The sequence below is a fragment of the Rhizobium sp. CRRU65 genome (genome assembly GCF_048551595.1).
GTDB lineage: Bacteria > Pseudomonadota > Alphaproteobacteria > Rhizobiales > Rhizobiaceae > Rhizobium > Rhizobium leguminosarum_J.
In genome coordinates this window covers 216,091-273,211 of the sequence record NZ_JBLYZH010000006.1, presented here as the reverse complement: position 1 = coordinate 273,211, position 57,121 = coordinate 216,091, and the positions used below count along the sequence as shown (strand labels likewise).

General features: G+C 62.0%; 52 protein-coding genes and 1 other RNA gene (1 of these 53 cut by a window edge). 30 read left to right on the top strand and 23 right to left on the bottom strand.

Going from position 1 to position 57,121, the window contains the following annotated elements:
• Positions 1–89 precede the first annotated feature (89 nt).
• From ACM5SV_RS15200 to ACM5SV_RS15190, 3 genes are all read right to left on the bottom strand, one after another.
• On the bottom strand, positions 90–755 hold the full coding sequence (locus tag ACM5SV_RS15200; protein WP_012758261.1) for a dihydrofolate reductase family protein: 666 nt from the start codon (positions 753–755) through the stop codon (positions 90–92).
• Between the two features lie 99 nt (positions 756–854).
• Positions 855–1,481 (bottom strand): bifunctional nicotinamidase/pyrazinamidase, encoded by a 627-nt coding sequence (pncA, locus tag ACM5SV_RS15195; protein WP_012758260.1) that lies wholly within the window; start codon positions 1,479–1,481, stop codon positions 855–857.
• Positions 1,482–1,795: 314 nt separating this feature from the next.
• Positions 1,796–2,293 carry an EF-hand domain-containing protein gene (locus ACM5SV_RS15190; protein ID WP_012758259.1) on the bottom strand — a complete coding sequence of 166 codons (498 nt, stop codon included), beginning with the start codon at positions 2,291–2,293 and terminating at the stop codon, positions 1,796–1,798.
• A 402-nt stretch (positions 2,294–2,695) separates the two neighbouring features.
• On the opposite strand from ACM5SV_RS15190, the gene ACM5SV_RS15185 reads away from it, so the two are divergent.
• Positions 2,696–3,043 carry a hypothetical protein gene (locus ACM5SV_RS15185; protein WP_012758258.1) on the top strand — a complete coding sequence of 116 codons (348 nt, stop codon included), beginning with the start codon at positions 2,696–2,698 and terminating at the stop codon, positions 3,041–3,043.
• 24 nt (positions 3,044–3,067) lie between these two features.
• On the opposite strand, the gene ACM5SV_RS15180 is transcribed toward ACM5SV_RS15185, so the two are convergent.
• Positions 3,068–5,548 carry an ATP-dependent helicase gene (locus tag ACM5SV_RS15180; protein ID WP_222014176.1) on the bottom strand — a complete coding sequence of 827 codons (2,481 nt, stop codon included), beginning with the start codon at positions 5,546–5,548 and terminating at the stop codon, positions 3,068–3,070.
• Positions 5,549–5,795: 247 nt separating this feature from the next.
• On the opposite strand from ACM5SV_RS15180, the gene ACM5SV_RS15175 reads away from it, so the two are divergent.
• From ACM5SV_RS15175 to ACM5SV_RS15135, 9 genes are all read left to right on the top strand, one after another.
• Positions 5,796–6,272, top strand: a complete 477-nt coding sequence (locus ACM5SV_RS15175; RefSeq protein WP_221990078.1) for a VOC family protein — start codon at positions 5,796–5,798, stop codon at positions 6,270–6,272.
• Positions 6,273–6,703: 431 nt separating this feature from the next.
• Positions 6,704–8,647, top strand: a complete 1,944-nt coding sequence (locus ACM5SV_RS15170; protein ID WP_012758255.1) for a PrkA family serine protein kinase — start codon at positions 6,704–6,706, stop codon at positions 8,645–8,647.
• Between the two features lie 12 nt (positions 8,648–8,659).
• Positions 8,660–9,931, top strand: a complete 1,272-nt coding sequence (locus ACM5SV_RS15165; RefSeq protein WP_221973179.1) for a YeaH/YhbH family protein — start codon at positions 8,660–8,662, stop codon at positions 9,929–9,931.
• Entirely contained in the window at positions 9,928–11,478 is a 1,551-nt protein-coding gene (locus ACM5SV_RS15160; protein ID WP_113545200.1) for a SpoVR family protein, read from the top strand. The genes ACM5SV_RS15165 and ACM5SV_RS15160 overlap by 4 nt, the downstream gene beginning before the upstream one ends.
• Positions 11,479–11,634: 156 nt before the next feature.
• The gene (locus ACM5SV_RS15155; protein ID WP_222005055.1) at positions 11,635–12,555 is read left to right on the top strand and encodes an adenylate/guanylate cyclase domain-containing protein; all 921 of its coding nucleotides are present in this window, start codon (positions 11,635–11,637) and stop codon (positions 12,553–12,555) included.
• 267 nt (positions 12,556–12,822) lie between these two features.
• Entirely contained in the window at positions 12,823–14,034 is a 1,212-nt protein-coding gene (locus tag ACM5SV_RS15150; RefSeq protein WP_222014175.1) for an efflux RND transporter periplasmic adaptor subunit, read from the top strand.
• A complete protein-coding gene (locus tag ACM5SV_RS15145; protein WP_222014174.1) occupies positions 14,031–17,186 on the top strand; it encodes an efflux RND transporter permease subunit in 3,156 nt (1,051 codons plus the stop codon). Before ACM5SV_RS15150 ends, ACM5SV_RS15145 begins: the two co-directional genes overlap by 4 nt.
• A 272-nt stretch (positions 17,187–17,458) precedes the next feature.
• Complete coding sequence (locus ACM5SV_RS15140; RefSeq protein ID WP_012758249.1) at positions 17,459–18,457, top strand: flagellin; 999 nt, start codon at positions 17,459–17,461, stop codon at positions 18,455–18,457.
• A 213-nt stretch (positions 18,458–18,670) separates the two neighbouring features.
• Complete coding sequence (locus ACM5SV_RS15135; RefSeq protein WP_012758248.1) at positions 18,671–19,336, top strand: OmpA family lipoprotein; 666 nt, start codon at positions 18,671–18,673, stop codon at positions 19,334–19,336.
• Between the two features lie 49 nt (positions 19,337–19,385).
• Here ACM5SV_RS15135 and ACM5SV_RS15130 read toward each other — a convergent pair whose 3' ends face one another.
• Positions 19,386–19,793 carry a DUF2000 family protein gene (locus ACM5SV_RS15130; protein WP_012758247.1) on the bottom strand — a complete coding sequence of 136 codons (408 nt, stop codon included), beginning with the start codon at positions 19,791–19,793 and terminating at the stop codon, positions 19,386–19,388.
• A 45-nt stretch (positions 19,794–19,838) separates the two neighbouring features.
• Here ACM5SV_RS15130 and ACM5SV_RS15125 point away from each other — a divergent pair, with 45 nt between their 5' ends.
• Positions 19,839–20,750, top strand: a complete 912-nt coding sequence (locus ACM5SV_RS15125; RefSeq protein ID WP_012758246.1) for an AraC family transcriptional regulator — start codon at positions 19,839–19,841, stop codon at positions 20,748–20,750.
• On the opposite strand, the gene ACM5SV_RS15120 is transcribed toward ACM5SV_RS15125, so the two are convergent.
• A complete protein-coding gene (locus ACM5SV_RS15120) occupies positions 20,710–21,804 on the bottom strand; it encodes an AbrB family transcriptional regulator (protein ID WP_113545197.1) in 1,095 nt (364 codons plus the stop codon). The two genes, ACM5SV_RS15125 and ACM5SV_RS15120, sit on opposite strands and share 41 nt — an antisense overlap.
• A 247-nt stretch (positions 21,805–22,051) precedes the next feature.
• On the bottom strand, positions 22,052–22,954 hold the full coding sequence (locus ACM5SV_RS15115; RefSeq protein WP_012758244.1) for a LysR family transcriptional regulator: 903 nt from the start codon (positions 22,952–22,954) through the stop codon (positions 22,052–22,054).
• Positions 22,955–23,046: 92 nt separating this feature from the next.
• On the opposite strand from ACM5SV_RS15115, the gene ACM5SV_RS15110 reads away from it, so the two are divergent.
• From ACM5SV_RS15110 to ACM5SV_RS15100, 3 genes are all read left to right on the top strand, one after another.
• Complete coding sequence (locus ACM5SV_RS15110; RefSeq protein WP_017994695.1) at positions 23,047–24,081, top strand: aldo/keto reductase; 1,035 nt, start codon at positions 23,047–23,049, stop codon at positions 24,079–24,081.
• 162 nt (positions 24,082–24,243) lie between these two features.
• The gene (locus tag ACM5SV_RS15105) at positions 24,244–25,656 is read left to right on the top strand and encodes an FAD-binding oxidoreductase (RefSeq protein WP_012758242.1); all 1,413 of its coding nucleotides are present in this window, start codon (positions 24,244–24,246) and stop codon (positions 25,654–25,656) included.
• A gap of 201 nt (positions 25,657–25,857) precedes the next feature.
• On the top strand, positions 25,858–29,574 hold the full coding sequence (locus ACM5SV_RS15100) for an AsmA family protein (protein WP_419425332.1): 3,717 nt from the start codon (positions 25,858–25,860) through the stop codon (positions 29,572–29,574).
• A gap of 92 nt (positions 29,575–29,666) precedes the next feature.
• Here ACM5SV_RS15100 and ACM5SV_RS15095 read toward each other — a convergent pair whose 3' ends face one another.
• From ACM5SV_RS15095 to ssrA, 4 genes are all read right to left on the bottom strand, one after another.
• Positions 29,667–29,891, bottom strand: coding sequence for a ribbon-helix-helix domain-containing protein (locus tag ACM5SV_RS15095; RefSeq protein ID WP_017994693.1), 225 nt, complete (start codon positions 29,889–29,891; stop codon positions 29,667–29,669).
• A 168-nt stretch (positions 29,892–30,059) separates the two neighbouring features.
• A complete protein-coding gene (locus ACM5SV_RS15090) occupies positions 30,060–30,254 on the bottom strand; it encodes a DUF4169 family protein (protein WP_017994692.1) in 195 nt (64 codons plus the stop codon).
• Positions 30,255–30,304: 50 nt separating this feature from the next.
• Positions 30,305–30,820, bottom strand: a complete 516-nt coding sequence (locus ACM5SV_RS15085) for an SspB family protein (protein ID WP_017994691.1) — start codon at positions 30,818–30,820, stop codon at positions 30,305–30,307.
• 127 nt (positions 30,821–30,947) lie between these two features.
• Positions 30,948–31,310, bottom strand: a transfer-messenger RNA (tmRNA) gene (ssrA, locus tag ACM5SV_RS15080).
• A gap of 111 nt (positions 31,311–31,421) precedes the next feature.
• On the opposite strand from ssrA, the gene ACM5SV_RS15075 reads away from it, so the two are divergent.
• The 5 genes from ACM5SV_RS15075 (at position 31,422) to ACM5SV_RS15055 (ending at position 36,895) form a co-directional block, all read left to right on the top strand.
• A complete protein-coding gene (locus ACM5SV_RS15075; protein WP_012758237.1) occupies positions 31,422–32,216 on the top strand; it encodes a thymidylate synthase in 795 nt (264 codons plus the stop codon).
• Between the two features lie 13 nt (positions 32,217–32,229).
• A complete protein-coding gene (locus ACM5SV_RS15070) occupies positions 32,230–32,748 on the top strand; it encodes a dihydrofolate reductase (protein WP_128406244.1) in 519 nt (172 codons plus the stop codon).
• A 148-nt stretch (positions 32,749–32,896) separates the two neighbouring features.
• The gene (gene hflK / locus ACM5SV_RS15065; RefSeq protein WP_012758235.1) at positions 32,897–33,979 is read left to right on the top strand and encodes an FtsH protease activity modulator HflK; all 1,083 of its coding nucleotides are present in this window, start codon (positions 32,897–32,899) and stop codon (positions 33,977–33,979) included.
• Between the two features lie 2 nt (positions 33,980–33,981).
• The gene (hflC, locus tag ACM5SV_RS15060) at positions 33,982–34,932 is read left to right on the top strand and encodes a protease modulator HflC (RefSeq protein WP_221971327.1); all 951 of its coding nucleotides are present in this window, start codon (positions 33,982–33,984) and stop codon (positions 34,930–34,932) included.
• A 199-nt stretch (positions 34,933–35,131) separates the two neighbouring features.
• The gene (locus ACM5SV_RS15055) at positions 35,132–36,895 is read left to right on the top strand and encodes a Do family serine endopeptidase (protein WP_221971328.1); all 1,764 of its coding nucleotides are present in this window, start codon (positions 35,132–35,134) and stop codon (positions 36,893–36,895) included.
• A gap of 333 nt (positions 36,896–37,228) precedes the next feature.
• Here ACM5SV_RS15055 and serB read toward each other — a convergent pair whose 3' ends face one another.
• Entirely contained in the window at positions 37,229–38,119 is an 891-nt protein-coding gene (gene serB, locus ACM5SV_RS15050; protein WP_222014172.1) for a phosphoserine phosphatase SerB, read from the bottom strand.
• On the opposite strand from serB, the gene miaA reads away from it, so the two are divergent.
• On the top strand, positions 38,118–39,014 hold the full coding sequence (gene miaA / locus ACM5SV_RS15045) for a tRNA (adenosine(37)-N6)-dimethylallyltransferase MiaA (protein WP_113545190.1): 897 nt from the start codon (positions 38,118–38,120) through the stop codon (positions 39,012–39,014). The two genes, serB and miaA, sit on opposite strands and share 2 nt — an antisense overlap.
• A gap of 3 nt (positions 39,015–39,017) precedes the next feature.
• Here miaA and ACM5SV_RS15040 read toward each other — a convergent pair whose 3' ends face one another.
• Complete coding sequence (locus tag ACM5SV_RS15040) at positions 39,018–40,520, bottom strand: PLP-dependent aminotransferase family protein (protein ID WP_222014171.1); 1,503 nt, start codon at positions 40,518–40,520, stop codon at positions 39,018–39,020.
• Between the two features lie 151 nt (positions 40,521–40,671).
• On the opposite strand from ACM5SV_RS15040, the gene ACM5SV_RS15035 reads away from it, so the two are divergent.
• Positions 40,672–41,286, top strand: a complete 615-nt coding sequence (locus ACM5SV_RS15035; RefSeq protein ID WP_222014170.1) for a LysE family translocator — start codon at positions 40,672–40,674, stop codon at positions 41,284–41,286.
• 21 nt (positions 41,287–41,307) lie between these two features.
• Entirely contained in the window at positions 41,308–42,234 is a 927-nt protein-coding gene (locus tag ACM5SV_RS15030) for a dihydrodipicolinate synthase family protein (RefSeq protein WP_012758228.1), read from the top strand.
• Here ACM5SV_RS15030 and ACM5SV_RS15025 read toward each other — a convergent pair.
• Positions 42,219–44,258: an ATP-binding protein gene (locus ACM5SV_RS15025; protein WP_222014169.1), complete on the bottom strand. Its 2,040-nt coding sequence runs from the start codon at positions 44,256–44,258 to the stop codon at positions 42,219–42,221. The genes ACM5SV_RS15030 and ACM5SV_RS15025 overlap by 16 nt on opposite strands.
• A 323-nt stretch (positions 44,259–44,581) precedes the next feature.
• Here ACM5SV_RS15025 and ACM5SV_RS15020 point away from each other — a divergent pair, with 323 nt between their 5' ends.
• Both ACM5SV_RS15020 and ilvN read left to right on the top strand, forming a co-directional pair.
• Entirely contained in the window at positions 44,582–46,372 is a 1,791-nt protein-coding gene (locus ACM5SV_RS15020) for an acetolactate synthase 3 large subunit (protein ID WP_012758226.1), read from the top strand.
• A gap of 83 nt (positions 46,373–46,455) precedes the next feature.
• Entirely contained in the window at positions 46,456–47,028 is a 573-nt protein-coding gene (gene ilvN, locus ACM5SV_RS15015; protein WP_017994682.1) for an acetolactate synthase small subunit, read from the top strand.
• A gap of 80 nt (positions 47,029–47,108) precedes the next feature.
• Here the strand turns inward: ilvN and ACM5SV_RS15010 are convergent, their stop codons facing one another.
• A complete protein-coding gene (locus tag ACM5SV_RS15010) occupies positions 47,109–47,957 on the bottom strand; it encodes an aldo/keto reductase (RefSeq protein ID WP_012758225.1) in 849 nt (282 codons plus the stop codon).
• Positions 47,958–48,108: 151 nt separating this feature from the next.
• On the opposite strand from ACM5SV_RS15010, the gene ACM5SV_RS15005 reads away from it, so the two are divergent.
• The gene (locus tag ACM5SV_RS15005; RefSeq protein WP_012758224.1) at positions 48,109–48,702 is read left to right on the top strand and encodes a LysE family translocator; all 594 of its coding nucleotides are present in this window, start codon (positions 48,109–48,111) and stop codon (positions 48,700–48,702) included.
• Here the strand turns inward: ACM5SV_RS15005 and ACM5SV_RS15000 are convergent.
• A complete protein-coding gene (locus tag ACM5SV_RS15000) occupies positions 48,694–49,170 on the bottom strand; it encodes a DUF2269 family protein (RefSeq protein WP_017994680.1) in 477 nt (158 codons plus the stop codon). The genes ACM5SV_RS15005 and ACM5SV_RS15000 overlap by 9 nt on opposite strands.
• Positions 49,170–50,444, bottom strand: a complete 1,275-nt coding sequence (locus tag ACM5SV_RS14995) for an SDR family oxidoreductase (protein WP_222014168.1) — start codon at positions 50,442–50,444, stop codon at positions 49,170–49,172. The genes ACM5SV_RS15000 and ACM5SV_RS14995 overlap by 1 nt, the downstream gene beginning before the upstream one ends.
• A 97-nt stretch (positions 50,445–50,541) precedes the next feature.
• Between ACM5SV_RS14995 and nthA the strand changes: the two genes are divergently transcribed.
• The 3 genes from nthA to ACM5SV_RS14980 are packed head-to-tail and all read left to right on the top strand — an operon-like array spanning position 50,542 to position 52,206.
• The gene (gene nthA, locus ACM5SV_RS14990) at positions 50,542–51,195 is read left to right on the top strand and encodes a nitrile hydratase subunit alpha (RefSeq protein WP_017994678.1); all 654 of its coding nucleotides are present in this window, start codon (positions 50,542–50,544) and stop codon (positions 51,193–51,195) included.
• Entirely contained in the window at positions 51,192–51,851 is a 660-nt protein-coding gene (gene nthB, locus ACM5SV_RS14985) for a nitrile hydratase subunit beta (protein ID WP_017994677.1), read from the top strand. The genes nthA and nthB overlap by 4 nt, the downstream gene beginning before the upstream one ends.
• Positions 51,838–52,206, top strand: coding sequence for a nitrile hydratase accessory protein (locus tag ACM5SV_RS14980; protein ID WP_017994676.1), 369 nt, complete (start codon positions 51,838–51,840; stop codon positions 52,204–52,206). The genes nthB and ACM5SV_RS14980 overlap by 14 nt, the downstream gene beginning before the upstream one ends.
• Before the next feature lie 3 nt (positions 52,207–52,209).
• Here the strand turns inward: ACM5SV_RS14980 and ACM5SV_RS14975 are convergent, their stop codons facing one another.
• The 5 genes from ACM5SV_RS14975 to ACM5SV_RS14955 form a co-directional block, all read right to left on the bottom strand.
• On the bottom strand, positions 52,210–52,992 hold the full coding sequence (locus ACM5SV_RS14975) for an anti-sigma factor family protein (protein WP_017994675.1): 783 nt from the start codon (positions 52,990–52,992) through the stop codon (positions 52,210–52,212).
• Complete coding sequence (locus tag ACM5SV_RS14970; RefSeq protein ID WP_012758217.1) at positions 52,989–53,504, bottom strand: RNA polymerase sigma factor; 516 nt, start codon at positions 53,502–53,504, stop codon at positions 52,989–52,991. The genes ACM5SV_RS14975 and ACM5SV_RS14970 overlap by 4 nt, the downstream gene beginning before the upstream one ends.
• 34 nt (positions 53,505–53,538) lie before the next feature.
• Complete coding sequence (locus tag ACM5SV_RS14965; RefSeq protein ID WP_017994673.1) at positions 53,539–53,919, bottom strand: hypothetical protein; 381 nt, start codon at positions 53,917–53,919, stop codon at positions 53,539–53,541.
• A gap of 165 nt (positions 53,920–54,084) precedes the next feature.
• Entirely contained in the window at positions 54,085–54,501 is a 417-nt protein-coding gene (locus tag ACM5SV_RS14960) for a VOC family protein (RefSeq protein WP_003560880.1), read from the bottom strand.
• Positions 54,502–54,546: 45 nt separating this feature from the next.
• On the bottom strand, positions 54,547–54,882 hold the full coding sequence (locus ACM5SV_RS14955; RefSeq protein ID WP_029767744.1) for a cupin domain-containing protein: 336 nt from the start codon (positions 54,880–54,882) through the stop codon (positions 54,547–54,549).
• A gap of 144 nt (positions 54,883–55,026) precedes the next feature.
• On the opposite strand from ACM5SV_RS14955, the gene ACM5SV_RS14950 reads away from it, so the two are divergent.
• Positions 55,027–55,602 carry a MarR family winged helix-turn-helix transcriptional regulator gene (locus ACM5SV_RS14950; RefSeq protein WP_032996432.1) on the top strand — a complete coding sequence of 192 codons (576 nt, stop codon included), beginning with the start codon at positions 55,027–55,029 and terminating at the stop codon, positions 55,600–55,602.
• A gap of 132 nt (positions 55,603–55,734) precedes the next feature.
• Positions 55,735–56,223, top strand: coding sequence for an RrF2 family transcriptional regulator (locus ACM5SV_RS14945; RefSeq protein WP_012758212.1), 489 nt, complete (start codon positions 55,735–55,737; stop codon positions 56,221–56,223).
• Between the two features lie 15 nt (positions 56,224–56,238).
• Here the strand turns inward: ACM5SV_RS14945 and ACM5SV_RS14940 are convergent, their stop codons facing one another.
• Positions 56,239–57,121: the 3' portion of a cyclic nucleotide-binding domain-containing protein gene (locus ACM5SV_RS14940; RefSeq protein WP_026157422.1), read on the bottom strand. It continues 599 nt past the right edge of the window; only the last 883 of its 1,482 coding nucleotides appear in the window; its start codon lies beyond the right edge, outside the window — the gene reads right to left on this strand; its stop codon occupies positions 56,239–56,241.

Genomic DNA, 57,121 nt, shown 5'->3' with positions numbered 1-57,121 from the left:
CGCGACTGGAGCGCGACCAGAAGAAGAAGGGCAGGAGCCTATAAGCGGGACGGGACGGCGCTCGCGGCCCCGCAACCGTGGAGGCGCGTTCAGCCTTCGCGCTTCATTCGCTCCCGGCGTTCGATCTCAGCCTCCGAGGGCTGCGCCAGCTCGAATGTGCCTGTCTTGATTGCGCCGGCACGCTCGTAGACGCTCATGATCACGCCCGTCGTCGATATCGTGTTGGCGGTGAGCTTCAGCGCCTCCGGCTTGGCGCCTTGACCGAACAGGCGTTTGCCCGGGCCAAGCACGAGCGGGAAAGTCAGAAGCCGGAGCTCGTCGATCAGGTCATGCGCCAATAGGGTCTGCAACAGGCCGCTGCTGCCCTGTGTCAGGAGGGCGGGGCCATCCTGCTGCTTCAACCGGGCGATTTCGGCAGCTGCATCGCCGCGCAGAGCGACGGAATTTGCCCAGGTGAGCGGCTGCGTGGAAGTGGTCGCGACATATTTGGTCACGGCGTTGAAGACCTTGCCAATCGGATCGTCTTTCCCTACGAAGGGCCAGTGCGCGGCGAAGATTTCGTAGGTCTTGCGGCCGAGCACCAGTTCGAAGGGATCGGTAAAGATCCCGCCCATGAACTGGCCCATCGGCTCGTCCCAATAGTTAACGGTCCAGCCGCCCTGCGTGAAGCCGCCGGTCGGATCCTCCCGCGGCCCGCCCGGCGCCTGCATGACACCGTCCAAACTGACGAAGGCTGCAGCAACAAGCTTTCTCATCTCTCGACTCCCATTGTTGGTGTGTTCAGAGCCAAGGACGGATTGGCTTGCCCCGATCCGACATCCGACGCGGTTTTTTCGGGCGGTATCCGAGCTGAACTAGCCGGCCAGGATCTTGGTGCTGTCGACGATCGCGATGCCATGCGCCCGCATCTCCTCGATGGCGGCGGCGACGCCTTCGGGCGTGATGCCGCGGCTTGCATCCTCGATGAAGCGGACGCGGACACCCGGCATCATCTCCAGCGCGTCGAGCGCGGAGAACTTGACGCAGTAGTCGGTCGCCAGCCCGCAGACGTCGAGGTCGGTGACGCCCTGATCCTCAAGGAAATCGGAAAGGCCGGTCGAGGCATCGCGGTCATTGTCGCGGAAGGCCGAATAGCTGTCGATATCAGGATCCTCGCCCTTCTGCTGAATCAGGTCGATCTCTTCGGATTTGAGCTCGGGGTGCAGTTCGGCATCGAGCGTACCCTGCATGCAGTGGTCGGGCCACATCATCTGCGGCTTGCCCGACAGTTCTCCCATCTCGAAGGGGGCGGCACCGGGATGGGCGGAGGCGAAGCTGCCGTGGCCCGGCGGATGCCAGTCCTGCGAGGCGACGATCAGATCGTATTTGCCGCTGTCGATCAGTCTGTTTGCGACGGGAACCACCTTGTCGCCCTCCGGCACCGGCAGATTGCCGCCCGGACAGAAGCCGTTCTGAATATCGACGAGCAGCAGCGCTTTCATCAAGGCCAATCCCTTCGCTTTATTGCAGTGTAAGACGCCAAGCACACTGAATGGATCAACTAGTGGATTTCCAGACGCGGACGCGCAAGTGTTAAATCTGGCACTAGCGGTAGTAAGTCGTCGAAACAGAATGCTCTAATGCAATCATTACGATAGCTGGCGGCGGTTCTCGTGTTGAAATCGAACGGAGGGGAAGGCGCGTGCATGATTTCCGCATCGCGGACACAGCCCGCGACGGCGGCAATTGCCGCGTAGGACGCTTTTGTGCGGCATCGATGGATCGAGGCTCCCCCGGCAGAGCCCGGATCTCCCGGCTAGGCCGCCGCCACGTTGTCGGCTGCAGAATCACCTGCTGCGGCGGAAGCGCCGTAGGTATTGCGGTAGGCCTGAAGGGCCGTCTGCATGTCGCTCAGCACTTTGGTCAGGAGCGGATCGCTGTCGCCTGAAGTCTTGATGCTGTTCGGATCGGCGGCAAGAAATTCAGACTCGGTCAACTTGCCGTCGCCATTCGTATCCATTGCGGCGAAGACACCCTTGGAAGCGCCCTCGCTCTGATCGCCGCCGTCGCCCTGATCGTCACTGCCGTCGGTCTTCTGCATGGACAGCATCAGCGACAGGATGTCGGCGGTAATCTTCTTGACGATATCGGTGCTGCTGTCGTCGCTGTCGGTCGACGCCGTGGCCGAAGTCGAGGACTGCGAGGCGGCGGCCAACTCGTCCGCCGAAATGACGCCGTCGCCATTCTTGTCCAGACTGGAAAGCGGAGACTGATATTGAGTTAAGGTGCTGCCGAGAGATGAAACACTGGTCACTGGAACCTCCTTTGAAAAGTTCGTCGTGAAGCCCGCCTTTCATGGGCGGGCAGCCTCTGGGCTAAGCTGATTTGCGAAAGGCGTCAAAGCGACGTTTTGACAGGGCGGAAGTGCGATTGACGATGTGAGGCAACGCACGTTAACCTCTTCGGTTACCAAAGTTTTTCATTGGATTTATTGGCTTTTTTTGGCGGTCGGTTTGTCTGGGCGCGATTAAATCCATGCCGGTGTTGGCCCGAAATTGCCGTAATGGAGCACGTGGAGGAGCTATGGGCGGAGTGCTCGGGTTTGCGCGGCTGCGGCATTTCGTCTGCTTTCCGCGAGGGGCGACTTCAGGTCGACCTTGCTCCGGGTGATGATTTCTGCCTTTCTTACCCTCAGAAGCAAGACGGAAGCGAAGCCATGCCAGAGCCGGATCTCGACGAAAAGATCGACGCGACGTTTCGCAACGGGTCGCTGACGGCGGCCGGGATCATCCTTGGTTTCTCGCTCAATTTCATCAGTGTCTGGGTTTCCAATCCTAATGACTGGACCAGCATCGATATTCTGCCGATGCTGTTCCTGACCGTGGGCATCGCCGTCCAGGTGAAAGTCTTTGCCGATCTGCTGGCGCGGGACTCCCTGTTTGCCGCCAAATATGACCGGTCTCGCCGGCTCTTTCTGATCGGATTGGGAATCGTCGCGGCGGGAATGGGCATTGCCCTGATCAACGATATTCTCGGGCTCGGAAGGATGCGGATGCTCGGGTAAACTTCGCGTCATACTGACGCGAGGTCAGACGCGCTCGACGAACCCGTCCAAGACCCGCTTCTGTCCGGCCCGGTCGAACTCAATCGTCAGCTTGTTGCCCTCGATGCCGGTGATGTTGCCGTTGCCGAATTTCAGGTGGAACACGCGATCGCCGGGGGTGAATCTCGACGGTTCCGACGATGTCGATTTCGCCACCAGCTCACCTTCGATCGTGCGCCCCTTCGGGCCGCTTTCGCCGTAACCTATGCGTTCGACGGCGTGGCCGGAGCGGGTGCCCCAATTGTCGCGTGTGGCGTCGGTCTTGTTGGCCTGGGCGCGTTTCCAGCCGGGCGTGGAATAGGAATTGGTGAAGGGTTCGGCCTTGTCGAAGCGGGACTGGCCGTAGCCGCCGCGGCCGTACCCGCCGTAGCTTTGCTCCATTTCGGCGACCTCGACATGGGTTTCCGGCAGTTCATCGAGGAAACGCGAGGGCAGGGTCGATTGCCAGAGGCCGTGGATGCGGCGGTTGGAGACGAACCAGATGTGGCAGCGGTGCTTGGCGCGGGTGATGCCGACATAGGCGAGGCGGCGTTCCTCCTCCAGGCCGGCGCGGCCGCTCTCATCCAGCGAGCGCTGGTGCGGGAAGAGTCCTTCCTCCCAGCCGGGAAGGAAGACGGTGTCGAATTCGAGACCCTTGGCCGAGTGCAGCGTCATGATCGAGACGGCATCGAGGTTCTCGTTGGTTTCGGCATCCATCACCAGGGAGACGTGTTCGAGGAAGCCGCGCATCGACTCGAAGCTTTCCATCGAGCGGATCAGTTCCTTGAGGTTTTCGAGGCGGCCGGGTGCTTCGGCGCTCTTGTCGTTCTTCCACATGTCGGTATAGCCGGACTCTTCGAGAATCTGCTCGGCAAGTTCGGTATGCGGCGTGTTTTCAAGCAGTTCCTGCCATCGGCGGAAAGATTGAATTACGTCGAAGAGCGCCTTTCGCGCCTTCGGCTTCAGCTCGTCTGTCTCGATGATGTCGGCGGCTGCCGCAAGCATCGGGATATCGCGGGCACGGGCATAGTCGTGCAGCGCGCGCACCGTCGTATCGCCGAGGCCGCGCTTCGGTGTGTTGACGATGCGCTCGAAAGCGAGGTCGTCGGCCGACTGCGCAACGAGGCGGAAATAGGCCATGGCATCGCGGATCTCGAGGCGCTCGTAGAAGCGCGGGCCGCCGATAACGCGATAGTTGAGGCCGAGGGTGACGAAGCGGTCTTCGAATTCGCGCATCTGGAAGGAGGCGCGCACGAGGATCGCCATGTCGTTCAAGAGATGCTTGCCGCGCTGGAGTTGCTCGATCTCCTCGCCGATGGCGCGGGCTTCCTCCTCCGAGTCCCAGGAGGCGTGGACCTGCACCTTGGCGTCGTCCGGATCGGAGCGGTCGGTGAACAGCGTCTTGCCGAGGCGACCTTCATTATGGGCGATCAGATGGGCGGCGGCCCCGAGGATATGTTCGGTCGAACGATAGTTGCGCTCGAGCTTGATGACCTTGGCGCCGGGGAAATCCTTCTCGAAACGCAGGATATTGTCGATCTCGGCGCCGCGCCAGCCATAGATCGACTGATCGTCGTCGCCAACGCAGCAGACGTTCTGCAGCTCGCCCTTAGGGCGCTGAGCGAGAAGCCTGAGCCACATGTACTGGGCCGTGTTGGTATCCTGGTACTCGTCGACGAGGATATAGCGGAAGCGGCCGTGATATTCCTTCAGGAGATCCGGGTTTTTGCGGAAGATCGCGATCGGATGCATCAGCAGGTCGCCGAAGTCGCAGGCGTTCAGCGTCGTCAGGCGCGCCTGATAGGCAAAATAGAGATCGCGGCCACGGCCGTTGGCAAAGGCGCGGGCATCACCCTCGGGGATGTCGGCGGGGCCGAGGCCCTTGTTCTTCCAGGTATCGACCATGCCGGCGAACTGCTTGGCCGGCCAGCGCTTGTCGTCGAGACCTTCGGCCTGAATGAGCTGCTTGATGAGGCGGACGACGTCGTCGGTGTCGAGAATGGTGAAATCGGAGCGCAGGCCGACAAGCTCGCCGTGGCGGCGCAGAAGTTTGACGCCGATCGAATGGAAGGTGCCGAGCCACGGCATGCCTTCGACGGCGCCGCCGACGAGCAGCGCGATGCGCTCCTTCATCTCGCGGGCGGCCTTATTGGTGAAGGTGACGGCGAGGATCTGCGAGGGGAAGGCGCGGCCGGTGTTGAGGATATGGGCGATGCGGGTCGTCAGTACGCGCGTCTTGCCGGTGCCGGCGCCGGCGAGCACGAGGACGGGGCCTTCCAGCGTCTCGACGGCTTCGGTCTGCTCGGGGTTCAACCCGGCGAGATAATCCGGCCGCTTGCCGCCGTCGCGAGCCGCCATGGCGCGGGCGGCGATGCCGCCACCGGCGGCGGGCGCCCGTTCGGCAGGTGCGGCAGGCGGCTGCGGCTTGCGCGCCATCTCGCCCGGCTCTTCGTCGAAGAAGGGCATATCGTCGAAACTATTGCTCATGGCGCGTAATGTAGTGATTCGGGAAGGAAAGACCAGAAAAGATGTTCTGCTTTCATTCCCAAGCCGGCGGTATTCCAGGCGGTATGTTGCGGGCGGCAATGCCGCCGCCGAACCCGGCTGTGGTCGCGATGCGGGCGGGCGGGGCCAAAAATTCCGATCGCGGCCTGTCGGAACTGGCGCCGGTGAGGCGTCCTTGGGTCATCGGACAGCAGTCCGGATCAACACCCGTCAACAAGGAGGCCGTTTCATGCCGAAGATCGTTTCAAATCTCTGGTTCGCCGAGGAAGCGCGCGAAGCCGTCGAATTCTACGTGTCTGTCATCCCGGACTCCAGGATCGGCCGCACCACCATATTGCCGGCGGAAACGCCGAGCGGGCCTCCCGGCAGCGTCGAGCTGATCGAGTTCACGCTCGCCGACCAGGCCTTCCTGGCCATGAAGGCCGGCCCGCTCGATAGTTTCAACCATTCCTTCTCGATCGCGATTCTTGTGGAAAGCCAGGCCGAGATCGATCGGATATGGGACGCTTTCCTCGGCAATGGCGGCACGCCAGAGGCCTGCGGCTGGCTGAAGGACCGCTGGGGCCTTTCCTGGCAGATTGTGCCGCGTGTGCTCTCGGAGATGATCGCCGACAGCGACCGTGAGCGGGCCAGGCGCGTGACCGAAGTGATGCTCGGCATGGTCAAGATCGATGTCGCCGCGCTCGAGGATGCGTTCAACGGCTGAGAGGCCTGCGGAGACATGATCGCAATATCCGGCGCATGATCGTCATGCGCCCATTTCTCTAAGAATATCCCAAGCTTTCGAACGTCATATGGCCCGTCGCACATCGATATTCACCGATCGAAGCTGGCTCGCCGCCTGCCGATCGCTGATTTTCGAGATCTCGAATCACGGGCGACATTGCACACCTTTTTCATCTTTCTGTCACGTCGTGAAATGTGCTGATACCGCGGTGGCGTCTTTCTCCACTATACTGACCAGCAGTTTCGTACAGTAATTAAAGAACCGGTGGATGCACAATTTCGTGCATTGCTAGAAACGGCCGGTGAGCGTGGAATAACCGACGAAACTATTGATTCTCAGGAACGTCATGGCCATCTCGATGGTTATAAGGACACCTGAAGCCTGTGGCATTAACCTTGAATGGAGGGCCCATGCTGAGCGAATCCGTATTTGATGCGTTCACCCGCAGTTATGATGCGCGTCGCGAGACCGATATGTCGATCTCGGATTATCTCGACCTTTGTAAAAAAGAACCGCTTGCCTATGCCAATGCGACCGAGCGCCTGCTCGCCGCGATAGGCGAACCGCAGATGGTCGACACCGCCAGGGACACGCGCCTCGGTCGGATATTCATGAACCGGACCATCCGGATTTATCCGGCCTTTGTCGGCTTCCACGGCATGGAAGAGACAATCGAACGAATCGTTTCATTCTTCCGGCACGCGGCGCAGGGGCTCGAGGAGCGCAAACAGATCCTCTATCTGCTCGGCCCGGTCGGCGGCGGCAAGTCATCTCTGGCTGAGCGGCTGAAGCTGCTGATGGAGCTTCATCCGATCTACGTGCTGAAGGCGGGTGACGAGATCAGCCCCGTTTTCGAAAGTCCGCTCAACCTCTTCGACCCGGACACGATGGGATCGCTCCTGCAGGAGCAATACGGCATTCCCCTGCGACGCCTAAGCGGACTGATGAGCCCTTGGTGCCTGAAGCGGCTCGATGATTTTGGGGGCGATATTTCCCGCTTCCGTGTCGTCAGAGTACAGCCTTCGCGGTTGCGCCAAATTGCGATCGCCAAGACCGAGCCTGGAGACGAGAACAATCAGGATATCTCGTCGCTGGTCGGCAAGGTCGATATCCGCAAGCTGGAGACTTATTCCCAAAACGATCCCGATGCCTACAGCTATTCTGGCGGCCTCAATCGCGCCAATCAGGGCGTGCTCGAGTTCGTCGAGATGTTCAAGGCGCCGATCAAGATGCTGCATCCGCTGCTGACGGCGACGCAGGAGGGGAACTATATCGGCTCCGAGAACATCGGCGCCATACCCTTCACCGGCATCGTCCTTGCGCATTCGAACGAAGCGGAATGGCAAACCTTCAAGGCCAACAAGAACAACGAAGCCTTCATTGACCGTATTTGCGTGATCAAGGTGCCCTATTGCCTGCGCGTGACGGAAGAGCAGAAGATCTACGAGAAGCTGATCGAGGGATCGGAACTCGCGGATACACCATGCGCTCCGGCGACGCTCGAAATGCTGGCCCGCTTCTCCGTGCTGTCGCGTCTGCGCAAGCATGAGAATTCGACATACTTCTCGAAGATGCGCACCTATGACGGCGAAAGCCTGAAGGAGACGGATCCGCGCGCCCGCAGTGTCCAGGAATATCGGGATGCCGCCGGCATCGACGAGGGCATGGACGGCATATCGACCCGCTTCGCCTTCAAGGTGCTCGCCTCCACTTTCAATCACGACACCACGGATATCGGCGCCGATCCGGTTCATCTGATGTATGTGCTGGAGCAGTCGATCCGCCGCGAGCAGTTTTCCGACGATGTCGAGAAGCGATATCTGGAATTCATCAAAGCCGATCTTGCGCCGCGTTACGCAGAGTTCATTGGAAATGAAATCCAGAAGGCCTATCTTGAGTCCTATGCGGATTACGGACAGAATCTGTTCGACCGCTACGTCGACTATGCCGATGCCTGGATCGAAGACGTGGACTTCAAGGATCCCGATACCGGCCAGCTACTCGATCGCGAGCTCCTCAACCAGGAACTGACGAAAATCGAAAAGCCGGCGGGAATTGCCAATCCGAAGGATTTCCGCAACGAAATCGTCAAGTTCTGCTTGAGATCGCGGGCAGCCAACGGCGGAAAGAATCCGTCATGGACGAGCTACGAGAAAATCCGGGAAGTCATCGAAAAGCGAATGTTCTCGCAGGTCGAAGATCTTTTGCCGGTCATTTCCTTCGGATCGAAGAAGGATTCCGAAACGGAAAAGAAGCACAGCGAATTCGTCTCGCGCATGGCCGCGCGGGGTTACACGGAGAGGCAGGTTCGGCGCCTCGTCGAATGGTACATGCGCGTCAAACAGGCAAGTTAATGTGGAGCCAATATGCACATTGTCGACCGTCGGCTAAATCCGCGCGGTAAAAGTCTGGAAAATCGGCAACGGTTTCTTCGGCGCATGAAAGGCGCTGTGCAGCAGGCGGTAAAGCGTTCTCTGCAAAACCGGAACATTCGCGATGTGCTCGACGGCGGGGAAATCAGCCTGCCGATCGATGGAATGGCCGAGCCGAACTTGAGAAGGGGCGACGGCGGCATCCGCGATCATATCCTGCCTGGAAACAGGGCCTTCGTCGAAGGCGACATTCTTCCGCGCCCGCCGGGGAGCAGGGGCGGAAAACCCAAGGATGCGGGTGAGGGCGATGGTGAGGATGGCTTCCGCTTCGTGCTGACGCGCGAAGAATTCCTCGATGTGTTTCTGGACGACCTGGAACTGCCCGACCTTGCCAAACGGCGTCTGGCCGAAACCGAGGAGGAAACTCCATCGCGGGCCGGCTATTCCGTGTCGGGATCGCCGTCCAACATCGCCGTCGGTCGCACGACGAGGCTCGCGATGATGCGCCGCGTCGCGCTTCACCGTCCGCGCCGCGAAGAGATCGAAGCCCTGCAGCGGCAGATCGAGGAATGCGAGGACGACGAGAGCCGCCTGGCGCTTGAGGCAAAACTCAAGTCCCTGACGGAAAAAAGTCGGCGCATCCCCTATATCGATCCGCTCGACGTGCGATATCGCCGCTTCGAAAACGAGCCGAAGCCTGTGGCGAAGGCGGTGATGTTCTGCCTGATGGACGTCTCGGGCTCCATGTCGGAACACATGAAGGATCTGGCGAAGCGGTTCTACCTGCTGCTCTATCTTTTCCTGTCGAAGCGCTACAAGAAAGTGGAGATCGTCTTCATCCGTCACACAGACAAGGCGGAGGAGGTCGATGAGGAAACCTTCTTCTATGGTCCGGCGACGGGCGGCACGCTGGTATCCAGTGCGCTAGCGGCAATGCGCGGGATCATCGCGGCGCGTTTCGATCCGGCAGAGTGGAATATCTACGGCGCCCAGGCTTCGGACGGCGACAACGCCCATTCGGACGGAAACCTGACCGGACAGCTGCTGCACGAGATTTTGCCGCTCTGCCAGTATTTCGCCTATATCGAGGTCGGCGAAGAAGGCGGCGACTCCTCGGTATCCCGTTCACCGCTTTGGATGCTTTATGACCGGATCCGTTCCGAGTTGCCGCTTTCGATGCGCAAGGTCTGCCGGCGAAGCGAAATATTCCCTGTTTTCCACGATCTCTTCCAAAAACGTGACGCACAGTCGAGGGTGACGCCATGACCACGACGATGAGGCCAAGAGAGCGGCTGTTGTTCGAGGGGGCTGACTGGGATTTCGCAACGCTCCAGCGCATCCATGACGCCTGCGAGGAGATCGCGCTTAACGAACTCGGCCTCGACGTCTATCCGAACCAGATCGAAGTCATCACCTCGGAGCAGATGCTTGATGCCTATTCCTCGACCGGCATGCCGCTCTTTTACCGCCACTGGTCTTTCGGCAAGCACTTCGCGCATCACGAAGCTTTCTACCGCCGCGGGATGCGCGACCTTGCCTATGAGATCGTCATCAACAGCTCTCCCTGCATCTCCTACCTGATGGAGGAGAACACGGCGACGATGCAGACGCTCGTCACCGCGCATGCGGCCTTCGGCCACAACCATTTCTTCAAGAACAACTATCTCTTCAAGCTCTGGACCGATGCGGAGGGGATCCTCGATTACCTCGATTTCGCCAAGGGTTATATCACCCGCTGTGAGGAACGTTACGGCGAGACGGCCGTCGAGCGGACACTCGATGCGGCGCATGCACTGATGTCGCATGGGGTGCATCGATACGCGGGCAAGACCACCATCGACCTTCGCCAGGAGGAGAAGCGGCAACAGGAGCGCCGCGCCCATGAAGAGCAGATGTTCAACGATCTGTGGCGCACGGTTCCCGTCGGCAAGGCCCGAAAGGCCGGCGACATCGGCCTGGAAAAGCGCCGCGCCGCCCTCGGTCTCCCTCAGGACAACATCCTATACTTTCTGGAAAAGTCGGCGCCGCGGCTGCAGCCGTGGCAGCGCGAGATCCTTCGCATCGTCCGCCATGTCGCACAATATTTCCATCCTCAGCGGCAGACCAAAGTGATGAACGAGGGAACTGCCACCTTCGTCCACTACCAGATCATGAACCGGCTTCACGAGCGAGGGCAGATCAGCGACGGAAACTTCCTCGAATTCCTGAAGTCGCACGCCAACGTCGTGTTCCAGCCGAGCTACGACGATCGGCGGTTCTCGGGCTTCAACCCCTATGCGCTTGGTTTTGCGATGATGCAGGATATCGAGCGGATCGTCACGAAGCCGACGGATGAGGACCGCGCATGGTTTCCCGATATTGCTGGGCGAGGCGATGCGATGGCCGTCCTGCGCGACATCTGGGCCAATTACCGGGACGAGAGTTTTATCAGCCAGTTCCTGAGCCCGAACCTGATCCGGCAGTTGCGGCTGTTCCATCTCTACGACGATCCTGATCAAACCGAGGGGGTGCTGGTTTCGGCGATCCACAATGAGCGCGGATATTTGCGCATCCGCCGCCAGCTCTCCCGCGAATATGATATCGGCTGGACCGATCCTGCCATCGATATTGTCGATGTCGATCTCGCCGGCGACCGCCGGCTGCTGCTACAACACATCATGATGAATGGTTGCTATCTTCAGGAAAATGACACGAAGCTCGTCCTGCAGCATCTCGCCGATCTCTGGGGCTATGACGTTTTGCTTCAGGAAATCGACAGTTCCAGCGCGGTGGCGAAAGAACACACGGCGAGCCCGCGCAAGATCGTTCAGTGATCACAGATTATGCTGACGGGCGATAATGGACAATTATCGGTGGCAACAAACACAAAGCCTTAGTAGTTTACCGCCGTTGCAATCGCCCACTTGATCTCGACCAGTTTCACCCTTTGCAGCGATCTTCCGGGGCGGATAGCGCGGAGACGAGAGACCATGAGTGAAACGCGGCGCAAGCTGACGACGATCTTCTGTGCTGACGTGCAGGATTATACGCGGCTGATGGGGACTGATGAGGAAGGGACGCTTGCGAGCCTCAAACGCTGCCGGGAAGCGATGGGACGCCTGATCGAAAGCCATGGCGGCCGCGTCATCAACACCTGGGGCGATGGGCTGATCGCCGACTTCCCAAGCGTGGTCGAGGCGGTGCGTGCGGCCGTCGACACCCAGAACGAACTCGCGGGTTTCAACGCCCGCCGACCGGCCGACGGTCGCATGCTCTTCCGTATCGGCATCAATCTCGGCGACGTAATCGTCGAGGGCGAGGACATCTATGGCGACGGCGTCAATATTGCCGCGCGGCTGCAGGCGTCGGCCGCGGCCGGCGGCATCGTCATATCAAGTACCGTTTACGATCAGGTCCGCAACAAGGTGGCGGTTGGTTTCGAGTTTCTCGGGCCGCTGATGGTGAAGAATGTCGATGAAGGCGTGCCAAGCTACGCGGTAAAGATCGGCGATGCCAGGGAGGAGACGCCGCCTGCCGAACGATCCGGCGCCGCGCGGCCGCAGCCGGCGGCGGTTATGGCGGCAGCCAAGGTTGAGACAACCCCAGCACCGGGAGGACGCAGGCTGTATGGCGTGCTCGGCGTCATCGCCGCCGTCCTGATCGGTATCAATCTCTTGTCGTGGCAGGGCGTCTTCTGGGCGCGGTTTCCGGTGCTTGCGCTTGCCGTCGTCGCGGCGCTCGCCTGGAACCGCGATCAGATCCTGTTCAACCGAAAGATCACCTCGCTGGCGATCCTGGCGCTTGGCCTTGCCGGCCTCAACATCTTCACCTGGACGGGGCAGTTCTGGGCGGTGTGGCCGATACTGGGGATTGCGGCCGTCATGGGCGTGCGATGGTCGATGCGCCGATAGACATTCAACCCGCATCGTCGGACATTTGTGCGATATCTCGCCCGATAATCGGCGGTGTCAAAGGCATGGGCGAGTGTTCGTTCAAACAAAAGTGAGCGGCCGGGTTATTTCCATTCTTTGCTGATATTACAAATCGGTAATGCCGGCTGCTTATGCTTGCCGGTAAGCTGTAAACGCGCGATATTGTCGCATCAGACGGGAATCTCGATCCCGCAGCGCCTCTTTCGACCGACCCTGGTCCAACCTCGAGTCCCTCTGGAGACGTGAATGGCCTTTTGGAAGCAGTTTATACTGTCGCTCATCGTCATTATCGCCGGCTTTGCCGCGTGGGTTTTCTTTGTGCCCGGCGCCGGCGATACGATGCGCGATGCAGGGATTCCAGACAGCATCGTTTCCAAGATCGCGCCGAAGGCTGAGGAGACGGTGGATGCCGACGCTCCAGCCCGGGCGCAGGGGCAGCAACGCGGCGACGGACAAGGGCAGGGACAGAACCCCCGTAATGGCGGCGGGCGCAACAGCGCCATTCTCGTCGCGACGCAGGCAGTCGTCCAAGGTATCGTCAACGACCGGCTGAATGCCATCGGCACGGGTGACGCGATCCGTTCGGTCGCGGTCACGCCGCAGGCATCGGGCACAATCCGCGAAATCCTCATCAAGTCGGGCGACAGGGTGAAGGCCGGCCAGGTGCTCGCCAAGCTCGACAGCGAGGAGCAGGTGATCGCCCGCGGCCAGGCTGACGTGGCGGTTAAGGCCGCCGTCGAGAAGTCCAACCTTTATCACAACATCAAGTCCAGCGTGTCGCGCATGGACGTGTTCGATTCCGAGATCGCCGAGCAGGGCGCGCGGCTGCAGCTGCAGGCCGCCGAGCTCAATCTCGCCCGGCGCAACATCACCGCGCCGATCGACGGCATCGTCGGCATCGTGCCGGTCAATATCGGCGACAATGTTACGACGAGCATCCCGATCGTCACGCTCGACGACCGTTCGGAAATCCTCGTCGACTACTGGGTGCCGGAGCGCTTCGCCAATACTGTGTCGGTCGGCCAGCCGGTCGAGGCGATGTCGGTGGCAAGGCCAGGACAGGTGTTTTCCGGCGTGGTCGAAGCCGTCGACAACCGCATCGACGCGGCAAGTCGCACGCTGCGCCTGCGCGCCAAGATCGACAACAGTTCCGACGAGCTGCGCGCCGGCATGTCCTTCAGCGTCAGCATGAAATTTGCCGGCGATAAATATCCGGCCGTCGACCCGGTCTCGGTGCAGTGGGATTCACAAGGGTCTTTCGTCTGGCAGGTCAACGACTACAAGTCGCACAAGGTGCGGGTCAGTATCGTGCAGCGCAACCCGGATTTCGTGCTGGTCAAAGCCGACATCAAGGACGGCGACGTGATCGTGACACAGGGACTGCAGCGCGTGCGCGAGGGCGGGGCAGTGCGTGTGAGCGCCGATGTCGCCGCGGCTGCGGAGATCGCCACCCAATGAGCGTGACCGAGATTCATCAGGACAGGGCCTCGGGCAAGCAGAGCTTCACCGCGCTTTTCGTTCGCCGGCCGATTCTGGCGCTGGTGTTCAATACGCTGATGGTCGTCGCCGGCCTTGCGGCCTATGTCGGCGTTGAGGTGCGCGAACTGCCGGATGTCGACCGTCCCGTCGTTACCGTGCGCACCACCTTCGATGGCGCATCACCGCAGACGATCGACCAGGAACTGACCAAGGTGATCGAGGGGGCGGTCGCGCGCGTCAGCGGCCTGAAATCGATTTCGTCGACCTCATCCTTCGGTCAGAGCCGGGTGACGCTGGAATTTTCGGATGCGATCGATCTCTCGGTCGCCGCCAACGACGTGCGCGACGCGATCGGCCGCATTACCCAGAACCTGCCCGACGAAGCGGATGCGCCGCAGATAGTCAAGGCGGATTCGGATTCCTCGGCGATCATGCGCCTTGCCGTCACCTCCACCAATCTCAACATGGACGACCTGACCCAGCTCGTCGAAAACGAGGTGATTGATCGCCTCGCCTCCGTCGACGGGGTTGCCGACGTCGAGGAATATGGCGACCAGGAGAAGGTCTTCCGCGTCGATGTCGACCAGGGCGCGCTTGCCAGCCGCGGGCTGACCATCGGCGACCTGACGAAGGCGCTCGACAATGCTGCACTCGACGTGCCGGCGGGCTCGCTGAAGAGCAATACGCAGGATATCGTGGTGCGCGCCACTGCCAACCTGCAGACGCCGGCGGATTTTTCTAACGTCATCCTGCAGGACCGCGTTCGGCTCGGCGACGTCGCGACAGTGATGCTCGGGCCACGCGACGGCGAAACGGCGCTACGCTCCAACGGCAAGCCGGGCATCGGTCTCGGCATCATCCGCCAGGCGCAGTCGAATACGCTGAACATCTCGACCGGCATCAAGGCGGCCGTCGACCAGCTGTCGAAGACACTGCCCGAGGGCACGACGATTGCCATCACCAGCGACGACGCCGTCTTCATCCAGGGCGCGATCCACGAGGTGGTACTGGCGCTGATACTCGCCGCCGTCATCGTCACCGCCGTCATCTACCTCTTCCTGCGCGATTGGCGGGCGACGTTGATCCCGGCCGTCAGCATGCCGGTGGCGCTGATCGGCACGCTGGCGGCGATCTACATGGTCGGCTTCTCGATCAACATCCTGACGCTGCTCGCGATTGTGCTGGCGACCGGCCTCGTCGTCGACGATGCGATCGTGGTGCTCGAAAATATCGTACGCCGGCGCTCCGAAGGCATGGGACCGCGCGCTGCTGCCGTGCTCGGAACGCGCGAGGTGTTCTTCGCCGTCATCGCCACGACGGCGACGCTGGCGGCGGTGTTCATTCCGCTCTCCTTCCTGCCGGGACAGGTCGGTGGCCTCTTCCGCGAATTCGGCTTCGTGCTCGCCTTCTCGGTCGGGCTGTCGTCGATCGTGGCGCTGACGCTGTGTCCGATGCTTGCCTCGCGCATGCTGACCAAGCCGATGCTCGAGGATCACGGCGTGCTCGGCCGCTTCGGCGGGGCGCTGGCCGATCTCTACAAATGGGCACTGCACGGCTGTCTCAACGCGCCCTTCGTGGTCATCCTGTTCTCGGTGATCTTTGCCGGCGCGGCGCTCATCGCCTTCTCGACGGTCAAGAGCGAGCTGACGCCCGAAGAGGACCGGTCGATGGTGATGATGCGGCTGACGACGCCGCAGGGATCGAGCCTCGAATATACCCGCGACAAGATGCAGCTCGTCGAGGAATATCTGCAGCCGCTGGTCGACCGCGGCGACATCCGCAACGTCTTCTCGATCTCCGGCCAGGGTGGTTCGCTGAACAGCGGCTTCATGGTGCTGACGCTCGCCCCCTGGGGAGAGCGTGACAGGACGCAGACGGAGATCGTCGGCGATATCAACCAGGCGGCCTCCAGGGTGCCGGCTTTGCGCGGCAATGCTATCTCATCGAACAGCCTTCGCATCCGCGGTGCCGGCAGTGGTCTGCAGATGGCGCTGATCGGCAATGATCACGAGGCGCTGACGGCGGCGGCCGCCAAGCTGGTTCAGGCGCTCGAGGCCACTGGCCAATATGATACGCCGCGCCTGACCAACGAGCCCAGCCAGGCGCAGGTGTCGGTGGCGATCGACCGCGAGCGCGCCTCGGATCTCGGCATCGATATAACCGGGCTTTCGACAGCAATCCAATCGCTGCTCGAAGGGCGCTCGGTGGTCGATGTCTTCGTCGACGGCGAATCCTATCCCGTGCTTCTGACCTCGACGACGCGGCCGATCGACGATCCGACCGATCTTGAGAACGTGTTCCTGAAAACCGGCGACGGCAAGATCGTGCCGATGTCGGTCATCGCCACGATGAAGGAAGGTTCGGTCGCGCCGCAGCTCAACCGCGAGCAGCAGCTCGCCTCCGTGGCGATCACCGCCGGACTCAGAAACGGCAAGTCGCTCGGCGATGCCGTCAAGCAGGTGACTGATCTCGCCGAGCCGCTGCTGCCGCCAGGCTCCCGCCTGCTGCCGCTTGCCGAGGCGGCGACGCTCGAAGAGAATTCGAGCGGCATGGCGCTGACCTTCGGCTTCGCCATCGTCATCATCTTCCTGGTGCTGGCCGCGCAGTTCGAAAGCGTGCTGTCTTCGCTGATCATCATGTCGACGGTGCCGCTTGGTCTTGCCTGCGCCGTCTTCGCACTTGTGATCACCGGCTCCAGCCTCAACATCTACAGCCAGATCGGCCTGGTGCTGCTGGTCGGCGTCATGGCGAAGAACGGTATCCTGATCGTCGAATTCGCCAATCAGCTGCGCGACCGGGGCGAGGATGTGCGGTCCTCGATCGAGAAGGCCTGCGCGCTGCGCCTTCGTCCCGTGATGATGACGATGATCGCCACCATCCTCGGCGGCGTGCCGCTGGTTTTTGCCCACGGCGCCGGCGCCGAAGCGCGCGTAGCACTCGGCTGGGTGATCGTTGGAGGCCTCGGTTTCGCAACGCTGGTGACGCTGTTCATTACGCCGGTCGCCTATCTGCTGCTTGCCCGCTTCGCCAAGCCGCACGCCCACGAGGAGGCGCGCCTGCACGAAGAGATGTCGGTCGCCACACGGCCACGCGCCGCACCCGATGACGAGCAGCTGCAGGCCGCCGAATAAGCTTTTCATCCGATTTCGCAACGCCGCCGTACCTCGTCCGGCGGCGTTTCTTATGGTGTATGAAACCTTGAAAAATAAGATGGATTACTTCTGACGTTTAGTCGTTTGTTAAGCATAAACGGCAATGATTGTTGCCAGTAACCGACTGGTCTTCTTCGTTTCTTGAAGGCCGCAACGCGCTGGAACGCCAGCGACCCCGGACATGACAGTCCGTGCGGACGGTTCATTTCTTGTGCAGTTTGCGTCCTGTTGTGTTTTTGGAGTTTAGTTCTGTGAGTATTTACCAGCGCGTCTCGGTGGATGCGGCGCTTCATGTGCTGCGCGATATCAACCGTAATATGGCGGTCACGCAAAACCACATCACGACCGGTATGCGTGTGGCAAAAGCCAGCGACAATGCCGTCTATTGGTCGGTCGCCACCACTGCGCGAACCGACAACAAGGCGGTTTCGGCGATCCAGGATGCGCTTGGTATGGCGGCGGCGACGATGGGAACGGCCTATACCGGCGTCCAGAACGTCATCGATGTCGTCTCTGAGATCAAGGCCAAGCTGGTTGCCGCGACCGAAGACGGGGTCGACAAGGACAAGGTCAATGAAGAGATCAAGCAGTTGCAGGAGCAGTTGCGCAGCGTCTCCGAGGCGGCGACTTTCAATAGCGACAACTGGGTGGTTCTCAACAACGATGCGACACCGACGCAGCCGCGCCAGATTCCGGCCTCCTTCATCCGCAATGCCGACGGGACCATCTCGGTCGGCATGCTGAGCTATCATATCGACACGACGCCGAGCGGGAGCACGACCTCTAAGGACGCACGCTACCTGATCGATGATCGCGCCACCGGTTCGGGCGAATACGGCGTGCTGACATCGGCCTATTTCGCCACCGAGCTCGGCGCGTCGCAGGACTACGTGCTGATGCAGAGCAAAAACGGCACCACCACAGGGCAGGTAGTGATTTCGCTCTCGGCTAGCACGACGAAAGGACAGGTCGGCGAAATGATCAGCGTCGTCGATGCCGCGCTGTCGCAGCTGACGACGGTCGGTTCGGCCTTCGGCGCGTTGGAGAAACGCATCAACCTGCAGAACGACTTCGCCACGAAACTGCACGACAACAATGCCACCGGCATCGGCCGGCTTGTCGATGCCGACATGGAGGAGGAGTCGAGCAGGCTCAGGGCGCTGCAGACGCAGCAGCAACTCGGCCTGCAATCGCTGAACATCGCCAACGCAACCTACGATACGGTGCGGCAGTTGTTCCAAAATTTCTAAGTGTGCGATCCCACTCTCTGTCATTCCTGTGACGAGCACAGGAATGAGGGAGGAGAAGTGGACGGTCATCCGCTAAAACTGGTGATATCAGCGCAATCCCGCAACATGGCTGTGTTTCGGCGCCCGAATTTGCCCTATCAGGAGAACATCTTCATTTTCTTGCCGCAATCCTTGCCATTTGCTCGGATCAGTCGAACGGAGACCGTCCTGTCCATGATCAAAAAATTCGTACTTCTCGCTATTGCCGCAAGCTATCTCAGTGCCTGCACGACGACCGATCCCTATACCGGTGAACAGAAGGTTTCCAATACGGCGGGTGGTGCTGCGCTTGGCGCCCTCGGCGGCGCTCTCGTCGGCGTGGCCGTCGGTGGTGGCGGCCACGGCAAGCGCAATGCGGCGTTGATCGGCGCAGGCGTCGGGGCTCTCGCCGGCGGTGCGATCGGCAATTACATGGACCAGCAGGAATCCGAGCTTCGCGCCCAGCTCGAAGGCACCGGCATTTCGGTGACCCGCAACGGCGACAACATCATTCTTAACATGCCGTCGAACATCACCTTCGACGTCGATCAGGACGCGGTGAAGCCGGGCTTCTATCCGACGCTGAATTCGGTGGCGATCGTGTTGCGCAAGTTCAACCGCACGCTGATCGACGTCAACGGCCATACGGATTCGACCGGCAGCCTGCAGCACAATCAGGACCTGTCGCAGCGCCGCGCGCTTTCGGTTGCCGATTATCTCGGCGGTCAGGGCATCGACCAGCGCCGCGTCTCCGCCGTCGGTTTCGGCCCGTCCCAGCCCGTCGCCTCCAATGCGAGCGAGGCCGGCCGCGCGCAGAACCGCCGCGTCGAGATCCAGATCGCGCCGATCACGCAGGGCTGAACCGAATTTTCTGCCTTTGAAACGGCCGGGCTTAGCCCGGCCGTTTCTGTTAGTGCTGCATCGTGGCGCCCTTGGTGATCTTGTCGACGATCTTCTTTTCGGCGCGCAGCGCGATGCCGACCACCTTGGCGTCTTCAGGCGCAAATTCTGCGAAGACGGCGCGGTTGGCAGCGTCGTGGCCGGTCGCAAACATCTCCTCGATGAACAGCGAGCTGGTAATATCGCGCTCCAGCGCGCGGCGGTGAACTGCTGATATCGTCGCCTCGTCGGCGGAGAGCACGATGATCGGCTGGATCGATAGCGGATTGTAGAGATTGCCGGCGCGGTCCTTGTAGGCTTCGCCGATGATCTCGGGATGCCCGCCGGCGATGCCTGTCATCAGGAAGGCGGTGACGTTCAGCTTCTGCCAGCCGGCAAGATTGTTTCGCAGGACGACGGCAATTTTGGTATCAAACATCGTACGGTCTTTCACCTATCTACGGGTTATGGAGTATCGGGCGCGTTGAACCAGGACTTACATCCGCAGGTCTTCGAAGGTCTTGAACGTTTGTGCGCGGGACCATCCGGCAACGCCATCCTGGCTGCGCCGGCCTTTCCCGGCATCGAGCGCATCGAGGCGCAGTTCTCAGGCAATGCTTTCGAGCCGCATCGGCACGACACCTATGCACTCGGCGTGACTCTGAAGGGGGTACAGACCTTCCGCTATCGCGGCGTGCGGCGCTTCAGCCTGCCGGGGCAGGTGATCGTGCTGCATCCCGACGAAGAGCATGACGGCGGGGCGGGGACCGAGGATGGGCTGCACTACCGCATGCTCTATCTGGAGCCGTCGCTGCTTCTCGAATGCCTGGAGGCGGATGGCGTCGGCCTGCCTTTTGTCGATGAACCCGTTATCGGCGATCCTGCGCTGGCGGGCGTGCTGCTGGCAGCACTCGGCGAACTTGACCGCGAACTGGACGAGCTTTTCGTCGACGATTTCGTATCGCGGGTGACGGGCGGGCTGTCACGGCATGCGCGCATGCCGCGCCGGCCGCTGGGCCTCGTCGCGTGGCGGCAGGCGCGGGCAGCGCGGGATTATCTTGAGGCACATGCGACCCGGGCAGTGTGCTCGGGGGAGCTGGAAGCGGTGACGGGGCTCGACCGCTTTGCGCTGTCGCGGCATTTCCGGGCGGCCTTCGCCACCAGCCCGCATCGCTACCTATTGATGCGGCGGCTGCAGCGGGCGCGGGCGATGATCGGTGCGGGCGAGGGGATTTCCGATGTGGCGGCGGCGACCGGCTTTGCCGACCAGAGCCATCTCAACCGCCATTTCAAGAAGGCCTACGGCATGACGCCCGGCCAATGGGTAGCACTCACGCATAACCCCAAACAGGGCATTAGACGGGATTTTCCGCAAGGCCGGAACGGCGTGCGATGAAGCGGGCGAGCATCGGGCCGATCATCAGGATCACCAGGAAACGGCCGGTCTGCATCGCCATCACGAAGGGCACGTCGACATCGCTGGAGGCGGCGATGATGGCGACGGAATCGGCGCCGCCGGGGCTGGTGGCGAGATAGGCGGTCAGCGGATCTATGCCGGCGAAGACGTGAAGCGCCACGGCCATGCAGCCGCAGAGCGCCATCAGCAGCACGATGCAGGCCGATACCCTCGGCAGGGCGCGCGCCACGTGCTTGAGGATCGAGCGAGTGAACCGCAGGCCGATGCTCCAGCCGACCAGTGCATAGGCGATGGCGAGCAGCCACATCGGTAACTCAATTTTCACGAGGCCCATGCCCTGCAGCAAGGCGCCGAGAAAGAGCGGCACGATGATCGTGCCACCCTGGAGGCGCAGGCGCCAGACGCCATAGGCACAAAAGGCGGCAAAAGCCATCGTCGCCGCAAAGGCCGGCCAGTCGATCTCGGGAAAGAGGACAAGCGGCGGCGGCTCGGCGCCATCGGCTGCCACCCACAGGCGCGAGATCACCGAGGCGCCGACGGCGACGAAGACGACGCGCAGATACTGCATGAATGCGACGAGACGGGCATCGGCGCCATAGGCTTCCGACATGATGACCATGGCGGAGGCGCCGCCCGGCGAGGAGCCCCAGACCGCGGTCGTACCCGGCAGCACCTGCCAGCGCGTCAAAAGCCAGCCGAGGCCGGTGGCGATGGCGATGACCGAGAAGATGAACAGCAGAAAGAGCGGTGCGTCTTTCGCCATGGTGCCGAGAATGTCAGGGGTGATGGTGCGCGCCATCATCAGGCCGACCAGGACCTGGCCGAACTGCAGCGGCCAGAAGGGCACGCGAAGCTTTCCCTTGCCGACGGTCAACGCCAGTGCGATTGCCGCGACCATCGGTCCGATCAGCAGCGAGGCCGGCAGAGCAAAGAGTTCGAGGAAGACGACGAGAGCAGTCGAAAGTGCCAGCAGCAGCGCCCATTTCGCCAGGCCGGAATCCCGCAGCAGGCGGCTTACGTCGCTGAATGACATGATCCCCGTGTCTTTCCTGGCCGGCGCCAAGCCCTGAGGCTGAGGGCTCCGGCATGACGAAGAAATGCCGGCTACAAGAGCCGGCTGGCGCGGGTCCGGTATAGGCGGGGGCGAGGCGGGCGGTCAATTGCGAAATCTGGCTTCTCGGTGCCCTATAATGCGAAACTGATTCATGCGACCGCTTCAAGTCGTTGTTTTTATGCATGTCACCTTTACAAAGCCGCTGCACGGTTTTGGGCGGGGTGCCTCAGAAACGTACATGGCTGGCGAGAAAATCGAGCAGTGCGCGTACACGCGCCGGTAGCGGGCCGCCCTGGCCCATATAGACGGCGTAGAACTCCTCGAGATCGTCAGGATTGGCCTCTTCGAGCACCGGCACCAGGCGGCCGGCATCGATATCGGCGCGCACGGTGAAGGCGGCGAGCCGGGCAAGGCCGGCGCCTGACAAAGCGAGGTGACGCATGGCTTCGCCGTCTCCCACCTGCAGGCCCGGGGTGATCGGGATCATCACCGTTTCGCCACCTTCGCGCAGCGACCAGCCCTCGATGGCGCGGGCGTAAGAAAAGCCGATGCGGCAATGGCGGCGGAGATCGGCGATCGTGAGTGGTTTGCCATGACGCGAGAGATAATCCGGTGCTGCGACGATGATCTTGCCGGTGGCGCCAAGTTTGCGAGCGATCAGGCTGGAATTCTTCAAGGGGCCGGCGCGGATTGCGACGTCGGCACGCTCCTCCATCAAGTCGACTATCCTGTCGGTATGGGAAATATCCAGCGTCACGGCCGGATGAAGCGCCATGAAGGCCGGCACGAGCGGCGCCAGCACATGATTGCCGAAAGAGCCGCTGGTGTTGATGCGGATTCGGCCTGAAGCCTGTTCACCTGTCGAGGCCTGACGTTCAGCCTCGGCGATATCGGCAAGGATGGTGATGCTGCGCTCGTAGAAGGCACAGCCTTCCGGCGTCAGCTGCAGCTTTCGGGTAGAGCGGTTGACGAGGCGGACGCCGAGGCGGGTCTCCAGCCGGGCGACGAGCTTGCTGACAGCCGACGGCGTCATGCGCCGGGCCGTGGCGGCGGCGGAAAAACCGCAGCGCTCGACGACACTGACGAAGACTTCCATTTCGCCGGAGCGGTTGATGTCCTGACGGCTCATGATGAATTCAAGTCACAGATGATTTGCTTAAGGGCAATCTATATCATCGGGCGACCAAGGTCTATCTCATAGGAAATACAGGAGACAGATCCATGGACTACAGAAATCTCGGCGCCTCCGGCCTCAGAGTGCCGGTCTTGAGCTTCGGCGCCGGCACATTCGGCGGCAGCGGGCCGCTGTTCGGCGCCTGGGGCAATACCGATGCCGAGGAAGCGCGGCGGCTTGTCGATATCTGCCTCGAAGCCGGCGTGAATCTCTTCGACACGGCCGACGTCTATTCCGCCGGCGCTTCCGAGGAGGTGCTCGGCCAGGCGATCCGCGGCCGGCGAGACGCTGTGCTGATCTCGACGAAGACGGCGCTGCCAATGGGCGAGGGGCCGCAGGACTGGGGAACGTCGCGAGCACGGCTGATCCGCGCCACCGAGGATGCGCTGCGCCGGCTCGGGACCGACTATATCGACCTCCTGCAGCTTCATGCTTTCGATGCCTCGACGCCGGTCGAGGAGGTGCTGTCGACGCTCGACGGGCTCGTCGCCGCAGGCAAGATCCGCTATACCGGCGTTTCCAATTTTGCCGGCTGGGAACTGATGAAGTCGCTCGCCGCCGCTGAGCGCCACGGCTATCCGCGTTATGTCGCCCATCAGGTCTATTATTCGCTGGCGGGGCGCGATTACGAATGGGAGCTGATGCCGCTCGGCGCCGACCAAGGTGTGGGAGCCCTCGTCTGGAGCCCGCTTGCCTGGGGCCGGCTGACCGGCAAGATCCGCCGTGGCCAGCCGCTGCCCAAGGCAAGCCGGCTGCACGAGACGGCGCAATACGGCCCGCCCGTCGACGACGAGAAGCTGTTCGACATCGTCGAGGTGCTGGACGCCATCGCGGGTGAGACCGGCCGGACGATGCCGCAGATCGCCATCAACTGGCTGCTTAACCGGCCGACGGTATCGAGCGTCATCATCGGCGCCCGCAACGAGGAACAGCTTCGGCAGAATCTTGGTGCGGTCGGTTGGAGCCTGTCGAAGGAGCAGGTCGAAAGGCTCGACGCCGTCAGCACTGTCACGGCGCCCTATCCCTATTTTCCCTATCGCAGGCAGGAGGGTTTTGCGCGGCTCAATCCGCCGATTGTCTGAGGTGCGAGGGCGGCGGACTTGGCTATAGCAGCCTGCCTATAACAAAGTGGGAATGAAATCTTCTGCCAATCTTAACTGGACAGCCGCTTTGACTTGCCGCATACCCAGCCTGACCTGCGGAACACGATATGGTTTCTGCGGAATGGCAGGGAGATCAACGGGATGGCGCTGAAGGACGCGAAGGCGGGCACACGCAACGAGGCGGGAATTGCCGCGGTGCTCGGCATTCTCAAGCAGAGCTTCGGCGAGCGTTTCCAGACCGGCCAGTCCTTCCGCGAACAGCATGCCCATACGACCACTTATATCCCGCCGCAACTGCCAGACGGGGTGCTTTTCGCTGAGAGCGCCGAAGATGTGAAGGCGGCGGTCAGAGCCTGTGCGACCCACAAGGTGCCGGTGATCGGTTTCGGCGTCGGCACCTCGCTGGAGGGGCAGGTCAATGCCGCCAATGGCGGCATTTCGATTGACTTCAGCCGCATGGACCGGGTGCTTGAGGTCAACCCCGAAGATCTCGACTGCACCGTCGAACCGGGTGTGACACGCGAGGCGCTGAATATCCACCTGCGCGATACCGGCCTGTTCTTCCCGATCGATCCCGGCGCCAACGCCTCGATCGGCGGCATGGCCTCGACGCGGGCCTCCGGCACCAATGCCGTGCGCTACGGAACGATGAAGGACAATGTGCTTGCCGTCACCGCCGTCACCGCCAATGGCGAGGAGATCCGCACGGCCCGGCGCGCCCGTAAATCCTCGGCGGGCTACGATCTGACGCGGCTCTTCGTCGGCGCCGAGGGCACGCTCGGCATTCTGACCTCGGTGACGCTGCGCCTCCAGGCGATCCCCCAGAAGATTGCCGGAGGGGCCTGTGCCTTTCCGAGCATCAAGGCCGCCTGCGATGCCGTCATCATGACGATCCAGATGGGCATTCCGGTGGCGCGTATCGAGCTGCTCGACACGGTACAGATGCGGGCCTGCAACGCCTATTCAAAGCTCTCCTATGCCGAAAGCCCGACATTGTTCCTCGAATTCCACGGCACCGACGAGACGGTGCCGCTGCAATCGGCAGCCTTTGCCGAGATCGCCGCCGAATGCGGCGGCGGCGAGTTCCTGTGGACAGCCAATGCCGAGGAACGGACGAAGCTCTGGAAGGCACGCCACGACGCCTATTGGGCCGCAAGGGCGCTGGCGCCCGGGCTTGCCGCACTTTCGACCGATGTTTGTGTTCCGATATCGAGGCTCGCCGATTGTGTTTCCGAAACGCAGGCGGATATCGAGGAACACGGGCTGTTGGGGCCGATCGTCGGCCATGCCGGCGACGGGAACTTCCATGTGCTGCTGTTGTTCGACGACAAGAGCGCCGAAGACATCGCCATGGCCGAGAGCTTCGTACAACGGCTCAACCGGCGGGCGCTCGACCTGGACGGGACATGCACCGGTGAACACGGGATCGGGCAAGGCAAGATGGCGTTTCTGGAACAGGAGCTCGGCGGCGCGGTGGATCTGATGCGACAGGTGAAACAGGCGCTCGATCCGGACGATATCTTCAATCCCGGCAAGATTTTCCACCATGGCTGAAACGGAACATTCTCATGAAGTTGGGTCTTGCCCCCGGCATGATTAGCGCTAGAACAAGATGATGTTAGGCAGGCTCGCCCTGAAATCTGAATCCTGTTCTCAAATAAAGAGTTAGAGCATGATGTCGTCCGAAAACCGCTCACACTTTTCGGCATCATGCTCTAGTGTCTGCAACAGAATCCCGAATGGAGACGCTTTGCATTGGTAGGCCGGTTCCTCGTCTTTCTGGGGGGAGTGATCGTCGTAGTGCTGTTTGTGGCGCTGCTTGCGCCGCTGTTCATCGACTGGACGGACTTCCGCAAGAATTTTGAGGATCAGGCAAGCCGCATTATCGGCAAGAAAGTCACCGTCTACGGCACCGTGGATGCGCGCCTCTTGCCGTTTCCATCGGTGACGCTGCATGACGTGCGCGTCGGCCAGGAAGCAGACGGCACGCCGATCGTCAAGGTCGAGCAGTTCTCCATGGATGCGGAGCTCGCACCTTTCCTGTCGGGCGAAGCGCTGATCTTCGACATGCGTATCGTCAATCCGAAGGTGCGCTTGAGATTGCTCAAGGACGGCACGCTCGACTGGATGCGCGGCAGCCGCGCGGAAATACCGGCAAGGACCGTCGTCCTCGAAAACGTGCATGTCAGCGGCGGCGAGGTCGAATTCATCGACGATCAGTCGGGTCGCTCGCGTCGCATCACCGGCCTCAACGCGGAAATGTCGGCAAAGTCGCTGGCTGGTCCCTGGCGCATCGAGGGCGACGCTGCGCTCGACGGCGAGCACGGCGGCTTCTCGATCTCGAGCAGTCAGCCGGACGAGAACGGCGTGCTGCGCATGCGCACGAGGCTTTCGCCGGACAAGCACCCTGTCAGCGTCGATCTCGACGGCGAGCTGAAGCTCGTCGACAGCAAGCCGAACTATCAGGGCCAGCTTTCGGCCGCGATCGAAATCCGCAACAGCGCCAAGCCCGCCAACAAGAAAGAGCAGCCGCCGCGCGTCAAGGGCCGCTTCGAGCTCACCAATGAACGTATCCGCATCCCCGAATACCGGATGGAGATCGGCCCGACAGACGATCCCTACGTCATAACCGGCGAGGCGACGCTCGATACCGGCAATGCGCCGGAATTCCTGTTGACCGCCGACGGCCAGCAGATCGATGTCAACCGCATCGGCAATCAGGGCTCGGCCGGCAAGACGACACGGGATCCCGCTGTTTCGGCGCGCCAGCGGTTGAATTCGCTGATCGATATCGTCGCGCAGGTGCCGATCCCGCAGGTGCCGGGCAAGGCGAGCGTCAAGCTGCCGGCAATCGTCGCCGGCGATACGACGCTGCGCGACGTACAGCTGGAGCTCGAACCGGCCGGCACCGGCTGGCTGATCGACAGCGTCACCGGCACGCTGCCGGGACGCACGCAGGTAGAGGGCAAGGGCAAGCTCCTGCTTCAGGGCGAGCCTTCGTTCAACGGCCAGATCCTGGTGGCCTCCAGCCAGCCGACGGGGCTAGCCTCCTGGCTAGCCGGCTCGGTCGATCCGGCTATCCGGCAATTACGGCAGGCGGGCTTTTCCGCCAATGTCAGCCTGACGCATGAATTGCAGCGTTTCGAAAATCTCGAGATCGCCATCGGACCGGCGACGCTGAAGGGCCGGCTGGAGCGCCAGGCGATCTCCGGCCAGACGCCGACGCTATCGGTGGCGCTGAACGGCGATACGCTCGATCTTGACGCGCTACAGGCGCTGAGCGGGCTCATGACCGGCCAGGATGCCGGCGACAACGTGCTCGACCACAAGATCGCCGCCCAGCTCAAGGCCGACAAGTTCACCGCCTTCGGCGTCGACGCCGAGAATGTCGAGACCACCTTTACGATTGCCGATGGCGCGCTTGCCGTCGACCGGCTGTCGATCAAGAATATTGCAGGCGCAGAGCTGACGGCGACGGGCAGGGCGGAAGGTTCGCTGCTCGACTACAAGGGCGCGGGCGAGATCACCTTCAAATCGGCCGATCCCGGCGGCTTCTTCACCATGCTGCGCGAGCACCTGCCGCATCACCCGGTGCTTGACCGGCTGGTGCGCAATGCCGGCTGGTACGGCAATACGGCGCTTCGCGGCGCGCTGACGCTTGGCGGCGACGAGGGCAATGCGCTGACGGTGACGCTTGCCGGCGTGGCGAACGGCAGCCGCGTCAATCTCGACTACCGCATGTCCGACCTCCTGGCGCTGACCGGCAATGGCACGACGAGCCTCGAGGCTACGCTCGAAAACGCCGTGCCATCAGTCCTGTTCGGCCAGGCCGGGCTCGATCCGCTGCCGGTCGATGTCGGGGCCAATGGCCGCCTGACGCTGAAGGTGAAGGCATCGGGCAACGATCCCGCCGATGCGGCGCTGACCTTTGCGACCGACCGGACCTCGTTCATGGCCAACGGCAAGATCGATGTCCGGCCGGAGACCTTCATGAACGGCGAGATCGCCCTTTCGCTCGACAGCGCCGATATCGACCCCTATCTCATCATGAACGGCATCGCCCTGCCGCAGACCGGAACCGGGCTGCCGTTCGGCCTGCAGGTCAATGCCGCCGTCAATAGCGACAAGATCGTCTTTTCGGATCTCAAGGGGCATGCGGCCGACAACGAATTTTCCGGTGCGCTGACCTTCGACCGGAAGGCTGCGAAGACGACCGCGAGTGGCGGGCTGACGCTCTCCAAGGCCGATGCCGGCTGGCTCGGCGAGGCGGTGTTCGGCCAGATCGTCGATCCCGCCAACGGTCAGCTGACGACGGCGCCGCTGGGGCTGCCCGTCTTCAAGGATCTCGACGTCAACGTGAAGCTGACGGCCAAGCAGTTCTGGCCGGGCCTTCCGGAAACGGCGGTGTCGGACTTCACCAGCAACGTTGCCTACAAGGGCGACGAGCTGCAGCTCAACGACATGGCCGGTAATTGGGACGACGGAAAGCTCTCCGGCAACCTGCTTTTCACCAATGCCAACGGTACCGGTTTCCTGCAGACGAAGCTTGCGCTTGCCGATTCCGATCTTTCCGGCGTCGTCTGGCTGCGCGACGGAGCGCCGATCGCCAACGGCAAGTTCGGATTGTCGCTGTCGATGGAGGCTTCGGGCAAGACGATCGGCGAGATCGCCAGCTCGCTCAATGGTTCGGGCGAACTGAGGCTCGGCGATACCAGCATACGCGGGCTTAACCTTGCCGTCCTTCCGCCGCTGCTTGCCGCAACCGATACGATGCAGGAGCAGATCAATGCCGGCAAGGTGCATCCAATCATCGAGACGCTGCTCAGCAACGGCGAGGCGAAGCTGCCGCCGCTCGGCATCCCCTTCAACATCGCCGACGGGACGCTGAGGGTGCAGAATGTCACCGTCGCCAACGATCTGGCCCGCATCACCGCCGATGCCCAGATCGCACTGCCGGAAGAGCGGATCAGCGCGACGCTGGGCGTCGGGTTCAATCCTGGCACGGAAGCGCTTTCCGGCGCCGAGCCGGCGCTCCGGCTGAATTTTTCCGGCATGCTGCCGTCGCCCGGCAAGACGATGGATGTAAGCGATATCACCAGCTTTCTGTCGCTGCGCGCCTTCGAGCGCGAGCGCCGGCGTGTCGAGCGGCTGCAGGCGGTCGTGCTCGAAAAACAGCGGCTGCGCCGCGAGGTGGCGCTCTACCGGTTCAACGACGCTGAGCGCATCAAGGCAGCCGAGATCGAGAAGCAACGGCAGGCGGAGGAAGAGCGGCTGCGCGCGCTGGCGCAGAAAGCAGCCGCTGAGAAGGCTGCTGCCGAGGCGGAGGCCGCACGCGCGGCGGAAGCCAAAGCGAAGGCGGATGCGGATGCGCAGGCGAGGGCCGCCGCAGAGGCGGAAGCAGCACGGCGCAGCGGGCAAGCGCAGCCCGGTCCGCTCAATTTCGACCAGTTGCCGGGCGTTCAGGCGCAGTGAAAGTGCATAGAATTTGATTCATGCAAGACGCTTCAGGCCTTTGTTTTCATTGATGTCGTCCCAAATCGCTACGCGATTTTAAGCAACATGCATCAGGGCTGGTGGCTGGCGCCGGCCTTCAGCCAGGAAAGCACATGCAAGCGCAGCGCTGAGGACAGGTTGCTGTCCGGCGGGCGGTGGTCGTCGATTTCGGAGATCAGGGCGGCGAGCGGTATCGAACGGGCTGCGGCAATCGTCTTCAGCTCAGTCCAGAACTCATCCTCCAGCGAGAAACTGGTGCGATGGCCGTGCAATGTCGCCGAATGCTTGCGGATCATGGAGCGCCTTCACATTCCGATTGGAGCGCCTAGAGCGCCGCGCGTCCGCGAGCACGCGCTAAGGACGTTCTGTCAAAGCATGCGTGGGTCGGCAGATCGATTCAAGGAAACCGCGCAAGTGGCTGATCGCAGGTTCCATTCCGGCTCTTCGAGTTTTGCGTGAAACCGTCACGCGCCGTCGTCATCGGTCTCGATCCGGCCGTCGCGATGGGATTTGTCGGCCTTGTCGTTCAGGCTGCGGGTCAGTTGCTTTTCGGCCTTGGTGCGGCCGAAGGAGATGCGGTTCTGTTCGGCCTGCTTCTCCTGTTCGGAGCGAGCCTGCTTCTTGCGGAACTGGCGCAGATTGATGATTTCGGCGCTCATGCGGTTGCCTGGATTCCCTATGAAAAAGGGAGGCTTGGCCTCCCTTCAAATCACTGCTTCTTGCGGAAGGAGTCGAGCGAGACGACGGAGCCCGGTTTCTTCTCCTCGCCGTCGGCGGATTTTGCACCGCCGGCGTCATCGGGCTTTCCGGCCGCATCCACCGGATAGGCGGTGATTTCGCCGGACGGCAATTCCTCGCCATCGGCGAGTGGCACGTCGAACTCGAGCTCGAAGTTGACGGAGGGATCGTAGAAGCCGCGGATCGCATTGAATGGGATGACCAGCTTTTCCGGAACGTCCGAGAAGGAAAGACCGATCTCGAAATGCGTCTCGGTGATCTTCATGTCCCAGAACTGGTGCTGTATGACGATAGTCATCTGCTCGGGGTATTTCGACTTCAGGTGCTGGGAGATGCGCACACCGGTCGCGCCAGTGAGGAAGGTGATGAAGAAGTGATGATCACCGGGCAGGCGGCCCGTGGCTGCGACTTCCGCCAATACCTTGCGGATGACGCCGCGAAGTGCATCCTGTGCCAGAATGTCGTAGCGGATATGATCCTGCCCCATGCTTTTCCTGTCTTTCGTCGGTTCGGAGTCTTTTCACAAGGTTGTATGCCACGTCCGGGCGCCTTGGGAAAGACCGGAGCCGAGTCACGTTTTTAAGCAGCATACATGATTTCGGCGGCAGGGAGAAGGTGAAGGCTTCTGTTGCCAGGTGCCTTCGGACCCCGCCTAGAGGTGCGAACCACTAGGACTTTATTTGAAGTGTCACACCGCGATTAAGCAGCGAGACGAGCTTCCGCATAGTTGTCGTTTGCAACTACAATTTTAGCCCGATAACGGCGGTACAATGCCGAGCAAAAAGACGATCTTTACACCCTTGTCGATCCTGTTTCGCCCCCATCAAAAGCCGGCCTTTAAGACCGCCGGTTTTTGGTGGAGGCGCCGGGTACCGCCCCCGGGTCCAATAGGTTTATTACACCGCTCATTTATCGCCATAGCCGGCCCGAAAGCCGGCAGGGTTGATATAGGGGTTTCCTCAGCACAAGGAAAGGGCAAACGTCATAAAAGCGTTATGCGCCCCATCAGAAACATTGGGAAAATACCCGGCGGTGATTGGTTTCCCGGTTCCGAAGGCTTAAATTGGCCGAAACGGAATCAGCGCGACATGAAGCAATATCTCGATCTCTTGAATCATGTGATGGAAAAGGGCTCCGACCGGGGCGACCGCACCGGCACCGGCACGCGCTCGGTCTTCGGCTACCAGATGCGCTTCGACCTCGAAGAGGGCTTCCCCGTCCTCACCACGAAGAAGCTGCATCTGCGCTCGATCATTCACGAGCTTCTCTGGTTTCTGAAGGGCGAGACGAATATCCGATATCTCAAGGAAAACGGCGTTTCGATCTGGGACGAATGGGCCGACGAAAACGGCGATCTCGGGCCGGTCTACGGCGCCCAGTGGCGCTCCTGGCCAGCGCCGGATGGCGGCCATATCGACCAGATCGCCAATCTCGTCAAAGGCATCGTCAACAATCCGAATTCGCGTCGCCACATCGTTTCGGCCTGGAATCCGGCCGAAGTGGACGAAATGGCGCTGCCGCCCTGCCATTGCCTGTTCCAGTTCTATGTGGCTGACGGCAAGCTTTCCTGCCAGCTCTACCAGCGGTCGGCCGATATCTTCCTCGGCGTGCCGTTCAACATCGCCTCCTATGCGCTGCTGACGATGATGGTGGCTCAGGTGACCGGGCTGAAGCCCGGCGATTTCGTTCACACGCTCGGCGACGCTCATCTCTATCACAACCATTTCGACCAGGCGAAGCTGCAACTGGCGCGCCGACCGAAGCCGCTGCCGTTCATGCGCATCAAGCCTGATGTGAAGGACATTTTCGGATTCACCTTCGACGATTTCGAGCTGATCGGCTACGAGGCCGATGCCAGCATCAAGGCGCCGATCGCCGTCTGATCCGGGACATTCCATGGCCGACATCCGCAGGACCATTATCGCCGCCGTTGCCCGCAACGGCATTATCGGCCGTGACGGCGACATGCCGTGGCGGCTTTCGAGCGATCTCAAGCGCTTCAAGGCGCTGACATTGGGAAAGCCTGTGGTGATGGGCCGCAAGACCTACGACTCGATCGGCAAGCCACTGCCGGGACGGCCGAACGTCGTCATTTCGCGGCAGGCAGCGATAGATCATCCTGATGTCTCCATGACGCATTCGCTGTCCGAGGCGATAACGGCGGCCGAAAGGCTGGCGCTCGAAACCGGCGTCGACGAGATCTGCATTCTGGGCGGCGGGCAGGTCTATGCCCAGGCGATCGGTCTTGCCGACCGGATGTGCATCACGCACGTCGAGGCCGATCTCGACGGAGACGCGTCGTTTCCCGTGATTGATCCCGATATCTGGCAGGCAGGGGAGGCGATCGCGGTTCCGGCCGGCGAGAAGGACAGTTATCCCACGCGCTTCGTCGTCTACGAACGCCGACGCGCCTGAAAATGAACTATTTTCCAATTAAATTGACCAAGTTTCTCACGTTGCGTTGAAAGCCGGTGCGGCGATACTTATAACGGTCACCAACGCATCGGCCGGTCAGCCCCCACGGTTTCGCATGCGTGGAGACTTAACGAACAACGAGGTTTTGATGCCCTGGAGCAATCAGAATGGCGGCGGCGGCCCTTGGGGCGGCGGCGGCGGTAATAATCAGGGACCATGGGGACAGGGGCCGAACCGGCCGCGCGGTGGCGGCGGCAAGGGCGGACCGCCTGATCTGGAAGATATCATCCGGCGCGGCCAGGACCAGCTGCGCAACATCATTCCCGGCGGATTCAACGGCGGCGTGGCGGTGATTGTCGTGGCGATCGTCGCCGTCTTCTGGCTGATCCAATGCATCTACGTCGTGCAGCCGGACGAACGCGGCGTCGAACTGCGGTTCGGCAAGCCGAAGGAAGAGATTTCCATGCCCGGCCTGCATTTCCATCTGTGGCCGATGGAAACGGTGGAGACGGTCAAAGTGACCGTGCAGCAGCTGAACATCGGGGCGACTTCGGCATCGTCTTCGAACGGCCTGATGCTGTCCAGCGACAAGAGCGTCATCAACGTCCAGTTCGCGGTCTTCTACACCGTCAGCGATCCCAAGGCCTATCTCTTCAACGTCGAAAATCCGGCAGAGACGCTGCAGCAGGTTTCCGACAGTGCCATGCGTGAAATCGTCGGCCGGCGTCCGGCGCAGGACGCCTTCCGCAGCAATCGCCAGCCGATCGAAGTGGATGTGCTCAATATCCTGCAGGATACGATGAACCGCTATGGCGCAGGCGTGACTGTGACCGGCGTGACGATTCAGAACGTGGCACCGCCGCGGGAAGTCGCCGATGCCTTCGAAGAAGTGCAGCGTGCCGGCCGTGACCGCGACAGCACGATTGAAGAGGCCAATCGCTATACCAACCAGAAGCTTGGTCAGGCGCGAGGCGATGCGGCCAGAATCCGTGAAGATGCAGCCGCCTACACGGACCGTGTGGTGAAGGAGGCCGAAGGTGAAGCGCAGCGCTTCACGGCGATCAACGACGAATATTCCAAGGCGCCCGACGTGACCCGCAAGCGGTTGTACCTCGAAACGATGGAGCAGGTGCTGAAGAACTCCCGGAAGGTCATCATCGACGAGAAGCAGGGCGTCCTGCCCTACCTGCCGCTCAATGAGCTCGGCAAGCCGGCGCAGCAGGGAGGTTGATCATGACATCGAACAGACTTCCCATCATTCTCATCATCCTCGCCATCGTTTTGGTCGGGCTCTATTCGTCCATCTTCGTGGTGAATGCACGTGAGCAGGCCATCGTCGTCCGTTTCGGCCAGATCCAGTCGGTCAAGACCGAGCCGGGCATTTATTTCAAGCTGCCCTTCGGCTTCATGGATGCCGACCGCGTTCAGCTGGTCGAAAAGCAGGCGCTGAGGCTCGATCTCGACAATATTCGCGTTCAGGTCCAGGACGGTCAGACCTTCGACGTCGATGCCTTCGTGATCTACAACATCTCGGATGTCCGCCGCTTCCGCGAAACGGTATCGGGCGATCGCGAAGCTGCGGAAGCGCGGTTGAGAGCCCAGCTCGATTCATCGCTTCGTCGCGTCTACGGTCTGCGTGACTACAATGCTGCGCTCTCGGAAGAGCGTGTCGCGATGATGCTGGAGATTCGCGACGACCTGCGCACAGATGCCGAAAATCTCGGCCTGCATATAGACGATGTTCGTATCCGCCGCACCGACCTTTCGCCGGAGGTTGCGCCCAACACCTATAATGCCATGCGGTCGGAACGTCTCGCCGAGGCGGAGCGTATCCGTGCGGAGGGTAATGAGGAAGGCCAGCGGCGCCGGGCCGTCGCCGACCGTCAGGTCGTCGAGTTCACCGCAGGCGCCCAGCGCGATGCGGAAATCCTTCGAGGCCGGGGCGATGCGGAACGCAACCGCGTCTTCGCCGAAGTCTTCAGCAAGGATCCAGCCTTCTTCGAGTTCTATCGCTCGATGGCGGCCTATTCCTCCGCTCTCTCGTCACAGGACACGACGCTGGTGCTGTCGCCGAATTCGGAATTCTTCCGCTATTTCGACAATGCCGCCGGCACCCTGCAGTCGGCAAATCCGGCCGCACCGGTTCCGGCAGTTCCCGCCGCACCGGCCCAGCCGGCGAACTGACAGCGGGGAAACGACCCCGACAATCTGGAAGGGCCGGCCCGAGCGCCGGCCCTTTTTTCGTGGAATGATTGTGACGATCCGGCTTTTGCGAGGCCACGTCACATTGCACGGGGATTTCGCGAAAAGGTGATTTCGCCCTCCATCATTCCGCCTTATGCTGGTGCTCAATGTGCGCATGTACCCCTTATGAGGAAGCTTAATGGCCCCCACGATTCGCTCGCCCTTCAGACGAACGCTCGCGCTTATGGCCAGCGCTGCAATTCTTGCGCATGCCGGCATGAACGGGGTCGTATATGCCCAAACCGCGCCTGAGACGACAGCGCCCGGGCTTGCCGCCCCCGCTCCGGCTACTCCAGAAATGGCTGCCCCTGCACCCACACCGCCGGCCCCGGCTGCACCGGAAACGGCTGCTCCTACGTCTGCCGCACCGCAGCAGACCGCTCCGATCCAGGTCGCCGTTCCCAATAACGGCCCGGCTTCCGTCGCCGATCTCGCCGAAGGGCTGCTCGACGCCGTGGTCAACATCTCGACCTCGCAGAATGTGAAGGACGATGAGGGTGCAGGCCCGGCGCCGCGCGCGCCTGACGGCTCGCCTTTCCAGGAGTTCTTCAACGATTTCTTCAACAAGCAGCAGGGCAACAAGGGCGGCAACCACAATGTCAGCTCGCTCGGCTCCGGCTTCGTCATCGATCCGGCCGGCTATATCGTCACCAACAACCACGTGATCGAGGGCGCCGACGATATCGAGATCAATTTCGCCAATGGTTCGAAGCTCAAGGCGAAGCTGATCGGCACCGATACGAAGACCGATCTTTCGGTGCTGAAGGTCGAGCCGAAGACGCCGCTGAAATCGGTGAAATTCGGCGATTCCAGCACGATGCGCATCGGCGACTGGGTGATGGCGATCGGCAATCCGTTCGGCTTCGGCGGTTCGGTGACGGTGGGTATCATTTCCGGGCGTGGCCGCAACATCAATGCCGGTCCCTACGACAACTTCATCCAGACGGATGCGGCGATCAACAAGGGCAATTCCGGCGGCCCGCTGTTCAATATGAAGGGTGAAGTGATCGGCATCAACACGGCGATCATTTCGCCGAGCGGCGGCTCGATCGGTATCGGCTTCTCTGTGCCGTCGGAGCTTGCTTCCGGCGTCGTCGACCAGCTGCGCGAATATGGCGAGACGCGGCGCGGCTGGCTCGGCGTGCGCATCCAGCCGGTGACCGACGATATCGCCGACAGCCTCGGGCTCGACACTGCAAAGGGCGCGCTGGTCGCCGGTGTCATCAAGGGCGGCCCCGTCGATGACGGCTCGATCAAGGCGGGCGACGTCATTTTGAAATTCGACGGCAAGACCGTCAGCGAAATGCGCGACCTGCCGCGCGTCGTGGCGGAAAGCACGGTCGGCAAGGAAGTCGACGTCGTGGTGCTGCGCGACGGCAAGGAGCAGACCGTCAAGGTGAAGCTCGGCCGGCTCGAGGACAGCGATCAGGCGGCAGCATCCGACGATGCGGCGCCCGACGGTTCGCAGAGCGACGGCGGCGTGATCACCCCGGACCCCGGCGAGAACAACGACATGGACCAGCCGGATTCAGGCGATCAGGCTAAGCCTGCACCTGATTCACCCGACCAGCATAAAGGCCAGGTGTCGCCGGATGCGGCCACGCCGAAGAACGTGCTCGGGCTGTCGCTGTCGCTGTTGAGCGCCGAGACGCGCAAGGCCTTTGGCATCGCCGAGAGCGTTGACGGCGTCGTCGTCACAGAGGTGACGCCCGGCTCCGCCTCGGCCGAAAAGGGGCTGAAGCCCGGCGACGTGATCGTCGAGGTTGCGCAGGAGTTTATGAAGTCGCCGGATGCTGTCGCCGCCAAGGTGCAGGCGCTGAAACAGGAGGGCCGCCGCAACGCTCAGCTGATGGTCGCATCGGCGAATGGCGATCTGCGGTTCGTGGCGGTGCCGATGGAATAGGGGAGCTAAGCGGTAGTGAATTTGCCGCCGTGGTCTCCAACTCTCCCTCATTCCCGTGCTTGTCACAGGAATCCAGTGCGCCCAAAGTCCTTGGGCTAAGAAGACTCTACTCTCTTGGCGTAAATCATTCACCGCGCAGACGCGCGGTGGCTGGATTCCTGTGACGAGCACAGGAATGGGGGCGGAGAGGGTGTGCCGGGCGGCCTTTCGAAACGGGGCCGTTGGCCTAACGGTCCGGAGGTGACAGGCTATTTGGCGGGTTTATGGAGGTTGCCCTTCCGTACGTGGCACCGGCGATCAGCCCCGATTTCGGGAATATCGCTGGTATCGCCTTCAAGCCGTCACGAAATCCGTCTTCCGGTAACCCTGGATATAAAGCAGGGCGGTCAGGTCGCCGTGGTTGATGCGCATCTGTGCTTCGGCAGCGACTGCCGGCTTGGCGTGGAGGGCGACGCCGGCGCCGGCGAGGTGTAGCATGCCGAGGTCGTTGGCGCCGTCGCCGACGGCCATCGCTTCTTCCGGCGAAATGCCGAGGCGAGCCGATATTTCGTTCAGCGCATCGACTTTCGCCTGCTTGCCGAGGATCGGTTCGGCGACGAAGCCGGAGAGAATGCCGCCGTCTTCGAGCAGCGTGTTGGCACGGTTCTCGTCGAAGCCGAGGGTGGCGGCGATGCGGCTGGTGAAGACGGTGAATCCGCCGGAGACTAGCGCGGCGTAATGACCTTTCGACTTCATGGTGGCGATGAGTTCCGGGCCGCCCGGCGTGAGCGTGATGCGCTTGGCGATCACCTCGTCGACGACCGATATCGGTAGGCCCTTCAGCAGGGCGACACGCTCACGTAAGGCCGGCTCGAAAGCGATCTCGCCGTTCATGGCGCGGGCGGTGATGGTCGCAACCTTCTCCTTCAGGCCGACTTCGGCGGCGAGTTCATCGATGCACTCCTGGCCGATCATCGTCGAATCCATATCGGCGATCAGCAACTTCTTGCGGCGGGTCTCCTGCTCCTGGATAACGAGGTCGATGGGCGCGCTAGATACGACGGCAAGGATATTGGCTTCTGCCGCTTGCGCGTCCGTGCCGTCGCGCAGCGCGATGTCGCAGGCGATGCCGTCTGCCAGCCAGTAGAGACCGGAAGCGTTCACGGCCTCGGCCGCCCGTTCGGCGATTTCGGGTGTCAGCACGGGATTTGACGGATTGGCAACAAGCGTGGCAACGAGGGCCATGATGGAAAACCTTCTGAGCACAGTGAACGCGATCCTGATAACCGGGCCGACCGCCAGCGGCAAGTCCGCGCTCGCCGTCGAATTGGCCAAGCGTCATGACGGCGCGGTCGTCAACGCCGATAGCATGCAGGTCTACGACACGTTGCGGGTGCTGACCGCGCGCCCGTCGGAGGCGGAGATGCAGGGCGTGCCGCATCATCTTTACGGCCACGTGCCGGCAGGTGCGGCTTATTCCACAGGCGCCTGGCTGCGGGATGTCGCAGCACTACTACCGGCGCTGCGGGACGCAGGACGGCTGCCGGTCTTTGTCGGCGGCACGGGACTTTATTTCAAGGCGCTGACCGGCGGGCTCTCCGATATGCCGGAGATACCTGAGGTGCTGCGGGAAAAACTCAGGACCCGGCTGCTGGAGGAGGGGCCGGACGGGCTCTACGCCGAACTCGCCGAGGCCGATCCCGCCATGGCGGCAAGCCTCAACCGGCAGGACGGACAGCGGATCGTCCGGGCGCTTGAAGTGGTGAAGGCGACGGGGCGGTCGATCGCCGATTTCCAAGGCCGGTCGGGACCGGTGGTTATCGACGCCGATGAGGCCCGCAAGATCGTCGTGCTGCCGGACCGGGCTGTGCTGCATCAACGCATCAACGGGCGTTTCGAAAAGATGTTGCAGCAAGGTGCGGAATACGAGGTAAGGGCGCTGCTTGCGCTCGATCTGCCGGCCGAGGCGCCTGTGATGAAGGCAATTGGCGTGTCGCAGATTACGGCAATGCTAAGGGGCGAGATGACGCGCGACGAGGTGCTGGAGAAGGGGGCTGCGGCGACGCGGCAATATGCCAAGCGGCAAATGACATGGTTTCGCAACCAGATGGACGGTAGCTGGGAACGGCTGACGGTTTAGCCATCAGTTTGTTGCGGGCCGCCTGCTTTGAGACATCTGCTGGCTCAGCTGCTTGACGAGTTCGCCAACCGCCGCCTGCAGCTGGTCCGGCAGAAATCCGCCGAAGCCCAGCATCAGGCCGGGGCGCGCCGGCTGGGCGGCATACATCGGGGAGATCGCACGCACGGCGAGGCCGGCCGACAGCGCACGGGCTGCGAGTTGCACGTCATCGACCTCTTCGGGCAGCCATAGAAGAATATGCATGCCTTGGTCGCTCTGCTGGACGCGGCAGCCCTCAGGCAAGGCCCGCTCGAGCGCCGAAAGCAGAAAAGCGCGGCGTTCGGCATAGAGGCCGCGGATGCGCCGGATATGCGCTTCGAAATAGCCTTCCCGCATGTAGGCCGCCAGACCGTGCTGTTCGGCGATCGGCGAATGCCGATCGAGAATGGCGCGGGCGCCGGCAAAGGCTTCCGCGAGCGGAGGAGGGGCGATGACGTAGCCGAGGCGCAGGGAAGGAAAGAGCACCTTGCTGAACGTGCCGAGATAGATGACACGTGACGGCCGCAACCCCTGCATTGAGGGAAATGGGTGTCCGGCATAACGCAGCTCGCTGTCGTAATCGTCCTCGACGATCCAGGCGCTATTTTGGTCGGCCCAGGCGATCAAGGAATTGCGCCGGGCCATGCTGAGCGGCATGCCGATTGGATATTGGTGCGACGGGGTCAAGAATGCGGCGCGCGCCTGCGGGCATAGCTCGAGACCGCGTTCCACATTCATTCCCTGTGCATCGACCGGCAGGCGGTGTGTCTGGACACCGAGATCATCGAGCACCGCCGTCAGGCCGGGATAGGCCGGGTCCTCGGCCCATACCGGATCATCACGCGAGAGAAGGACCCGGCCCGCCATATAGAGGCCTTGCTGGGTGCCTGACGTGACGATGACCTGTTCCGGCTCGCAATGAACGGCCCGCGCGCGGCGGACGTGGCCGGCAATGGCAAGCCTGAGTTCGAGCAAACCCATAGGATCGTGGTAGCCGGAGGGTGCGGCCTGTCGCGACGCGCGCACGCGGTTGCCGAGACGGCGCCAGTTGTCGTCGGGCGCAATGCCACAAGCCGGGACGGCGATGGCGAAGGGAACGGGCGGGTGCGGGGTGAGCGCACGGGCGACGGCAATCAGCCGGGCAGCCTGGGAAGGCAGATCGACGGCATCCGCGGTAGATGGCACAGCCGGTGCAAGCGGGGGCGCCGGCGTGGTGTCCATCAGATCGGTGGCAACACGGGTTCCGGCTCCGACCCGCGCTTCGAGATAGCCTTCAGCGGTCAACTGATCGAACACCTCGACAACGGTGCCGCGCGCGATCTTCAGCGAAGCCGCAAGGCTCCGCGTCGAAGGAAGGCGTTCTCCCGACCTCAGCTCACCGCGGGCGATCGCGTTCCGCAGGGCCTGTGCAAGCTGGCGACTCACATTGGCCGTTCGCTCGATCGCTTTGAGCGATGGTATTTCGATGGTGCTACGCCGTTTGGACATCGCAAAATGGTCCATAGAAATTATTCAAAATGGAGCTTCATGGTGGACCAATTTTCAAAGAAAAGGAAGCAGATTGGCGACTTCCCGAGGGCGTGCTTTTCGTCGTCGGGGTGGTACCGTGCGCGAGCGCAAACTTCTGGAAAAGACACAAATGCAGGATCTTCTCGTCGTCTACATCGCCTACGCAATTGCTGCAGGCAGTCCCGGACCAAGCAACATGGCCATTATGAATGTGGCAATGCGGCAAGGGCGTCGACCGGCGCTCGCCCTTGCCGCCGGGGTTATAACGATGTCGACATGTTGGGGGCTGGTTGCGGTCACCGGCATCTCGACACTGCTGGTACGCTATGCCCATGCCCTGCTGTTTCTCAAGATTGCAGGCGGATTGTATCTTCTCTGGCTCGCCTGGAGGGCGGCACGCTCGGCAGCAGCCCCGGATATGCCGGCAAGCGAGGTCGTCCGGCCTGCCGCGCAACTTGGCGTGCTCTATCGTCGCGGCGTTCTGATGCATCTCGGCAACCCGAAGGCGGTTCTGGCCTGGGTGGCGATCATGTCGCTCGGCCTCAAGCCGGGCGCTTCGCCGGAGATGGCCGTCACGGCATTCGGCGGCTGCGTGCTCTTGGGCATCTCGATATTTGCCGGCTATGCCGTGCTCTTCTCGACGGCACCGATGGTGCGCGGCTACGCCCGTGCGCGGCGGTGGATCGAGGGCAGTCTCGCCGTCTTCTTCGCCGGTGCCGGATCGCGCCTGCTGTTCTCACATTGACCGGATTTTCAGGATCGCATCATGTCTGTCACTTCTCCGTTTCATGGTCTTTCGGCCTTTCCGCCCACGCCCGCCAATAGGGAGGGCCGGGTCGACACCGAAGCTCTCGGCCGCCTGCTGGAACGCCTGTGTGATGCAGGCGTCGCTTCGATAGGCCTTCTCGGCAGCACCGGGATCTACGCCTTTCTCACGCGCGAGGAACGACGGCGAGCCGTCGAGGCTGCGGTCGAGTGCGTTCGTGGTCGTATTCCCCTCGTCGTCGGCGTCGGCGCTCTGAGGACAGACCATGCCCGGAGCCTGGCGAGGGATGCCGAGGCCGCCGGTGCAGATGCTCTTCTGCTTGCGCCGGTGTCCTACACGCCGCTGACCCAGGACGAAGCCTACGAGCATTTCCTGGCGGTCACCGAGGCGGCGAATCTGCCGCTTTGTATCTACAACAATCCCGGCACGACCCACTTCACCTTCGGCCGGGATCTTCTGCAGCGCCTGTCCGATATCGAGACGATCAGGGCCGTGAAGATGCCTCTGCCTGCTGACGGCGATTTCGCAGGCGAGTTGGCGGCATTGCGAGAGAAGACCAGGCTTGCGATCGGCTACAGCGGCGACTGGGGCGCGGCCGAAGCGCTGCTTTCAGGTGCCGACGCCTGGTACAGCGTCATCGGTGGCTTGCTTCCGCGCGTCGCCCTTGCCCTGACCAAGGCTGCGATTGCGGGCAAGGGCGGGGAGGCGCACCGGCTCGATGGTCTCCTCGAACCGCTCTGGAAAACGTTCAAGGCGTTCGGAAGCCTTCGCGTGGTCTATACGCTGGTCGACCTTCTCTCACTCGCCGGGGCAGAGCTCCCACGCCCTCTCTTGCCGCTCGGGCCGATGGACCGGCAGCGTGTGCTCGACGCCGTCGAGCCTCTGATCGCCCTGGAGAGCGAGCTGAAGCGTCAATCCTTGTTGTAAAGGCTGCTCAGCGGTTTTTTCAGGATGCTTTCGCGCAGCGACGTGCCGGGCTCCCGGCGGGAGACCGTGGGCTGGTCCGCCGGTGGTGCCGGTCGGGGAAAAACCGGCTCGTCGCGGCGCATCTCGCGGCGAAGCGCGTCCAGCCGGGGATCGATTGCGGGTGACGTGGCCGGGTCCAGCCGCGGCGTCTGCGGTAGCAATTCCCGGCGGTAGGATTCGAGCGGCGCGGAGGCAGGCGGCGCGGCGGAAGAGGCGGGCGGCGTGTATGGCTTCGCGTCAAGATCCTCGTCGGCTGCGTCGGTCTCGTCGAAACCTGCCACGGACGCGGCATAGTTCTGCTGGAAATTTGAAATGTCGGGCCCGACGGTCACCGCCCGCATGCGGGTGACGATCTTGCGCAGATCGACCGTATCCGGATCTTCCTCACTCTGCTTGCTGTTGGCGCTGCTCGCCTTCGGCAGCAGGTTCTCCTCGACGCGGGAAAAGCGCATGCGCATCGGCACGCTGATCGCCTCACCGAAGGCGATCGCTTCGCCATTGCCGATCGAGGAGATGAAGCTTGTCGTCGAGATCGACGAATTCGGGATGGCCGAGCGGATGATTTCCTGGTCGCGGTCGTTGGCGAGGCGCATGGCAAAGAGCGTCGAGCACTGCGACAGGATCGTCTGGTCGAGCTCGCCCGGGCGCTGGGTGATGATGCCGAGCGAGACGCCGTATTTGCGGCCTTCCTTGGCGATGCGGGCGATCGCCTGGCGCGTCGGCACGAAGCCGAGGCTCGGATCGGAGGGGATATAGCGGTGAGCTTCCTCGCAGACGACGAGCATGTGGATGGCGCCCTCGCTCCACAGCGCTACCTCGAAGGCCATGCGGCAAAGCACCGAAGCGACCGAATTGACGACCTCGGAAGGAATGCCGGCAAGCTGGAAGGCACAGATCGGCCGGTTCTCGCCGGGGATGCGGAAGATCTGCGCGATGGTGTCGGTGATGGTGTCGGTGATCGTGTTGTTGGAGAACATGAAATGATAACGCGGATCATTGATTGCGGCGATGATGCGCATCTTCAACGAACGCAGGAAGGGTTTTTCCGAACGGCCTTCCAGGCGACCGATGCGCTCGTCGATCAGCGCCAGCAGATCGGCCATGCGGTAGGGAACCGGCGTGTCGGCGGTGATCGAACTCTTTTCGGTCGTGCGGCGCACCAGTGAATTGTCGCTACCACGGAAGGCGCGCTTGGCTTCCGGCAGGATATCGCGCAGCATGTCGAGCTCTTCGGGCACCGGCGGGCGGCCGCGAAAGACGACTTCGGCGAACTCCTCAAGCCGCATCAGCCAGAAGGGCAGATCAAGCGTATCGGTATCGATGGTGACGGCGTGCTGAGGAAAGGCGGCGGCGAATTCGTTATGCGGATCGAGGATCAGTACACGCAGCTTCGGATCCGCCGCGATCGCCTTGTGCAGGAGCAGCGACACGGCCGTCGACTTGCCGACGCCGGTCGAGCCGACGACGGCGAAATGCTTGGAGAGCATCGAGGGGATATGGATCGCCGCATCGATGCTATCGTCCTGCGTCAGCTTGCCGATGACGGCGGTCGTACCCTGGCCGGCATCGTAGATGCGCATCAGGTCGGCGGATCGGATGCGGTGGGCGATGGCGCCGAGATAGGGATAACGCGAGATGCCGGTCGAGAATTCCTCGCGCCCGTCCTCGTCGACACGGACTTCGCCGAGCAGTTCGGTCTCGATCTTGAAAATATTGTCCTCGCCTTCGCCCCAGGCGTGGCTGCCGGTGTTCATCTGATAGACGAGCGCGACGACGCGATTGCGGCCGACGCTGATCGAAATCAGCCGGCCCACGGACCAGAGTTCGGTAAGATCGGTGCCGCCCTGTTCGGCGACGGCGGCAATCGTCGCCCGCGAACCGCTGCATGCAACGACGCGGCCGAGAAAGCGATTTCCCGGCGCATGGCCATCGCGGCGATCATGCTCGCCTGCCTTGCCAGACGTGCGCAAGTCGTTGTTGAGCAAAGGGCTACTCCATGCAGTAGCGTAGAAGAATAAAGTCGATCCTTTAACAAATCCTTCATCCTATCGATTTTCGGGGATGCAGGCGTGGGGCAGTTTTTTATTGCGGCATGCGTTGACGCTGCGAAATTTTCTGTCTATCACTTCCGACCATGAAAATCGCAACGGCTCTTATCGTGGTGGGAAAGCGCATGGGCAGGATGGTGTAACCATCCGGCGATAGCCACCCATGCGCTAGATGACAGGCTCCTCAGGGGCCTTTTTTTATGCCCGAAATTCGGGCTTCCGGCCACAAACGCAATCCCAGCATCAAACGGAACAGACAGATGAGCACGGACAATCAGGCGGCAGGCAATCGGATGACGGGAGCGGAGATCGTTCTCAAGGCGCTGAAGGACAATGGCGTCGAACATATTTTCGGCTATCCCGGCGGCGCGGTCCTGCCGATCTATGACGAGATCTTCCAGCAGGAAGATGTCAAGCACATCCTCGTCCGCCACGAGCAGGGGGCAGGCCATGCGGCCGAAGGTTACGCCCGCTCCACCGGCAAGGTCGGCGTCATGCTGGTCACCTCGGGTCCGGGCGCTACCAATGCGGTCACGCCGCTGCAGGACGCGCTGATGGATTCGATCCCGCTCGTCTGCCTGACCGGACAGGTTCCGACCCCACTGATCGGTTCCGACGCCTTCCAGGAATGCGATACGGTCGGCATCACCCGGCCCTGCACCAAGCACAACTGGCTGGTCAAGGATGTCAACCAGCTTGCCGCCGTCATTCACGAGGCCTTCCGCATCGCCCAGTCCGGCCGTCCAGGCCCCGTCGTCGTCGATATTCCGAAAGACGTGCAGTTTGCGACCGGCACCTACACGCCGCCCGCCGATTACGCGATCCAGAAGAGCTACCAGCCGAAGATCCAGGGCGACCTCAACCAGATCCATGCGGCGATCGAACTGATGGCGAATGCGCGCCGTCCGATCATCTATTCCGGCGGCGGCGTCATCAATTCCGGCCCCGAGGCTTCCAAGCTGCTGCGCGAGCTGGTCGAGCTCACCGATTTCCCGATCACCTCGACGCTGATGGGCCTCGGCGCCTATCCTGCTTCGGGCAAGAACTGGCTGAAGATGCTCGGCATGCACGGCTCCTACGAAGCCAACATGGCGATGCACGACTGCGACGTCATGGTCTGCATCGGCGCCCGTTTCGACGACCGCATCACCGGCCGTCTCAATGCCTTTTCGCCGAACTCGAAGAAGATCCATATCGATATCGATCCATCCTCGATCAACAAGAACGTCCGAGTCGATATCGGCATCCGCGGCGATGTCGGTCATGTCCTCGAAGACATGGTCCGCCTGTGGCGGGCGCTGCCGAAGAAGCCGGAGAAGGGTCGCCTCGACGACTGGTGGACCGATATCGCCCGCTGGCGGGCACGCAACTCCTTCGCCTATACGAAGAGCAATGACGTCATCATGCCCCAGTATGCGCTGGAGCGGCTCTTTGCCCACACCAAGGACCGGGATACCTACATCACCACCGAGGTCGGCCAGCACCAGATGTGGGCGGCGCAGTTCTTCGGTTTCGAGCAGCCGAACCGCTGGATGACCTCGGGCGGCCTCGGTACGATGGGCTACGGCCTGCCGGCCGCGCTCGGCGTGCAGATCGCCCATCCCGACAGCCTCGTCATCGACATTGCCGGCGACGCCTCGATCCAGATGTGTATCCAGGAAATGTCGGCGGCGATCCAGCACGACGCGCCGATCAAGATCTTCATCATGAACAACCAATATATGGGCATGGTGCGTCAGTGGCAGCAGCTGTTGCACGGCAATCGCCTGTCGAATTCCTATACGGAGGCGATGCCCGATTTCGTCAAGCTGGCGGAGGCCTATGGTGCCGTCGGCCTGCGCTGCGAAAAGCCGGATGCGCTTGATGACACCATTCTGGAGATGATCGAGGTCAGAAAGCCTGTCATCTTCGATTGCCGTGTCGCCAATCTCGCCAATTGCTTCCCGATGATCCCCTCGGGCAAGGCCCATAACGAAATGCTGCTGCCGGACGAAGCCACCGACGAAGCGGTCGCCAATGCGATCGACGCCAAGGGCCGCGCGCTCGTCTGACATTTTTAATTTGCGCATGACCCTTTCCGAAAATCGCTTTCGATTTTCAGGGTTATGCGGCAGGGAAGAGGAAACTCAAGACCATGAACGCACACCTACAGCCCACGGGCTCCGCTTACTTCATCTCGCCGGAAACGGCGGCGGTCGAAAGCCACACGCTTTCGGTTCTCGTCGACAACGAACCGGGCGTTCTTGCCCGGGTCATCGGCCTGTTTTCCGGCCGCGGCTACAATATCGAGAGCCTGACGGTCTCCGAGACCGAGCATCAGGCGCATCTTTCCCGCATCACCGTCGTCACACGCGGGACGCCGCAGGTGCTGGAACAGATCAAGGCGCAGCTCGAGCGCATCGTGCCGGTACATCGCGTCGTCGACCTGACTGTGCGCGCCCGCGAACTCGGCCAGGACCGGCCGATCGAGCGCGAAGTGGCACTGATCAAGGTGATCGGCGAGGGCGAGATGCGCGCCGAGACCCTGCGCCTTGCCGATGCCTTCCATGCCAAGGTGGTGGATGCGACGGTCGGTCACTTCATTCTGGAGCTCACCGGCAAATCGTCGAAGATCGATCAGTTCGTGGCGATCATGAAGCCGCTCGGCCTCATCGAGGTGTGCCGTACCGGCATTGCGGCGATGAACCGCGGCGTGCAGGGGATGTAAATAATACAGCCCGGACATGTAAGGATCACAGCCCGGGCATCTAAGACCGATGCTGCAATGATTGCGAAAGCCGCTGGAGATCAAAGCATCTCCAGCGGTTTTTTCTTTGTGGGCGGCGGAAAGGCGGCGTCGATGGCATCCCAGTCGTCGTCGGTGATTTCGAGCGAGACGCAGTCGCGGTTTTCCGCCGCGCGTTCGGCATTCGAGGTCTTCGGCATGACGATGACGCCGTCGCGTTCCAGCAGGAAGGCGAGTGCCAGCTGAGCGGGTGTCGCCTGATAGGCCTTGGCGATGCGGATCAACTCGGGATGGTGCAGGATATTTCCCTGTTCGATCGGCGAATAGGCCATGATGGGAATGCCTCGGTTCTGGCACCAGGGCAGCAGATCGAATTCGATGCCGCGGCGGGAAAGGTTATAGAGCACCTGGTTGGCGGCGACATTGGCGCCGTCGGGCACTCCGAGCAGTTCCTCCATGTCGTCGGTGTCGAAGTTGGAGACGCCCCAGGCGCCGATCTTGCCGGATGCCTTCAGCATTTCGAAGGCGGCGACGGTCTCTGTGAGCGGATGGTCTCCGCGCCAGTGCAGCAGATAGAGATCGATGCGATCGGTACCCAGCCGTTCGAGACTGCGCTCGCAGGCCTCAATCGTGCCTTTCAGGCTGGCATTCCAGGGATAGACCTTGCTGACGATGAAGACCTCATCGCGCCGGCCCCTGATCGCCTGGCCGACGATCTCTTCGGCGCCACCGTCGCCGTACATTTCGGCGGTGTCGATCAGCGTCATGCCGAGATCGATGCCGGCCCTGAGGCTTTCGATCTCGGCCCTGGCATGACCGGCATCCTCACCCATCGCCCAGGTGCCCTGGCCGAGCGCCGGCACCTCAGTGCCATCAGGGAATGTGATCGATGGAATCGGGTCGTCCTGCATGGTTTCTGTCCCTTCGACAGGAGATTGGGCCGGGTCGCCATCTTTCAAGTAATCCTGTCACCATGACAATGATGTAATGGCACCGGCGGCTTAGGACAGTTATGCTGACCTAAATAAACAGGCCGCGGAAAAGCTGGCTTCGGGAGGTCGCATGCCGCTGGATACATTTCTCGCCCTCGTTCTCTTCGCCTTCACGACCTCGATCACGCCGGGACCGAACAATATGATGCTCTTCGCATCGGGCGTGAATTTTGGCTTCCGCAGGACGATCCCGCATATGTTCGGCATCGGTGTCGGTTTCTTCTCGCTGCTCATCGGCGTCGGCCTTGGGCTCGGCGCGCTGCTGCACACGGTGCCTATTGTCTATACGGTACTGAAATTTGCGGGCGGCGCCTATCTCATCTGGATTGCTTGGAAGATTGCCTCGTCGCGCTCGCTGAGCGAAGGCAGAAGCGGCGTCGAGCCGATGTCCTTCTCGGCGGCGGCGGCCTTCCAGTGGGTCAATCCGAAAGCCTGGGTGATGGCGGTCACCGCGATGGCGACCTACACCAATCCGCAACTCTACCTAGTGAGCGTGCTGATCGTTGGTCTCGCTTTTGCGGCAGTCAATGTGCCCAGCGTTTCGACCTGGGCCGGCTTCGGCTCGGCGCTGAGGGAATGGCTTTCGGATCCGGTGCGACTGAAATGGTTCAATATCAGCATGGCGGTGCTGTTGGTGCTAAGCCTCTGGCCAATGCTAAAATAGAGTGATTGCGGGCTTCATGAGCATCAGCCAGAGAATGCCGATGACAGCGAAGAAGGCCGGAAAACCGCAGGCGAACCAGATGCGGTAGAGGCTGAAATAGCCTGGCGGCAGGGCTTTTCCCGCCGCTGCTGCGGCGCGGGCGAGGTCGCGCAGCCGGATCTGGATCCAGACGACCGGCAGCCAGAACAGGCCGGTCACGACATAAAGCAGCAGCGACAGCGCAATCCATCCCTCCGACAGTTCCCAACCGATCGACCGGGCCAGCAGATAGCCGGTCACCGGCTGGAGAATGGCTGCGGTGGCGGTGAAGAGGGTGTCGGCGATGACAACCGTGCTGGCGACATGGGCGATCAGACGGGGATCGCGGGTTCGGTGCGCCATCACCATGAAGAAGGCGATGCCGGCGCCGGTGCCGAAGAGCACGGTCGCGCCGATGACATGGGCAAGCAGCAGCCATTCCTCAATCATCAGCGTTCATCCAGCGTGGCAAGTGCGGTGAGCGTCAGCAGGATCGATGGCAGCACCTTGACGAGGGGACCGAGAGGATCGAGCCAGAGCGCGGGTTCGAGCAGGCTGGCACCGGCAAGATAGGCGAACGACACGGCCAGCATGCCGAGAAGGGCACGTTTTGCCAGCGGGCGAAGGAGGACGGCGGCGCCGAGAGCTATGTCGGTCAGGCAGGTTGCAAGCGTCAGCGCCGTTGCTGCAGCCTCAGGCATGAACGGCAGGAAGTGAGCGGACGTCTGCTCCAGCGCCAGCAGCGGGATCAAACCTGAGAGCAGCCAGAAAACGGATAGGCCCGATATGGCTAGCGGCTTCAGGAGATAGAGCCTGGCAAACCAGAGATCCTGTACGCCGGACGGATTGGCCGAGAGCGCTGCGGCCGCGGATGTCGCAGCAAGGCCGCTCCGTGTTTTTGAGCTCCGCACGCCTTCGGACATGACAGTCATCGCCGTCGAGCGCAGCGGCGAACGCCAGCCGAGCAGTCCTGATAGATCGGCCAGCCACGTCACCGGGCCGGCAAGCCAGCGGGGGAGAGCGAACATGCGGGCGGGCGGCAGGCCGAGCCACTGCCGATGCAGGCGGACGAGATCGGCGAGCGTCAGAACGTCGTCGGCGGCCAGATCTATATCGCCGGAGATGCCGTCGGAGACCGCCCGCGACACGGCTTCCGCCACATCGTCCACCGAGAGTGTTTCGACCGGACTTTCGGCATGGACCAAGGGCAGCACACAGGGGAAGGCGGCAAGCGCCCGCAGCAGCGCCGAACCGCCATGGGCATTGCGGCCGAGAACGAGGGCAGGGCGCAGGATGAGGTAACGCAGGCCGCTTGCCGCCAGCGCCTCGTCGGCCCGCCGCTTGGTGGCGAGGAAGGGAAGAGCACCCGCCGCTCCCGCTGTCCTTGCCGATATCTGTACGATCAGCGGGCGCGACGAGCGTTTTGCGGCGGAATAGAGTGCCAGCATCGCCTCTGCCTGGGTGGCCGACAGATCATCAGACAGGCCGTCCTGCAGGGCGCCGGCGCAATTGACGACGACATGCTGATCCTTGAGGATCTCGTCCCAATCCGCCGGTTTCGTCATGCGCGAGAGATCTGCACACCGCCAGTCGATCGCCGGCTGTTTCAGGCGCGCACGCGCGGGATTGCGACCGATGCCGGTGACGGCGTGGCCGTCGGCAACGAGCCGGGCCGCGACGACGGAGCCTATGAAGCCGGTTGCGCCGAGAATCAGAATGTTCATGGCAGGAGATTAGCGGAAAAGCGCATGAGACATAGAAGGGCTTGGCGGGCCTGTGGCGTATGATAGAAATAGCGGGCAGTTTCGGGAGGGCTTCGCCTTGCACGACCATGACGACAAACATGCTCACGGAGATGAGCACGCCCACGGGCATGATCACGACAACCATTATTCCGATATGCAGGCGCGCGTGAAGGCGCTGGAAACGCTGCTGACGGAGAAGGGGCTGATCGATCCAGCGGCGATCGATGCCATCGTCGAGACCTACGAGACGAAGGTAGGGCCGAGGAACGGCGCGCATGTCGTCGCCAGGGCCTGGAGCGATGCCGATTTCGCCGACTGGCTGAGGCGCGATGCGACGGCGGCCATCGCCAGCCTCGGTTATACCGGCCGGCAGGGCGAGCATATGCGGGCCGTCTTCAACACGGCCGAGACCCATAATCTGGTCGTCTGCACGCTCTGCTCCTGTTATCCTTGGTCGGTGCTCGGCCTGCCGCCGGTCTGGTACAAGGCGCCGGCCTATCGTTCGCGCGCCGTCATCGATCCGCGCGGCGTGCTGGCCGAATTCGGCGTGACGCTGCCGGAGAACAAGAAGGTCCGCGTCTGGGATTCGACAGCGGAGCTGCGTTATCTCGTCATTCCCGAACGGCCGGAAGGTACGGACGGAATGGACGAGCAGACGCTCGCCGGCCTCGTCAGCCGCGATGCGATGATCGGTACGGCGGTTGCCCGCAATCCGGAGAGCGCCTCATGAACGGGCCGCACGATCTCGGAGGGCAGATGGGCTTCGGACCTGTCGCGCCCGAAAAGGACGAGCCTTATTTCCATGCAGAATGGGAAAAGCGGGCGCTCGGCATCACGCTTTCCTGCGGCGCTTTCGGCGCATGGAACATCGATGAAAGCCGGCATGCGCGCGAGAATATTCCGCCGGCCGATTACCTCGCCGCCAGCTACTACGAGATCTGGATCCGCGGCATCGACAAGCTGCTTGAACGGCATGGTTTTGCGACGCGCGCGGAATTGCTGTCCGGCCATGCACAGCAGCCAGGAGCCGTTCCGAAGCGGGTGCTGAAGGCGGACATGGTGTCCGGCGTTCTGGCGAAAGGCGGCCCTTGCGATCGTCCTGTTAAGACCGCGCCGCTCTTTGCGGTCGGCGAGACGGTGAGGACGAAGAATTTCAATCCGCTGACGCATACGCGCCTGCCGCGTTATGCCCGAGCCAAAACAGGCGTGGTCGAGGCAGTGCAGGGTGCCTTCGTCTTTCCCGATGACAATGCGCATGGCGAGGGCGAAAATCCGCAATGGCTCTATACGGTCGTTTTCGACGGCGCGGAGATCTGGGGCGAGGATGCCGATCCGACGCTGACCGTGTCGATTGATGCCTGGGAGAGTTATCTTGAACCGGCATGAGATATCGCCGCTGACGCAGTCGCCCGGACTGCCGCGGTCGCCGGAAGGCGAGCCGGTCTTTCCCAAGCCATGGGCGGCCGAAGCCTTCGCCATGACCGTGCACCTTAACGCCAAAGGCCTGTTCAGCTGGAGCGAATGGGCCGCGACGCTGTCGGCGCAGCTGCACAAGCCAGGCCGGGCCGAAGATGGCAGCGACTATTTTGACTGCTGGGTGGCCGCACTCTCGGACCTCATCGTCAACTGCGGCGTCGCCGATGCGGATACGATCCTGGCGCTGCAACAGAGTTGGCAGCGGGCGGCGGAAGCGACGCCGCACGGACGGCCGATCGAGCTTAGCAACGACCCCTCGCGCTGATCCTTAAGACGGGAATTGCCGGTAGCACTCCTCGGCCACCTCCCGCAGTGTTTCGCGGGAGATTTCGCCGGTCACGGCATAACCGAGTTCGCCGTCGATCCAGTAAAAGGTTTCGAGATTGCCCGATGAGGCGAAGCGGAAGCTCGTCGTGCGGTTTTCCGTGTTGCGACCGACCATGACGGTCAGGCGCTCGCCGGCCTGGTTTTCATACATGAACATGGCGCCCGGCCTGCCGTCGACCGGCAGCAGCCGGCCGCCGACCAGCTTGAAGCCGAGCGGCTGCAGGTTCGGGATCTTGAGGTCCTGGATTGCCAGGCGCTTGCCAAGCCAGGTGGCGAGGTGGACCTCTTCGTTTGCGAAGACCTCGACGGGATGGCGAACCTCGGCGGCATAGACCGTGAACGCGGTCTGGGCCTGTTTCGGCAGGGTCTCGGAGCCGGCAAGCTGCAGCTCCGGCTTTTCCAGAAGTGCCGGGCCATAACGGCCGCTGACTGCTCCCAGCGTGAAGACGACGAGCGCTGCGGCGGCGATCGCCCAGCGTTTCGGGCTGGTTTGTACTGCGGACGGGGGTGAAACAAGCAGCGGATCGGTGTCCTTCGCTCGCTCATAACCTGCAAATAGCGAGCGGATTCCTGTATTTTGTGCCTGCCATTCGGCGACCATTGCCGCCTCGTCGGGATTGTCGGCTAGGAAAGCCTCGATGCGGGGGCGCGCCGTTTCCGGCAACTGGCCGTCGGCATAAGCGTGAAGGTCGGCTTCGGCGACGCTCGGATTGGTCTCGTTCATTTCGGTCTCCGAAGCGTAATGATGTTGTCGGCCTTCAATCGTTCGGCGACGCGCCGGCGGGCGCGCGACAGGCGCGACATGACGGTGCCGATCGGGATATCGAGCGCGGCGGCGACCTCGCCATAGGTGTATCCCTCGATGACCACGAGCATCAGCACGGCGCGGTGTTCCTCTGAAAGGCTGTTCAGCGCATCGTCCAGCCGGGCACGTTCCAGCGGATCGGCCGGCGGTTCGGGCGCGGCCAGATTGTCTGCGGCATCGAGCTCGACAAGGCCGTCGCGCGTCTTGCCGCGCCGGCCGTTGCGGTAGAGATTGGTCATGATGGTCAGGACCCAGCCGCGCAGGTTGAGGCCGCGCCATTGGCCGCGGCGCGTGAGAACCTTCTCGACACAATCCTGGAGCAGATCCTCGCCATCGGCATCCGAGCGCGTCAGGCTGCGCGAATAGCGTCTGAGTGAGGGCAGGAGGGCCAGGATCTGGCCCTCGAAGGTTTCGGGTGCGGGTGTTTTCACGCCGGCAACTCGCTTGTGATCGGGATCTTGGCGATCAAGGCTTGGCGAGATCCCAGTTGCCGCCGACGCCATCGCCGGTGATGTCGCCGGCCTTCTTGTCCTTGACCCAGTAGTAGAGCGGCATGCCGTCCTTGGCCCATTGCTTCGTGCCATCTTTGCGATCGACGATCGAATATGCACCATCAGCCTTGGCATCACCAGCGGCCATCAGCGGCGGCCAGTTTTTGGCGCAATCGTCGTTGCAGTTGGAAACGCCTTTGGCGTCCTTCTTGAAGGTGTAGAGCGTCATGCCGTTTTCGCCGGCAAGAACCTTGCCCTTGGCGGATTCGACTTCTTTGACGGGAGCAGCGGCGAAAGCAGCGGTCGCGGCAAGGGCGGCGGCCGCCACGACGGACAGGAATTTCACGGATTTCATGGTGTCTCTCCTCAGATTGGGCACGCAATCTTGCGATACCTGACATGAGACACGAGGCGAGGCGGTTTTATTCCATGGGTGGGAAAAGTTTTTAAGACGAGTGAGGCGGATGGAAGCCCGCCGCACCTGATGCCATGCCGCAGATCAATGTGGCCGGTGTTGCCGCTATTCTCCGGTGGTGGACACTGCCGCCATGTCGACCCAGACCGCCTCGAACATATGGCCATCGGGATCCTCGAAGGCGCGGTTGTAGAGCCAGCCCATGTCGGTTGGGGCGCGCGGATCGGCCTTGCCGCCGGCGGTTGCTGCCGCTTCGACGATGGCGTCCACCGTTTCGCGGCTGTCCTGTGCCAGGGCTAACAGGACCTCGCTGGTCTTCTGCGCTTCGGCAACCGGCTTCGGCGTGAAGGTCGCGAAAAAATCGCGCGTCAGCAAGTGGAAGATGATGGCGTCGGACCACACCATGTTCGACGCCTGATGGTCGCTGAACTGTTCGTTCTTCGTGCATCCGATCGCTTCGTAGAAGCGGGTCGCAGCAGCAATGTCTTTCACCGGCAGGTTCACAAAGATCATCTTGGGCATTGCAGTTTCCTCCTCTTCGGTTGTTTTCCAGGGGACAGTCTCGCCTCACAAGAACTCTTGCACGATCGTGTCACTGGCATGAATGCAGACGATTTCGAGCCGTCCCATGCCGACATTCTCGAAACGATGCGGAACGTTGGCGGCCACGACGACGATATCGCCCGGAAAGGCGCGGGTCGTGGTCTCACCCACGGTGAATTCGGCCTCGCCCTTCCTGACCGCCCAGGTCTCTGAATAGGGGTGGACATGCAGGCCCGGCCCCTGACCCGGTTCATTGTCAACAATGAAGAGCGAGATCTCGCCGCCGTAGTCGCGGCCCTCGAAGCGGACCGTCCGGCTCTGATCGGGTTGTGGCTCCTGGTGGCGAACTATCCTGAACATCACGTGCCTCCCGCTCGTGCCGTTTGCGAATGCAAAGTATCTTCGTGAGAAGATATATTCTTAAAAGTATCTTCCTGTCAAGATATCTTCCTTGACTCGAATGGAAGGTGTATGTCTCGGCTGTGGTGGCATATGAGGCAGAGAATGATGAATGGGACTGAAGGGGACCGCGACCGCCCCAGGGACGGTGACCGCCCCGGGGAGGACCACGTCGACCGGCTGCGACGGCAATGGGCGCTGGAACTGCCCGACCTCGACACGGAGCCGATGGCGATCCTGGGGCGGGCCTTTCGATTATCCAACCTGGTGCGTCCCAGCATCGAGGCGACCTTCGCCGATTTTGGCCTCGACCGCGGCGAATTCGACGTGATCGCAACGCTTCGCCGTTCCGGGCCGCCTTACCTGATGACCCCGACGGAGATGTATTCGGCGCTGATGATCTCCTCGGGAGGCCTGACCCACAGGCTTGACCGGCTGGAGAAAGCGGGACTGATCCGCCGCGAGAAATCACCACGCGATGGGCGCAGTGTGCTGGTGGCCTTGAGCGAGGCGGGTGCGGCACTCGCCGAAAAGGCCTTCCGCACGGACATGGCGAGCGAATCCTCGTTTTTGCAGGCTCTTGATGGAAAGGAGCGCGAGGCGCTTGCGGCGCTGCTGCGCAAGCTGATCGCCGGAATTGAAAATGAGCAGGCGCGGGGAGAGGACGAGCAGGCGGGCTGAGGGAGATCGGAGCCCGCATCGCCGTTCAGGCAACAACACGCTGCTTTTGCAGCTCATTTACATCGTGTCGGTTTTCGGATATGATATATCCTTAATTCCATTGGCAGAGCCAGCCATCACACGAGTTGCTGAATGATCCTGAAAAGCCAGGTCGAGTGGGCGCTTCACTGCTGCGCCATTCTCGCGGGCCTGCCAGAGGGCAGGTATCTTTCCACCAAGGCGCTCGCGGAGCTTCATGGTCTGCCGAAGGAATATCTCTCCAAAGCACTGCAGAGCCTTTCGCAGGCATCGCTGGTCGAGACCACGCTCGGTCCGAGTGGCGGCTACAGGCTTGCCAAGACCCCCTCGGATATCAACTTTCTCGAGATCGTCGAGGCGGTCGAGGGGAAGGCCCGCAGCTTCACCTGTACGAACATTCGGGCGAACAATCCCTGCCGGCCGGAAGGATATTGCGACAGCAAGCCATGCGCGGTTGCGCGCATCATGTGGGAGGCCGACGAGGCTTGGCGGGATACGCTGAGGCGCGTCCGGCTTTCCGATCTGGTCGGCACCTTGTCCGAGGAGGTGCCGGCCGACATTTGGCGGAGCACGTTCGAATGGGTGCTCAAGCGCGCCGGCTGAGCAGGATGCCGGTCTCTATGCCTTGAAAATAGTCCTGATCGTCTTCAGGATCGCATGGGCGCTGCGGGCATGTTCCGGGGGCAAGGAGGCGCCATTGCGGAAACGCTCGGCGCGGCTGGCGAGGTGGTCGGCGATTTCTTCGGCCAGCGCCGGGCGTTCGCTTAGCAGCGGCGCGAAGGCCTCCTGGTCGATCTCATAGGCGGTCACGGGGGTCAGAGCCTCCAGAGTGCAGACTTCCTGCATACCGGCGAGCAGTCCGGTCTCTCCAAAAAAGTCGCCCGGCGCGAGCCGTCCGCGTTCCTCGCCTGCGTTCCGCGCCGCGATGATGCCGGCGCGCACCATCATCAGTGAGGGGAGCATTTCGTCCTCCTGCACGATCACATCGCCCTTGCGGAACTCCCGGACAGTCGTGGTTTCGGCGAGCCTGCGCTTTTCATCTGATGTCAGCGTCGTAAAGACCGGAATGGCCTCGATCAGGGCGAGCGGCGTTACGCTCGGCGGCTTTGCGCTTTCTTCCGTCGGCAGATCGGCGGTCAGCACCGTCGCCGAGGGCGGAATGGCCAGCAGCAGGCCGGCGGATTTGCAATGGCGATAGACGAGATCGAGCACCTCGTTCCGCGCCGGCACCCGCTGGCTCGGGCTTGTCACCCGAAACTGCAGCTCGACCTCAAGCGCCGTGGCATCCAGCCCCTTCAGTGCCACGACCGGCGGCGGCTCGCGCACGATCGAATTGCAGCTCGCAAGAGCCGTTGCCATGACGTGGCGGACCGATGCCGGCATGCGCGTCGGGGCGATGCGGATGGTGAGGATCAGGAGATGGCTCTCGTCCGGCCGGCTGACATTCGTCAGACCGAGCTTTGCCAGAAAACTGTTCGGCAGAACGACGACATTGTTGCCG

Bases quoted from the DNA above. Each gene is read 5' to 3' on its own strand.
- ACM5SV_RS14960 (WP_003560880.1), bottom strand. From the start codon at position 54,501: ATGCCCAAGATGATCTTTGTGAACCTGCCGGTGAAAGACATTGCTGCT.
- ACM5SV_RS15070 (WP_128406244.1), top strand. From the start codon at position 32,230: ATGGCCGACATCCGCAGGACCATTATCGCCGCCGTTGCCCGCAACGGC.
- ACM5SV_RS15130 (WP_012758247.1), bottom strand. From the start codon at position 19,793: ATGTTTGATACCAAAATTGCCGTCGTCCTGCGAAACAATCTTGCCGGC.
- hflK (WP_012758235.1), top strand. From the start codon at position 32,897: ATGCCCTGGAGCAATCAGAATGGCGGCGGCGGCCCTTGGGGCGGCGGC.
- ACM5SV_RS14955 (WP_029767744.1), bottom strand. From the start codon at position 54,882: ATGTTCAGGATAGTTCGCCACCAGGAGCCACAACCCGATCAGAGCCGG.
- ACM5SV_RS15170 (WP_012758255.1), top strand. From the start codon at position 6,704: ATGCTGAGCGAATCCGTATTTGATGCGTTCACCCGCAGTTATGATGCG.
- ACM5SV_RS15105 (WP_012758242.1), top strand. From the start codon at position 24,244: ATGGCGCTGAAGGACGCGAAGGCGGGCACACGCAACGAGGCGGGAATT.
- ACM5SV_RS15120 (WP_113545197.1), bottom strand. From the start codon at position 21,804: ATGTCATTCAGCGACGTAAGCCGCCTGCTGCGGGATTCCGGCCTGGCG.
- ACM5SV_RS15085 (WP_017994691.1), bottom strand. From the start codon at position 30,820: ATGGGGCAGGATCATATCCGCTACGACATTCTGGCACAGGATGCACTT.
- ACM5SV_RS15200 (WP_012758261.1), bottom strand. From the start codon at position 755: ATGAGAAAGCTTGTTGCTGCAGCCTTCGTCAGTTTGGACGGTGTCATG.
- ACM5SV_RS15135 (WP_012758248.1), top strand. From the start codon at position 18,671: ATGATCAAAAAATTCGTACTTCTCGCTATTGCCGCAAGCTATCTCAGT.
- ACM5SV_RS15030 (WP_012758228.1), top strand. From the start codon at position 41,308: ATGTCTGTCACTTCTCCGTTTCATGGTCTTTCGGCCTTTCCGCCCACG.
- ACM5SV_RS15055 (WP_221971328.1), top strand. From the start codon at position 35,132: ATGGCCCCCACGATTCGCTCGCCCTTCAGACGAACGCTCGCGCTTATG.
- ACM5SV_RS15175 (WP_221990078.1), top strand. From the start codon at position 5,796: ATGCCGAAGATCGTTTCAAATCTCTGGTTCGCCGAGGAAGCGCGCGAA.
- ACM5SV_RS15155 (WP_222005055.1), top strand. From the start codon at position 11,635: ATGAGTGAAACGCGGCGCAAGCTGACGACGATCTTCTGTGCTGACGTG.
- ACM5SV_RS15075 (WP_012758237.1), top strand. From the start codon at position 31,422: ATGAAGCAATATCTCGATCTCTTGAATCATGTGATGGAAAAGGGCTCC.
- miaA (WP_113545190.1), top strand. From the start codon at position 38,118: ATGATGGAAAACCTTCTGAGCACAGTGAACGCGATCCTGATAACCGGG.
- ACM5SV_RS15090 (WP_017994692.1), bottom strand. From the start codon at position 30,254: ATGAGCGCCGAAATCATCAATCTGCGCCAGTTCCGCAAGAAGCAGGCT.
- serB (WP_222014172.1), bottom strand. From the start codon at position 38,119: ATGGCCCTCGTTGCCACGCTTGTTGCCAATCCGTCAAATCCCGTGCTG.
- ACM5SV_RS15150 (WP_222014175.1), top strand. From the start codon at position 12,823: ATGGCCTTTTGGAAGCAGTTTATACTGTCGCTCATCGTCATTATCGCC.
- ACM5SV_RS14965 (WP_017994673.1), bottom strand. From the start codon at position 53,919: ATGAAATCCGTGAAATTCCTGTCCGTCGTGGCGGCCGCCGCCCTTGCC.
- ACM5SV_RS14975 (WP_017994675.1), bottom strand. From the start codon at position 52,992: ATGAACGAGACCAATCCGAGCGTCGCCGAAGCCGACCTTCACGCTTAT.
- ACM5SV_RS15035 (WP_222014170.1), top strand. From the start codon at position 40,672: ATGCAGGATCTTCTCGTCGTCTACATCGCCTACGCAATTGCTGCAGGC.
- pncA (WP_012758260.1), bottom strand. From the start codon at position 1,481: ATGAAAGCGCTGCTGCTCGTCGATATTCAGAACGGCTTCTGTCCGGGC.
- ACM5SV_RS14995 (WP_222014168.1), bottom strand. From the start codon at position 50,444: ATGAACATTCTGATTCTCGGCGCAACCGGCTTCATAGGCTCCGTCGTC.
- ilvN (WP_017994682.1), top strand. From the start codon at position 46,456: ATGAACGCACACCTACAGCCCACGGGCTCCGCTTACTTCATCTCGCCG.
- ACM5SV_RS15040 (WP_222014171.1), bottom strand. From the start codon at position 40,520: ATGTCCAAACGGCGTAGCACCATCGAAATACCATCGCTCAAAGCGATC.
- ACM5SV_RS14950 (WP_032996432.1), top strand. From the start codon at position 55,027: ATGATGAATGGGACTGAAGGGGACCGCGACCGCCCCAGGGACGGTGAC.
- ACM5SV_RS15145 (WP_222014174.1), top strand. From the start codon at position 14,031: ATGAGCGTGACCGAGATTCATCAGGACAGGGCCTCGGGCAAGCAGAGC.
- ACM5SV_RS15160 (WP_113545200.1), top strand. From the start codon at position 9,928: ATGACCACGACGATGAGGCCAAGAGAGCGGCTGTTGTTCGAGGGGGCT.
- ACM5SV_RS15180 (WP_222014176.1), bottom strand. From the start codon at position 5,548: ATGAGCAATAGTTTCGACGATATGCCCTTCTTCGACGAAGAGCCGGGC.
- ACM5SV_RS15110 (WP_017994695.1), top strand. From the start codon at position 23,047: ATGGACTACAGAAATCTCGGCGCCTCCGGCCTCAGAGTGCCGGTCTTG.
- ACM5SV_RS15005 (WP_012758224.1), top strand. From the start codon at position 48,109: ATGCCGCTGGATACATTTCTCGCCCTCGTTCTCTTCGCCTTCACGACC.
- ACM5SV_RS15095 (WP_017994693.1), bottom strand. From the start codon at position 29,891: ATGATCCGCAAGCATTCGGCGACATTGCACGGCCATCGCACCAGTTTC.
- ACM5SV_RS15010 (WP_012758225.1), bottom strand. From the start codon at position 47,957: ATGCAGGACGACCCGATTCCATCGATCACATTCCCTGATGGCACTGAG.
- hflC (WP_221971327.1), top strand. From the start codon at position 33,982: ATGACATCGAACAGACTTCCCATCATTCTCATCATCCTCGCCATCGTT.
- ACM5SV_RS14945 (WP_012758212.1), top strand. From the start codon at position 55,735: ATGATCCTGAAAAGCCAGGTCGAGTGGGCGCTTCACTGCTGCGCCATT.
- ACM5SV_RS15000 (WP_017994680.1), bottom strand. From the start codon at position 49,170: ATGATTGAGGAATGGCTGCTGCTTGCCCATGTCATCGGCGCGACCGTG.
- ACM5SV_RS15115 (WP_012758244.1), bottom strand. From the start codon at position 22,954: ATGAGCCGTCAGGACATCAACCGCTCCGGCGAAATGGAAGTCTTCGTC.
- ACM5SV_RS15020 (WP_012758226.1), top strand. From the start codon at position 44,582: ATGAGCACGGACAATCAGGCGGCAGGCAATCGGATGACGGGAGCGGAG.
- nthB (WP_017994677.1), top strand. From the start codon at position 51,192: ATGAACGGGCCGCACGATCTCGGAGGGCAGATGGGCTTCGGACCTGTC.
- ACM5SV_RS15185 (WP_012758258.1), top strand. From the start codon at position 2,696: ATGCCAGAGCCGGATCTCGACGAAAAGATCGACGCGACGTTTCGCAAC.
- ACM5SV_RS15165 (WP_221973179.1), top strand. From the start codon at position 8,660: ATGCACATTGTCGACCGTCGGCTAAATCCGCGCGGTAAAAGTCTGGAA.